Origin of the sequence: Bifidobacterium mizhiense (assembly GCF_020884755.1) — a bacterium.
GTDB lineage: Bacteria > Actinomycetota > Actinomycetes > Actinomycetales > Bifidobacteriaceae > Bombiscardovia > Bombiscardovia mizhiensis.
On the sequence record NZ_BPWE01000005.1, the window covers coordinates 57,672 to 115,342 of the forward strand.

37 protein-coding genes, 1 tRNA gene and 3 pseudogenes (2 of these 41 cut by a window edge) are annotated in these 57,671 nt (G+C 59.5%); 20 read left to right on the plus strand and 21 right to left on the minus strand.

The window, feature by feature from the left end:
- The 8 genes from LPC22_RS07275 to fbaA form a co-directional block, all read right to left on the minus strand.
- Window positions 1–1,774, minus strand: partial view of an immunoglobulin-like domain-containing protein gene (locus LPC22_RS07275; RefSeq protein WP_229133316.1) — the 5' portion only. It extends 1,400 nt beyond the left edge of the window; only the first 1,774 of its 3,174 coding nucleotides appear in the window; its start codon is at window positions 1,772–1,774; its stop codon lies off the left edge, out of view.
- A 146-nt stretch (window positions 1,775–1,920) separates the two neighbouring features.
- The gene (locus LPC22_RS07280) at window positions 1,921–4,899 is read right to left on the minus strand and encodes an Ig-like domain-containing protein (protein ID WP_229133317.1); all 2,979 of its coding nucleotides are present in this window, start codon (window positions 4,897–4,899) and stop codon (window positions 1,921–1,923) included.
- A gap of 408 nt (window positions 4,900–5,307) precedes the next feature.
- Window positions 5,308–6,357 (minus strand): ketol-acid reductoisomerase, encoded by a 1,050-nt coding sequence (gene ilvC, locus LPC22_RS07285; RefSeq protein ID WP_121914896.1) that lies wholly within the window; start codon window positions 6,355–6,357, stop codon window positions 5,308–5,310.
- Between the two features lie 265 nt (window positions 6,358–6,622).
- Window positions 6,623–7,879, minus strand: coding sequence for an MFS transporter (locus LPC22_RS07290; protein WP_229133359.1), 1,257 nt, complete (start codon window positions 7,877–7,879; stop codon window positions 6,623–6,625).
- 399 nt (window positions 7,880–8,278) lie between these two features.
- Window positions 8,279–9,247, minus strand: a complete 969-nt coding sequence (locus LPC22_RS07295) for an FAD:protein FMN transferase (RefSeq protein WP_229133318.1) — start codon at window positions 9,245–9,247, stop codon at window positions 8,279–8,281.
- Between the two features lie 9 nt (window positions 9,248–9,256).
- Entirely contained in the window at window positions 9,257–10,558 is a 1,302-nt protein-coding gene (locus LPC22_RS07300; RefSeq protein WP_024627082.1) for an adenylosuccinate synthase, read from the minus strand.
- A 142-nt stretch (window positions 10,559–10,700) separates the two neighbouring features.
- Window positions 10,701–11,555: a CPBP family intramembrane glutamic endopeptidase gene (locus LPC22_RS07305; RefSeq protein WP_229133319.1), complete on the minus strand. Its 855-nt coding sequence runs from the start codon at window positions 11,553–11,555 to the stop codon at window positions 10,701–10,703.
- A complete protein-coding gene (gene fbaA, locus LPC22_RS07310) occupies window positions 11,552–12,616 on the minus strand; it encodes a class II fructose-bisphosphate aldolase (protein WP_229133320.1) in 1,065 nt (354 codons plus the stop codon). Before fbaA ends, LPC22_RS07305 begins: the two co-directional genes overlap by 4 nt.
- 274 nt (window positions 12,617–12,890) lie before the next feature.
- On the opposite strand from fbaA, the gene LPC22_RS07315 reads away from it, so the two are divergent.
- The 5 genes from LPC22_RS07315 to rlmB all read left to right on the plus strand — a co-directional run bounded on the left by LPC22_RS07315 (window position 12,891) and on the right by rlmB (window position 18,701).
- Window positions 12,891–13,883 (plus strand): nucleoside hydrolase, encoded by a 993-nt coding sequence (locus tag LPC22_RS07315; RefSeq protein WP_229133321.1) that lies wholly within the window; start codon window positions 12,891–12,893, stop codon window positions 13,881–13,883.
- A 13-nt stretch (window positions 13,884–13,896) separates the two neighbouring features.
- Window positions 13,897–15,300: an MFS transporter gene (locus tag LPC22_RS07320; protein ID WP_229133322.1), complete on the plus strand. Its 1,404-nt coding sequence runs from the start codon at window positions 13,897–13,899 to the stop codon at window positions 15,298–15,300.
- 840 nt (window positions 15,301–16,140) lie between these two features.
- On the plus strand, window positions 16,141–16,722 hold the full coding sequence (dcd, locus tag LPC22_RS07325; RefSeq protein ID WP_024627087.1) for a dCTP deaminase: 582 nt from the start codon (window positions 16,141–16,143) through the stop codon (window positions 16,720–16,722).
- Between the two features lie 106 nt (window positions 16,723–16,828).
- Window positions 16,829–17,593 (plus strand): carboxymuconolactone decarboxylase family protein, encoded by a 765-nt coding sequence (locus tag LPC22_RS07330; protein WP_229133323.1) that lies wholly within the window; start codon window positions 16,829–16,831, stop codon window positions 17,591–17,593.
- Between the two features lie 115 nt (window positions 17,594–17,708).
- Window positions 17,709–18,701, plus strand: coding sequence for a 23S rRNA (guanosine(2251)-2'-O)-methyltransferase RlmB (gene rlmB, locus LPC22_RS07335; RefSeq protein ID WP_229133324.1), 993 nt, complete (start codon window positions 17,709–17,711; stop codon window positions 18,699–18,701).
- A 397-nt stretch (window positions 18,702–19,098) separates the two neighbouring features.
- Here rlmB and LPC22_RS07340 read toward each other — a convergent pair.
- From LPC22_RS07340 to LPC22_RS07350, 3 genes and pseudogenes are all read right to left on the minus strand, one after another.
- A pseudogene (locus LPC22_RS07340) lies at window positions 19,099–20,451 on the minus strand (DUF4032 domain-containing protein); the annotation flags it as partial.
- Between the two features lie 171 nt (window positions 20,452–20,622).
- Window positions 20,623–21,750: an ABC transporter ATP-binding protein gene (locus LPC22_RS07345; RefSeq protein ID WP_024627091.1), complete on the minus strand. Its 1,128-nt coding sequence runs from the start codon at window positions 21,748–21,750 to the stop codon at window positions 20,623–20,625.
- A 203-nt stretch (window positions 21,751–21,953) separates the two neighbouring features.
- Window positions 21,954–22,352, minus strand: coding sequence for a carboxymuconolactone decarboxylase family protein (locus LPC22_RS07350; RefSeq protein WP_024627092.1), 399 nt, complete (start codon window positions 22,350–22,352; stop codon window positions 21,954–21,956).
- A 177-nt stretch (window positions 22,353–22,529) separates the two neighbouring features.
- On the opposite strand from LPC22_RS07350, the gene LPC22_RS08520 reads away from it, so the two are divergent.
- The 8 genes from LPC22_RS08520 to LPC22_RS07390 all read left to right on the plus strand — a co-directional run bounded on the left by LPC22_RS08520 (window position 22,530) and on the right by LPC22_RS07390 (window position 33,947).
- Window positions 22,530–24,533 carry a serine/threonine-protein kinase gene (locus tag LPC22_RS08520; protein WP_229133325.1) on the plus strand — a complete coding sequence of 668 codons (2,004 nt, stop codon included), beginning with the start codon at window positions 22,530–22,532 and terminating at the stop codon, window positions 24,531–24,533.
- Window positions 24,534–24,594: 61 nt separating this feature from the next.
- On the plus strand, window positions 24,595–25,518 hold the full coding sequence (locus LPC22_RS07360; RefSeq protein ID WP_229133326.1) for a DsbA family protein: 924 nt from the start codon (window positions 24,595–24,597) through the stop codon (window positions 25,516–25,518).
- A gap of 119 nt (window positions 25,519–25,637) precedes the next feature.
- A tRNA-Thr gene (locus tag LPC22_RS07365) sits at window positions 25,638–25,711 on the plus strand.
- A 405-nt stretch (window positions 25,712–26,116) separates the two neighbouring features.
- Window positions 26,117–27,520, plus strand: coding sequence for a resuscitation-promoting factor (locus tag LPC22_RS07370; protein WP_229133327.1), 1,404 nt, complete (start codon window positions 26,117–26,119; stop codon window positions 27,518–27,520).
- Between the two features lie 32 nt (window positions 27,521–27,552).
- Window positions 27,553–28,434: a 16S rRNA (adenine(1518)-N(6)/adenine(1519)-N(6))-dimethyltransferase RsmA gene (rsmA, locus tag LPC22_RS07375; protein ID WP_229133328.1), complete on the plus strand. Its 882-nt coding sequence runs from the start codon at window positions 27,553–27,555 to the stop codon at window positions 28,432–28,434.
- On the plus strand, window positions 28,431–29,351 hold the full coding sequence (locus tag LPC22_RS07380; protein WP_229133329.1) for a 4-(cytidine 5'-diphospho)-2-C-methyl-D-erythritol kinase: 921 nt from the start codon (window positions 28,431–28,433) through the stop codon (window positions 29,349–29,351). The genes rsmA and LPC22_RS07380 overlap by 4 nt, the downstream gene beginning before the upstream one ends.
- A gap of 10 nt (window positions 29,352–29,361) precedes the next feature.
- Entirely contained in the window at window positions 29,362–29,973 is a 612-nt protein-coding gene (locus LPC22_RS07385) for a LytR C-terminal domain-containing protein (RefSeq protein WP_229133330.1), read from the plus strand.
- A gap of 230 nt (window positions 29,974–30,203) precedes the next feature.
- Window positions 30,204–33,947 carry an RCC1 domain-containing protein gene (locus LPC22_RS07390; RefSeq protein WP_229133331.1) on the plus strand — a complete coding sequence of 1,248 codons (3,744 nt, stop codon included), beginning with the start codon at window positions 30,204–30,206 and terminating at the stop codon, window positions 33,945–33,947.
- A gap of 109 nt (window positions 33,948–34,056) precedes the next feature.
- On the opposite strand, the gene LPC22_RS07395 is transcribed toward LPC22_RS07390, so the two are convergent.
- Window positions 34,057–35,481: a CCA tRNA nucleotidyltransferase gene (locus LPC22_RS07395; RefSeq protein WP_229133332.1), complete on the minus strand. Its 1,425-nt coding sequence runs from the start codon at window positions 35,479–35,481 to the stop codon at window positions 34,057–34,059.
- An 81-nt stretch (window positions 35,482–35,562) separates the two neighbouring features.
- On the opposite strand from LPC22_RS07395, the gene LPC22_RS07400 reads away from it, so the two are divergent.
- From LPC22_RS07400 to LPC22_RS07420, 5 genes are all read left to right on the plus strand, one after another.
- The gene (locus tag LPC22_RS07400) at window positions 35,563–36,231 is read left to right on the plus strand and encodes an NUDIX hydrolase (RefSeq protein WP_121914869.1); all 669 of its coding nucleotides are present in this window, start codon (window positions 35,563–35,565) and stop codon (window positions 36,229–36,231) included.
- A complete protein-coding gene (locus tag LPC22_RS07405; protein ID WP_229133333.1) occupies window positions 36,228–38,441 on the plus strand; it encodes a DUF6049 family protein in 2,214 nt (737 codons plus the stop codon). Before LPC22_RS07400 ends, LPC22_RS07405 begins: the two co-directional genes overlap by 4 nt.
- The gene (locus LPC22_RS07410) at window positions 38,438–42,658 is read left to right on the plus strand and encodes a murein biosynthesis integral membrane protein MurJ (RefSeq protein WP_229133334.1); all 4,221 of its coding nucleotides are present in this window, start codon (window positions 38,438–38,440) and stop codon (window positions 42,656–42,658) included. Before LPC22_RS07405 ends, LPC22_RS07410 begins: the two co-directional genes overlap by 4 nt.
- A 240-nt stretch (window positions 42,659–42,898) precedes the next feature.
- On the plus strand, window positions 42,899–44,182 hold the full coding sequence (locus LPC22_RS07415) for an aminotransferase-like domain-containing protein (RefSeq protein ID WP_229133335.1): 1,284 nt from the start codon (window positions 42,899–42,901) through the stop codon (window positions 44,180–44,182).
- Window positions 44,183–44,185: 3 nt separating this feature from the next.
- On the plus strand, window positions 44,186–45,400 hold the full coding sequence (locus LPC22_RS07420; protein WP_229133336.1) for a D-alanine--D-alanine ligase family protein: 1,215 nt from the start codon (window positions 44,186–44,188) through the stop codon (window positions 45,398–45,400).
- Window positions 45,401–46,524: 1,124 nt separating this feature from the next.
- Here the strand turns inward: LPC22_RS07420 and LPC22_RS07425 are convergent.
- Window positions 46,525–46,875 carry a hypothetical protein gene (locus tag LPC22_RS07425; protein ID WP_229133337.1) on the minus strand — a complete coding sequence of 117 codons (351 nt, stop codon included), beginning with the start codon at window positions 46,873–46,875 and terminating at the stop codon, window positions 46,525–46,527.
- A gap of 109 nt (window positions 46,876–46,984) precedes the next feature.
- Here LPC22_RS07425 and trxB point away from each other — a divergent pair, with 109 nt between their 5' ends.
- Window positions 46,985–47,929 carry a thioredoxin-disulfide reductase gene (gene trxB, locus LPC22_RS07430; RefSeq protein ID WP_229133338.1) on the plus strand — a complete coding sequence of 315 codons (945 nt, stop codon included), beginning with the start codon at window positions 46,985–46,987 and terminating at the stop codon, window positions 47,927–47,929.
- A gap of 769 nt (window positions 47,930–48,698) precedes the next feature.
- Here the strand turns inward: trxB and LPC22_RS07435 are convergent.
- The 8 genes and pseudogenes from LPC22_RS07435 to rpmH all read right to left on the minus strand — a co-directional run bounded on the left by LPC22_RS07435 (window position 48,699) and on the right by rpmH (window position 57,173).
- Window positions 48,699–50,294, minus strand: a complete 1,596-nt coding sequence (locus LPC22_RS07435) for a ParB/RepB/Spo0J family partition protein (protein ID WP_229133339.1) — start codon at window positions 50,292–50,294, stop codon at window positions 48,699–48,701.
- Window positions 50,295–50,298: 4 nt separating this feature from the next.
- Window positions 50,299–51,246, minus strand: a complete 948-nt coding sequence (locus tag LPC22_RS07440; RefSeq protein WP_029676100.1) for a ParA family protein — start codon at window positions 51,244–51,246, stop codon at window positions 50,299–50,301.
- Between the two features lie 1,787 nt (window positions 51,247–53,033).
- Window positions 53,034–53,915 carry a 16S rRNA (guanine(527)-N(7))-methyltransferase RsmG gene (locus tag LPC22_RS07445; protein WP_229133340.1) on the minus strand — a complete coding sequence of 294 codons (882 nt, stop codon included), beginning with the start codon at window positions 53,913–53,915 and terminating at the stop codon, window positions 53,034–53,036.
- A 546-nt stretch (window positions 53,916–54,461) separates the two neighbouring features.
- Window positions 54,462–54,998 (minus strand): annotated as a pseudogene (locus LPC22_RS07450) (Jag family protein); the annotation flags it as partial.
- Window positions 54,999–55,175: 177 nt separating this feature from the next.
- Window positions 55,176–56,198, minus strand: a complete 1,023-nt coding sequence (gene yidC, locus LPC22_RS07455) for a membrane protein insertase YidC (protein WP_229133342.1) — start codon at window positions 56,196–56,198, stop codon at window positions 55,176–55,178.
- Between the two features lie 2 nt (window positions 56,199–56,200).
- Window positions 56,201–56,512, minus strand: coding sequence for a membrane protein insertion efficiency factor YidD (gene yidD, locus LPC22_RS07460; protein ID WP_024627112.1), 312 nt, complete (start codon window positions 56,510–56,512; stop codon window positions 56,201–56,203).
- A gap of 107 nt (window positions 56,513–56,619) precedes the next feature.
- Window positions 56,620–57,012, minus strand: a pseudogene (rnpA, locus tag LPC22_RS07465) (ribonuclease P protein component); the annotation flags it as partial.
- Window positions 57,013–57,038: 26 nt separating this feature from the next.
- Window positions 57,039–57,173, minus strand: a complete 135-nt coding sequence (rpmH, locus tag LPC22_RS07470; RefSeq protein WP_015022700.1) for a 50S ribosomal protein L34 — start codon at window positions 57,171–57,173, stop codon at window positions 57,039–57,041.
- 332 nt (window positions 57,174–57,505) lie between these two features.
- On the opposite strand from rpmH, the gene dnaA reads away from it, so the two are divergent.
- Window positions 57,506–57,671 carry the 5' end (the start) of a chromosomal replication initiator protein DnaA gene (dnaA, locus tag LPC22_RS07475; protein ID WP_229133343.1) on the plus strand. 1,580 nt of this gene lie beyond the right edge of the window, so 166 of the gene's 1,746 nt are visible here — the first part of the coding sequence; its start codon is at window positions 57,506–57,508; the stop codon falls past the right edge of the window.

Here is a 57,671-nt window from a genome sequence, read left to right on the forward strand (position 1 = left end):
AATAGACCACGTACTTGCCGATCTCGGCATCGTAATAGGCCTCAGGCGCCCAAGTGTTCCCGGCATAGTCGGTGCTCACCTTGACATGCCGCTCCTGGGACCAGTGGGTCAGATCATCCGACTCCCAGATCTCGATGTATTTGGATCCGTTGGCCTGGGCACCCATGAAACCGCTCAGGCCTCCGGGCGCATTGGGACGTCCGGATATCTTCAGATCGGTGGCCAGCATGTAGAACTTGTCGCCATCCTTGGACCTCATGATAAAGGGATCGCGAAGTCCCTGCTCGCCCTTGCTTGAGGTGAAGAGTGGCGCACCGTTGTTCAGCGTGTTCCAGTCCAAGGCATTGTTGCCCTTGGATGCAGCCAGGCTGATCTTCTCGCCACCGACGCCCTCGCCGGTGAAGAATGCCCAGACATAGGCCTGATCCTTGGAGTTGTCGGCAGGCATGGGCTGCACCTTAAGGGTGAACTCCTTGACCAGCCTGCTACCACCATGCCTGACCTCCAAGCTCAGGACCACGGTTGCAGCCGGCTTGCCAGCGGCGGGTCGGTTGACCTTCACAGTCTTGGAAGAGCCGTTGACGCCATCGACAATGACCGCGCCGACCGTTCCCGGATCCTTGACGGACCAGGTGAAGGAGGAACCGTGCTCCCCGACCGTAGGTATGGAGACATTGGTTCGCACATCGTCGGCATTCTCGATGCCCACGGCATCCAGATCAGCCTGGGCCTGCTCCTGATCGCTCAGAAGATGGGGAACCAAAACCTGATAGGCCTTGGTGCGAGTGACCCCGTTCAGACTGAAAGTGGCCGTCAGAGTCACCTGCGCATCCGGCTGCCCGGAAGCAGGCCTGTTGACAGTGACTGTCCCATCACTGGCCACGACCAGAGCTGTTGAAGAGGATGCCCAGTCCAGGTGCACGCCCGAGAGATCCGTGGGAAGGGTGAAGTTCTCACTCGCCTGAGCAGGGACCGCTACCGTCGGCATGATCTTCTCCAAGGCCTGGCTGGTATAGAGCCCTTTGATCCCAGCGGAATCCATGGCCTGATCGTAGATGGCGTAATCATCGACCTCGATCTTGCTCTTGGGATCGGGATAAGAGGATTTGCCCAAGTAGGCGACCAGATCCCCGTAATTGCCGAGGCCACCTTGAGGTATGGAGTAGGTGGAAGAACCCAGCGGAGCGCCATTGAGATAGGAGCTCATCTTTCCTGTGGAGCCGCTGATGACTGTGGTGTACAGGGCCATGTCGCCAGTGGATTTGGAGCCGGATGAGGGAGCCCCGGTGGATCCCGGACCCACTTCGGTGCCCCATGGGGACTGGTTGGGCTGATTGGCGGTCGCCGTGGTCATTACCGCCTTGACCCGCCCCGCAGGGTTGGATGGGTTGAGCAGGAAATACCCTTTGGTGGTATCTGCGTTCCCTATGTAGGCCGCTGAAGTGTTCACGGAGCCGGAATTATTCTTCAGCCAGATCGAAACGGTAAGGTCCTGCTTATCCTTCAAGGCACCGGTGGGAATGACTACGTCCTGGGTGCCGGTCAGCACGAGGCGACCATCCTTGACGGAAGCATCGCCTTCCAGAGTGGCGTCACTGTGACCGTCAGAGCCCTCGTTGGCTATGGTCCGGCCGCTGGGGGCAGCGTCGAAGGAATAATGGATCAGCGGTTTCTCTGTCTCCTCACCCGATGCGACAAGGGGCAGCAACGACCCCGATGCCAGTGTTACACACCCTAGGAGCAGCCCCAGGGCCCTCTTTCCATGTCCGTTCATTAACGGGCCTCTTCCTGTGTAATGCCATCACATCATTGCGGTGGCTCTTGAATGCTCCCGGAACAGCTGACTCCGGGAGCCTCTTGTCTTGGACTGCCGATGCCGGCCGTTCCTCGAAAACCCATAGGAACAGCCGGTCAGAGCAGTCAGTGCCTGGATGCCGACCTATATCCGGCCGATCGCAACCAGCAGATTGCCAGGACTGCGCATGCGAGTGCAGCCAAGGCAATGACGCCAACGGATGCACCTGTTTGAGAAAGCCCCGGGTCCTGTGAAACCGACCCAGCACCTCCTGCCTTGACTTGTTCAATGGGAGATGTCTGGGAGGGGTGGGTATCCGACGTGCCAGGCAGGCCAATGTCTGCAGCCTTAGCGACAAGCCCGGTCACCTTGGTCGAGGATGGCTTGACCAGTTTGTCGGTGTACCCCTGATAATCGACTCTGATATCTCCGGAAACCTCATCCGGCACAGTCAGCGTCGCCTTCCCATCGGCTCCTAGTTTCACATCGGTCGTCCAGGACTGACTCAGCCGCGATGCCGGGCTTTGCGTGATGCTCACGGTGCCGGCCACATCGCCCCGGTCTTCGGCCTTGACGGTCACGCTCAGCTTGCGGCTGTCCGAGGCATAATCAGCCTGGGTTGTGGAGGCGACCGGTTCCAGATGTGAGGGGTTGGCTGTGGTGTACCGATGCATGGCTTCCAGAACATTCCTAGGCACGGCCACGAAAGCCCCATGCCTCTTTGGGGTGGGCATGCCATCATCCGTGACATACCCGGTGACGCCCTTGCCGGGCTTCTTCTGAGTAAACCATCCTGGCGTCTGCGAAAGCCTGTGGGACCAGTCTGTTTTACTCAGATCCGTCTTGCTGGTCATGAAGGGTTGATAACCTCCCGAATCAGCCATGATGACCATGGCGTCACCGGCTTCGTTCTGGTTGACGTCATCCTTGTTCAGAGCTATGGATTCCGGCCCCTCAAAGGGAAGCAACCGCTGGTCGAGCAACCGCCAGGTGCTGGTCTCATCAGCATCGGGATCCGAACTGGACGTGGTGCAGGTCAGGCACTTCGACCGTTCCAGGAAGGTGGACTTGCCATCCACCACGTAGGATCCTGCGGCACCGTTCTCCTCGTTTTTGGTCATTCGGTAGTAGTAGCTGCCGATTTTGAAAACCGTGGAGTCAATGCGCGAGTATCCGGTGTCCTGCCAGTCCTTGGCGGGGGTGAAGTTCTTGAAGTCCCTGGTGATGGCATAGCGCACGATGTTGTACGGGGAACCCTTCTTCCCGGTGACGGCCGTCGAGCGTGAACTGTCGGTATAGGCCCTTGAGGAGAAGAAGACCACATAGGCGTTCAGCGCATCATCCCAGAATGCCTCAGGAGCCCAAGTCATCCCCTGGTTGGGGGAGTTGACGATGATGCCTGCATCCGAACCGTCCTCGGCGTTGGTCCGCGTCCAATTGACCATGTCCTTGGATTTCCAGGCTTCGATCTTCAGCGAGCCATATTGCTGGTTCTGACCCCAGCCCTGGCGCGAGACCTTCAGATCGGTGGCGATCATATAGTATTCGTCGCCATCATGCGAGCGCAGCACGTATGGATCGCGCAGGCCGGTGGTGTCCGTCTTGGAAGTGATGACGGGGTCGCCATTGTTGATGGGGCTGAAGGAGAAGAAGTCATTGCGCTCGGTGGAGGTTGCCGATTCATACAGAGCTTCGCCGATCTTTCCTCCAGTCTTGTCCGCGTCAGAGAGAAAAGTGACCGCGGCGTACCCGACATTCGGCGCAGACCGTGGCTTCTCCTTGACTACGACATCGACGCTGCGCGATATAGTGCGCCCATTGCCCGCCTTGGCGGTGGCCGTCAGACTGACCTTCTTGGAATCGCCCTGCCCATAAGAGGGTCGGGTGACGATTCCAGCGCCCCGATAGGGGTCGGATGCACCGTTGGCTGGTGCCTGGTAATTACTGTCCGTCGGACTGATGCGACCGGGATCGGAAGAGGTCCAGGTGACATCAACATCATGTCTGGGTCCCTTGGCCAGCAAAGGCAGGTTCCCTGTCGCCTGGGACGGAATCCCGGCGATCAGCGCATCCACATCATCTTGGGCAGCCGTTTCCGGATCCAAGGGTTTGACGGTTACGTCGACTGAACTGACCAGTCCGCCAGCCCGGCTGGCGGCGGTAATGGTGCTGGTCCCAGCCTTCACAGCCTTGACCTTGCCCTTGGCATCGACCGTAGCTACAGAGGGATTGGACGAGGCCCAGCTGACCTCCTGGCTGATGGCATTCTCAGGCGTGATTGTTGCGGTCAGCTGCCGCTCATCGTTCTCCGTCAAGGCCAGGGATCCGTTCACCAGGCCGGTTCCGGTCACGGTCAGCCCAGTCGGCATGACCAGATCGGCCCCCTTGTAGATTTTCAGGTCATCAATAGCGCCATTCCAATAGGCATCGCCCTGATAGAAGGATTTGCCGATGAAGGTGGTGGAGCCCCCCAGATCGGAGAGCTTGATACCGGTCTTGGCCTTGATTCCCACTAACTTATTGTCCCTGAGCAGGGCCATGGAATCATCCTTGATGATGATTCGGAAGTCATGCCAGATTCCGTCATTGTTGTCGAGCTGCTCCTTGAAGGAGGGCTCATTGTGCCAGCCATTGTCCGCAACAGCCAATTTGGCGCTGGTCTTGCTCAAATAGAAGAAAAGGTAATGCGAAGCATCCTTGCCGATAGCCAGCGAGAAGTAATTGCCATCGTCAGCATGCCTCGACTTGGCAGCGAAGTCGATGGTCGCCTCGTTGCCTATTGAGCCGAAGATCTCCGAAGGCAGCTGAGCATATTGAACGTTTTTTGAAGCATCCGACTGGCCATTCTGCAGATTCAGCGCCTCGTTTCCGTTTCGGTCTCCGAAGGCCCCAATGGATGCTCCGCCGTGAAGCGTCATGGCATAGCCATTGACTGAATCCGATAAGTTTCCCTGGCTAAAGTCATAGGAGGCAACCGGGGTCAGTGATCTGGTTTCCTGCCCTTGTGCCTCAGGACGCTCAAGAGCGTATGCCGTACCTCCCGCGAAGGACAGCAACATCGGCAGGGTCACCATGACCGACACCAATGTTTTCATTTTTTTCATGCACTCCACCACCTTTGGCTCATCGGGATACCGCAATCCCGCCTGCAGTGTCATGCCGACTGCTGGCTTGGCTTCGATGACTGCCCTTGAGTCGGCACGACAAGTATTCATAGATGGGTCATGACTCATGATTGATCATCACGTCAGCACCTATGCCAAAATCCATTCTGACATCTGCGGTTAGCCGCTGTCCCTGAAAAGAATAACGATTCAATAACAATAGATTCTCAGTATTAGCGAGTACGAACGGCAGGCATTCCCCCTACCTTATGGATCGAGGAACCATGCAACAGGGGCTCGACACTGAACCCCGATGCCTCAAATAAAAAAGCCGCAGACCGGATTCATATCGAATGCTGGTCTGCGGCGATGCCAGGAAAATGGCAGCTGATGCTCAGAACCTAGAGGTCACTGCACCTGGGAACGGGCGATCTTGCCGGTGAAGGACTGAGCCTCGTCGGCATCCTTGACGTCCTTGTTCCAGGAGAACATGGCGCGCAGCTTGGGGCCGACCTCCTCGATCTTCTCGTGGGAGAACTTCTCCTGGAGCTCCTTGAACTTGGGGGCGCCGGCATCCTGGTCGTCAATGAACTCCTTGGCGAAGGAGCCATCCTGAATGCGCTGCAGCTGGTGACGCATCCTGTCCTTGGTGGACTCATCCACCACGGTGGAGGTGAAATCGCCGTACTGGGCGGTGTCGGAGCAGGACCAGCGGGCCTTGTTCAGGCCACCCTCGTTCATCAGGTCGACCAGCATCTTGAGCTCGTGGCAGACCTCGAAGTAGGCGATCTCGGGCTGGTAGCCAGCCTCGGTCAGCACCTCGAAGCCAGCCTCGACCAGGTGGTTGACACCACCCATGAGCACATCCTGCTCACCGAAGAGGTCGGTCTCGGTCTCTTCCTTGAAGGTGGTCTTGATGGCGCCGGCGCGCAGGGCGCCCAGAGCCTTGGCGTAGGCCAGGGTGATGTCCCAGGCATCGCCGCGCGGATCCTGCTCAACGGCCACGACCACGGGCACGCCACGGCCTGCGACATACTCACGACGGACGATATGGCCCGGGCCCTTGGGGGCAACCATGAAGACCGGGTGGTCGGCGCTGGGCTTGATGTAGCCGTAATGAATGTTGAACCCGTGGGCGAAGGCGACGGCCGCACCCTCCTTGATGTTGGGCTCGATGTCGTCCCGCCAGATGTTGCGCTGGTACTGGTCAGGGGCCAGAATCATGACGATGTCGGCCTCTTTGGTGGCCTCGGGCACGGTCTTGACCTCCAGGCCCTGCTCCTTGGCGAAGGGCACCGACTTGGAGTTGGCACGTAGGCCGACCACAACGTCCACACCGGAATCACGCAGGTTCAGTGCATGAGCATGTCCCTGGGAACCGTAGCCGATGATGGCCACCTTCTTGCCATCCAGAACCGAAAGGTCCCCATCCTTCTCATACCAGATCTGTGCTGCCATTATCTACACTCCTTTATGTGCGGTCCAACCGGACCGGCTCTTCCAGGCCGGGGAACGCAAAATACTGTGAATTCCTGTCGTTGTTCCAGGCGGACGATGCTCTTTCGACCGGGGCGACGGATTTTGTCCTTGACCCCGATCCGTACCCAATGGATACGGTATGCCTCCAACCATACTCGTGATATGGCCAGATGGACTGTCCGCCATTCGTTGTTCGGACACCGGCGCGATTCGAAGAACCGGCCGGCGGGATGCATCCCAAGGCTTACTTGGTGAAGTCCACATCCTTGGTTTCGTGGCAGGTCAGCACTGCCACCAGGCAGCAGACCGCCATAACGGCCAGGTAGAGCCCGACCGAGCGCACTCCCCAGTGGGAGGAGAGCCAGGTGGCGATGGTGGGTACGAAGGCCGCGCCCACGATGGCCGCCAAGTTGTAGCCGATACCGGAACCCGAGTAGCGCACGTTGGCGTCGAAGAGCTCCGGCAGGAAGGCGCCGATAGGCCCGAAGGCGATGCCCATCAGGGCGAACCCGACGCAGAGGAAGACCATGACCTGGAAGGTGTTGTGATGTGCCATGAGCAGGTAGGGGAAGGCCAGGCTGAAGACCACCAGCATGACGGAGCTGCCGATCAACACCCGGCGACGGCCGATGCGGTCCGCATAGACGCAGGCCAGCACGATGAAGAGGGCGAAGACCAGGATGGAGACCATCAGCATGAGCAGGTATTCCTGGTTGGTGAAGCCCAGTCCGCCGCCGCCCTGGGACTTGGGCTTGGTGCCGTAGGCCAGGGACCAGGTAGCCAGGGTGTAGAAGAGGGTGTAGGTGACTGCGACCAGGAAGGTGGCCTGGAGTACCTGACGCCAGCTCTTGCGGAAGACCTCCAACAACGGGGTCTTGACAACCTTCTGCTGATCCAAGGCCATCTGGAAGATGGGGGTCTCCTGCATGGAGACGCGGACAGCCAGCCCTACAACCACCAGGATGGCGGAGAGCAGGAAGGGCACACGCCAGCCCCAGCTCAGCATCTGCTCGGGGGTGCAGAACATCTCCAGCAGGAAGTAGGTCCCGTTGGCCAGGAAGAAGCCGATGGGGGCGCCCAGCTCAGGGAAGGAGCCGTAGAGGGCCCTCTTGCCTTCCGGGGCGTTCTCGGTGGCCACCAGTGCTGCGCCGGACCACTCGCCGCCCAGGCCGATACCTTGCACGAACCGGCACAGGCAGAGGACCACCACGGCCCAGAGCCCCCAGGTGGCGTAGGTGGGCAGGACGCCGATCAGGACTGTGGAGCAGCCCATGGTCAGCAGGGAGACCACCAGCGTGGTCTTGCGTCCCTGACGGTCCCCGAAGTGTCCGAAGATCAAGGATCCCAAGGGCCGCGCGATGAAAGCGATGGCGAAGGTCAGCAGGGATGCCAGCAGGGCCACGGTCGGATCGGTCTTGGGGAAGAAGAGCTTGGGGAAATAGTTGGCCGAAGCCGTCCCGTAAGCGTAGAAATCGTAGAACTCGATGGCCGTGCCGACCATGGAGGCCCCGATGACTGTGCGAACCGAGCTGCGGGTCACACGGGTGCTGCCGGACGCGGACGCTGCCGGGGCCGGGGAAGCAACACTGACGTCGTTTGCCGTCACTTCATCTCATCTCCTTATAGAAAAACCCCGCTGTTGGCAGGGTCTGATGCGATGAAGCCTATGCGTCCAGCCCCGCCTTCCGACGGGGTCGAACAATGAAGATTGTCGAGTCAGTCCGCCGGTGAGGACGGGCTAATAATTCGTGCGGACACGGTGCCGAATCGGCGGGTGTCTGTCAAGCTGGTCATCACGGCGAACCTCCCTTCATCATCCTCGAATCGGATGCGTTCTCTGCGCATCCGCATTGGTGCCGACCATAGGCCTGACAACGGCTGGTCCAGCCAGACAGGTCCACTATGTGGACGGATGGATGTTGGGGTCAGTGAAGAACCGGCCCGGAAATTCGTCGGAGATTACGGCTTGACGGTCGGCATACATCAGGGCACAGGAGAAGGAAAATCTGGCGGCCAACGCATCCGGCGGCACCAGGAAGAGGGCTGTGGCCAGTCCGTCAGCCAGGCCCGTGGGGTGTTCGTTGTCCTTTTCACCAGTCACCACCCAGGAGGCCAGCACACGGTCGACCGGACGGCCGTCGATGGCATCCAGGATGTGGTGAAGAGCTGTCAGCCCTGCTGCCGCGGCATCCTCGGAGCGGTCGGTCCAATGACGGCGGCTGGGTGCCGAGGCACACAAGGAGCCACGGGACAGCTCAACCTGGCCCACGCCTGCAGACAGATCACCGGGATCCTCCATAGCGATAGAGACCGGGTGAGAGGTCCGCATGCGCATGTCGCCACCGGCATCAATCAGGTACTCTTCGACCCGAGGTTCGAGCAGGTCGGCAATGAGGTCTACCAGATAGCCTTTGCCAACTGCGCCGAAATCAAGGCTGACCGGACCGGTAGTCACAAGGACAGCACCCTGACGACTGAGGTCATCGCCCCAGGTCGGTCGCCCATGGATCCGCCCCAGATGACCGGCGGCGTCGGCCTGCAGCCGGAAGGTGGGCTGTCGGCCGTAGCCCAGACGGGTCAAATCCTCGCCCACCATGGGGTCCAGGGCCCCGTCGGTGGCGGAATACAGCCTGTCATATAGGTCAAAGAGCCCCTGACAGTAGTCAGGAAAGACGAACCTTCCCCCATGAGAAGCCCGAGCCATTTGCGCAGGTATGGCATCCTGCCTGAACCGTGACAGGGCACGTTCGTAATCCTCAATCAGATCGACGATGGCACCGTGCAGTCGTTCTCCCAGGGGCCTGTCTGTGGAGATGATGATTCCCGTACCTACCGCCCCAGGGAAGGCGGCCAGGCAGGGCAACCCCATGGAACTTCCTCAGTCGATCAGGGAATGGATCTGCACGATCTGATCGCGGCCCGGGCCAGAGCCGACGGCCGAGATGCGGCAACCGGACAGATCCTCCAGGCGGTGGATGTAGTCCTTGGCCTTGGTCGGGAACTCCTCGAAGCTCTTGGCGCCGGAGATGTCCTCGCGCCAACCCGGCAGCTCCTCGTATACCGGCTGGGCCGATTGGAACTCGGCCTGATCCACGGGCATCTGATCCACCCTGACCCGGGAGCCGTCAGACCGGGTGATGTCGTAACCCACGCAGACCGGGATGGTCTCCAGACCGGAGAGGACATCCAGCTTGGTCAGCACGATGTCGGTCAGGCCGTTGATCTGCACAGCATACCGGCTGACCAGCGCGTCGAACCAGCCACAGCGACGGGAGCGGCCGGTGGTCACCCCATACTCGTGGCCCTGACGGCGCAGCCATTCGCCCTGCTCGTTGTCCAGCTCCGTGGGGAAGGGCCCCTCGCCCACGCGGGTCACATAGGCCTTGGCCACACCGACCACCCGGTCGATCTTGGTCGGGCCCACGCCGGTGCCGGTGCAGGCGCCCCCGGCCGTGCAGTTGGATGAAGTGACAAAGGGATAGGTGCCATGGTCCACGTCCAGCATGGTGGCCTGCCCCCCCTCGAAAAGCACGTTCTTGCCCTGCTCCAGGGCCTGGTTGAGCATCAGCGAGGTATTGGCCACGTAGGGCTTGAGTCGGTCGGCGTATCCCGCCAGCTCTTCAACGGTGGCCTCCACCTCAATGGCCCGGCGGTTGTAAAGCTTGACCAGCATCTGGTTCTTCTGGTGCAGGCTGGCCTCCACCTTGTCACGCAGATGGTCGACATTGAACAGGTCGTGCACGCGAATGCCCACACGGTTGATCTTGTCGGCGTAGGCCGGGCCGATCCCGCGGCCTGTCGTGCCGATCTTATGCTTGCCCAGGAAGCGCTCGGTCACCTTGTCCAGCGTCCGATGGTAGGGGGCGATGATGTGCGCGGACTCGCTGATCCTCAAGCGGCTGCAATCCACGCCACGGGACTGAAGTCCATCGATCTCCTCGAAGAGGGCGGCCGGGTCGACCACGACGCCGTTGCCGATGACCGGGGTGATGGCCGGGTGAATGATCCCCGAGGGCAGAAGATGGAGGGCGTACTCCTGATCGCCCACAACCACGGTATGGCCGGCATTGTTGCCCCCATTGAACCTGGCGACGTAGTCCATGTGCTCGCCGATCAGATCCGTAGCCTTGCCCTTGCCCTCGTCGCCCCACTGGGCCCCGACGATCACGATTCCAGGCATACGATGCTCCTTATCCGCTGGTCGCCATCCAAGGAAAACAAAGGCAGACCATCCATAGACGAGCCTAACCCCACGTATGGAGCTGGAGGTCTTTCAGACCTTTCACATCAGCATGGGCAGATCCGAAATTGGAAAAGTCTGGTCAGGTCCTGGAGCCGATCATGGTGTCCCGGCCCCGACAGAGCAGGAAGGCCGCACTGACGAGCAACCCTAGGATGACCGGGATCAGAGATGCTTCGATGCCGAATGATCCACCGGTCAGCAGGGTCGGTCCCTGAACCTTCATGACCATGAAGCCGCGTATATCCTGACCGGAGACCGGAATTCCCAAGAGGGCCTCAGTGAGGTTCCACCCGATATGAAAGCCTATGCAGATCCAGAGATTATGCCTGGATACCATGATGGAGCCCAACATAAGACCGGCTTCGATGGCTATGGCCAGACAGGAGAAGAGGGTAGCCCCAGGGTTGAGCGCATGCATGAACCCGAAAAGAAGTGAAGTCAAAGTCAGGGCAGGCACCCATCCCAGCCAGCGATCCAGGGCGTGGAGAGCCACTCCCCGCATTATGAGTTCTTCAAAAACCGACGCGCAAGCCAGAACTCCTAAGGTCAGGATCTGGGAGACGCCGAATGGGCGGAAGCCATCCACCCTGTAAAACCCAAGGATTATGAGGATGAAAGCCGAAAGGGCCAACAATCCGAAGCCGATGCCCAGTCCTCCCAACAAGGAGACGAGGAAACCATGGGCCGTCAACTCGGTAGGCTGACGTCCGGCCCACCTCACCATGACAACTTTGGCATAGAACCAGATGCCGAAGCCCATGAGGAGGATGGCGACCAACAGCACCAGCCATTGGGCCCATAAGGGACGGCCAGCCATCGGGGTCGTTGAGGAATCAAGCATCAGCAATACGCCGAACCCGAGCAATCCCCAAGCAGCAGTCTTGTGTATTCCCTGCCTGGGTGGGCGTGAATTGGATTGCGTATGCCGTTTCATCTCATGGCCCGCCCTGCGCTGCCCAGCTGCTGACAGGCCTGGACTACACGAGCCGCCATCCCATCCTCGGCCTGGCGCCCCCAGGAACGGGGATCGTACTCGCTCTTGTCGCCGACCTCCCCGTCCACCTTGAGAACCTTGTCGTAATTGGCGAACATGTGCCCGGCCACGGCCCTGGTGAAGGCGTACTGGGTGTCGGTATCCACATTCATCTTGACCACACCATGAGCGACGGCCGAGGCAATCTCCCCCGGCTGCGAGCCAGAGCCCCCGTGGAAGACCAAGAGGAAGGGCTTGTCGGCAGGGGCGCCCGGGGCGGGGATGCTGCCGACCTCCCCATCGGATATGGCTCTGGCGGTCCTGGCCTGGATCTGCCCCAGCAGGTCGGGCCGCAGCTTGACCACACCGGGCTTGTAGGATCCATGCACGTTGCCAAAGGTGAAGGCCACCATGTAGCGGCCGCGCTCGCCCAGACCCAGGGCATCAACCACCTTGGGGCCGTCCTCGGGCGAGGAATAGAGCCGCTGGTCGATAGCAGCCGAGTGACCGTCCTCCTCGCCGCCTACTGTGCCCACTTCAATCTCCAGGATGGTGCGGGCGGCCCGGGACAACTCCAGCAGCTCTGCCGCCGTGTCCAAATTCTCACCCAGGGGCAAGCCGGAACCGTCCCACATGTGCGACTGGAAGAGCGGATCCTGACCGTGGGCCACCTGGTCCTTCTCGTAGGCCAGCAGGGGCCGAACCCATTGGTCCAGGTATTGCGGGGCGCAGTGGTCCGTATGCAGGGCCACGGTGATGCTTGAGTAGCGGGAAATCACTTCGTGCGCGAATCTGGCAAAGGCGATGGAACCAGCCACCCGGTCAGCCAGGCGCTGTCCGGACAGGTAGGCGGCTCCTCCGACTGAGACCTGGATGATCCCGTCGGACTGGGCTTCGTCCAGCCCCTGCAGGGCCGCGTTCAGGGTCTGCGTGCTGGTCACATTGATGGCGGGATAGGCGTAGGACCCCCGTCTGGCCGCATCAAGCATCGCCGCATACTGTTCAGGAGTCGCTAAAGTCATACCCTCATTATCGTCGGCTGCAAGGAAAAGCAGCCGACCACCCGCAGCTACAGACATCACCGATAGCTCTGCAGGTCTCTGCCCTGATGGCGAACAGCCCACGACGCGCTTTGACAAGCCTCCAAGCCGCAGGTAGTTTAGCTCCGTACAGTTTGATGAAACGTTACATCAAACAGGTTGTTTGTTTCACGGCAGTAACGAATCAGCCTAGGGAAGGCACGACATAGGTAAGCAGAGGGTTGGGGCCGCCCATCCTTCTGGGAAGGAGACCAACGTGTCAGCAAGCAAGGAAACCGTCCGCAAGATCATCCTGGATCTGGACACTGGCATCGATGACACGCTGGCTCTGTCCTACGTCCTGGGCTCCCCGGACGCCGAACTGATCGGCATCACCGGCACCTACGGCAACGTGGTGCTCGACCGGGGCGTCAACAACGATCTGCGGCTGCTGGCCATGTACGGCAGGGAGGACATCCCCGTCTTCAAGGGGATCGATCACCCCAGCACGGCCGACTCCTTCAGCGTTCCGCCGGATTCCGAGATCTTCCACGGGGCCAACGGCACCGGCAACATCGAAATCCCAGCACAGACCGACCGGCAGGCCAGCCAGCAGAGCTCGGTGGACTTCATCATCGACGCGGTCCGCCGCTACCCCAAGGGCGAGCTAGTCGTGGTGCCCACCGGCGCTCTGACCACCATCGCCGCCGCCCTGGAAAAGGCCCCGGACATCGTTGACCGCATCAGCATTGTCATGATGGGCGGCACCCTGACCCAGCCAGGCAACGTTGGACCTTTCGCAGAGGCCAACATCAACCAGGATCCCGAGGCCGCCAACCGGGTCTTCGCCACCACCGCAGACATCACCATGGTCGGGCTGGACGTGACCACCCAGGCTCTGATGAGCCGTGAGGACACCGAGGCCCTGCGCGCCACAGGCACCAGCGCCGGACGCTTCCTGGCAGACATGACCGACTACTACATCGACATCAGTGAAAAGGAGAGCGGGGTCTACCTGGGCGGCTGCAACCTGCACGACCCCCTGGCCGCCGCGGTGGCCATCGACCCCAGCCTGGTCACCACCTTCGCCACCAACCTGATGGTCGAGACCGAGGGACCGCAGCGGGCCCGTACCATCGGCGACCCCAGCAGGCTTCTGGACACGGTCAAGAACACCAAGGTGGCCCTGTCCGTCGACACCGAGCGGTTCACCCGGCGCTTCATGGACAGGCTTCTGACCCTGGTGCGCAAGACCGAGAGCGAACGATAGAAGGACGGCAGTCATGAGCGAATCCATCACCACCGAGGCCACCGAAGCGGCCGCGGACGAAAACCGCCGCAGCACCAAGCGAGCTCTGCCGGCCCTGCTGACCATCTTCCTGCTGGGCACACTGATGATCCAGGCCTTCAACCTGGTCTTCCAGAACGTGGGCGACTCCCTGGGGATGTCCGCCAACGCATCGCTGATCAGCACCCTGCCCGGCATCGTCCTGGGCGTGGTCTGCATGCTCTACGGCACCCTCTGCGACTACATTTCCCCCCGGAAGATGACCCTATTCGGCGTGGGCGCCCTGATCGTCGGCAGCCTCCTGGGCTTCTTCGGAGCATCGAACTTCTGGGCCGTGGTCCTGGCCCGCATGATCCAGACCGCGGGCGGCCAGGTGGCCGGCTCGGTCTTCCTGGTCATGGCCATGAAGTACCTGAGCGACAAGGAGCGCGCCTTCTATCTGGGCATCTTCAACGCCGTCTATTATGCATCCTCGGCTGTGGGTATCTTCGCCGGCGGACTGATCACCTCCATCGACTGGCGCTACCTTTTCCTGGTGCCGCTGGTCTCCATCCTCCTGATCCCGCCGGTGCTCAAGTACACGCCTGACACCGGCATCAAGGGCGAGCGCATCGATGTCTTCGGCATCGCCTTGTTCGCGCTGATCGCCGGATTCGTGGCCGTCTACTTCTCCTTCCCGGCCACCTGGATGCTGGGGGTGCTGGCCGTCTTGATCCTGATCTTCGCCGGCTATGTCTGGAAGGGCACCAACCCCTTCCTGAGCCGCGGATTCGTGACCAACGGCGCCTACATGGCTGTCCTGCTGGCCCTCTTCGTCTTCTACTTCTTCAACTTCGCCTGCGTGCCCATTTACAACGTGATCGGCGACCGTATCTACGGGATCTCCCTGAGCCAGGTCTCCCTCTGCCTGACCATCGTCTACATCGTGGCCACTCTGGTGGGCTGCCTGTCCGGAGTCATCATGAACGCCATGGGACGCCTGCCCATGCTGATCCTGTCTGCCCTGCTCATGATTGCCGGAGCTGCCGGTTCGGCCCTGATGCTCACCTCGGGCTTCTGGGTCCTGACCGCGCTGGCCTCGGTCTTCATCGCCGGCATCACCATGTCCTACACGCCCCTCTACGACTCCTTCTCGGCCACCCTGCCAGTGGACCAGAACGGACGCGGCATCGGCATCGGGGACCTGATGATGAACACCTCGGCCTCCATCGGCATGGCTGTCTACAGCGGGCTCATGGCCAATCCCCAATTCGGGTCACATGCCCTGGCGGGTGTCAAGACCGGCATCCAGGCTCAGGTGGCCAACATGTTCTGGGTCATGGCGCTGGCCGCCCTGCTGGCCCTGATCATCGTGGCCGTCTTCCACAAGGCCATGTCAGCCAAGGCTCCCCAGGAGTGAGGCTGGTGTGACCCACACATACTTGGTCGGATAGCCGCACGGCCCGGTCCGCTCTTCCCAGCCTTAGGAATGAGTCAGGTCCAGGCCCGGCACCCGGCCGCGCGAACCGGGGAGGAAGTGGAGTTCGGACTGCTTTCGGCATTGTGATAGTCCCCCTCTTCCCTCAGCCGCCGATGGCAAGAAGATCGCCGCCCCTCCCCCCGGTGGAGAACCCCCGTCATAGCCATAACTGACGGGGGTTCTTCCATATCTTCTGCCCTTGCTTTCAATCCTTTGCCTACTAAGCACAACTTATAAGGACGCCAGAGAAAGGGAACTCAGGAATACAGCTGGACGGCACTTTCCATCCCACTGTCGGCATCCGTCCACCTTGATGCTCAAATCCAAGGGAAGCGGAAGTTCCAAGAGCAGATAACCGGCTCAACCAAGCCCTTGATAACTCATGGGTTTGCATGACTCATGGATTTGCAGATGCCTGATCGTCCTGTAATAGACCTCAACGGACTCAATCGAGCCACCGGCCATGTGGTTTCACGTGAAACGTCGGCGCACTGATACTTCCCCCAAAATGAAGAGAACCCGGCGGTGCATGAACACCACCGGGCGAGAGAGAAGAAAGGGAAATCAGTTGTCGGACGGAGGTCAACCGCCCGTTCGGTTTTTGAGCCGATATCTATAGTAAAGAACAGCTACCTTATGGTGACGATAGTGTTATCTGAAAATTCTCTGTGAATCCAGCCAGATCAGAGGGCGGGCATAGGGCCGATTAGACTGGATTTCGAATGGTTTCCCGCCCAAGAAGAGACCCTCGACCAACGAGCCTAAAGGAGATACCTCGGCATGCTGCTCAGCGACCATGACATCCTGGATGCCCACCAGGCAGGACATCTGAATCTGGACCCATGGACACCTGCCATGGTTCAGCCCTCCAGCGTGGATGTGCGCCTGGACCGCTACTTCCGGGTCTTCAACAATCATCAATACACCTATGTGGATCCAGCGGAGGACCAGGGCGCATTGACCGAACAGTTCGAGGTACCCAAAGACGAACCCTGGATCCTGCACCCGGGCGAGTTCGTTCTGGGATCCACCTGGGAGTACGTCAAGCTGGACTCGACGCTGGCCGCTCGGCTGGAGGGCAAGAGCTCCCTGGGACGTCTGGGCATCCTGACTCACTCCACTGCCGGATTCGTCGATCCCGGCTTTGAGGGGCACATCACCCTGGAGCTGTCGAACGTGAGCACCCTGCCGGTCAAACTCTGGCCAGGCATGAAGATCGGCCAGATGTGCTTCTTCCAGCTCTCCTCGCCCGCCCAGTACCCTTATGGATCCAAGCACAACGGGTCCCATTACCAGGGCCAGCGCGGTCCAACCCCCTCACGCTCCTACGTCAACTTCTACAAGGCCGACGTCTCGGACTGACTGCCATAGTCGCCTGCGCCATCACCTTGACTTCGAGCGCACTCGAAGGGTTATAGCTGAATCTGCCGGAATGACCCGGCCAAGATGATGGCAAGGAGACTAACCCATGGCAATCAAACAGACGGCGGGCCACGACCGACTCGGTCAGTTCGCACCACAATTCGCCCATCTCAACGATGATGTGCTCTTCGGCCAGGTCTGGTCCCGCGAGGACGAGCTTTCGGCTCGAGACCGCAGCATGATTACCTGCGCAGGTCTGATGAGCATGGGGCTCTTCCCCCAGTTGAAGAGCCATATGGCCATGGCCAAGGGTAATGGTGTCACCCGCACTGAAATGGTGGCGCTGATCACCCACCTGGCCTTCTATGCGGGATGGCCCAAGGCATGGTCGGCATTCGACCTGGCCAAGGAGATCTACGGCGAAGGCGACCCCGATGACGAGAGCCAGGACACCACCGCAACCACAGCCGGGACCGAGCTGGATTCAGGCCCCTATCCATTGGGGGATTCGGCTGACGGACCCAACTTCAGCGGTCATGTCTGGCTACACCGCCTGACCGATCCGGACGCAGAATGTTCAGCCAGCAATGTGACCTTCGCACCCGGATGCGTCAACCGTTGGCACACCCACCCGCATGGCCAACTGCTAATCGTCACCGCCGGGCAGGGTTGGGAACAGGAGGAGGGCCATCAGCCCCGCAGACTGGAACCTGGTGACGTGGTCTTCTGCCCGGCAGGAGTCAGGCACTGGCATGGCGCCTCGGGTAGGTCATCCATGGCTCACATCGCCGTCACCCCAGCTTCGAGCGGGCAGTCTCCGGTCGAGTGGATGGAGTTCCCGGATCCTGATCAGGTGGCCGCTCTGGGTTGACCCGCACGGCCGATCTGCGCGGCCAGATCGGCAAAGGTACAGTGAGTCTTCGCCCCAGCCGATATTGAGTCCGACAGACAGCTGACCGGTTCCCGCCTGCCTTTACACTGAAGACATGGCTAACAAGAAAGGCCCGACCAAGGGTTCGGGCGGCAAGCACCGCAACAAACTGCGCGGCCGAGGGCCTACCCCCAAGGCTGAGGATCGCGTCTACCACAAGGCCTACAAGGCCCGGCAGGCGGCCCAGCGCAGGCAGGCGGCCGATCCACGTCTGGCTGCCCGTCGCCGGGCCGACCGGTTCACCTCTGATTCCGACGATCTGGTCATCGGCCGCAACGCCGTCCTGGAAGCCCTGCGTGTAGGAGTCCCGGCCAGCCAGCTCTATCTGGCCGCCCGGATGGACCATGACGACAGGACCAGGGAGATCGTGCGGCTGGCCGGGCAGGAGGGACTCAACCTCCTGGAGGCCGACCGTTTGGAGATGAACCGCATCGCCCGGTCCAGCAACCACCAGGGTGTGGTCCTCAAGGTGCAGCCCTACCAGTACGCCTCCCTGCAGAGCCTGGTCGACAGGGCCGAAAAGCACGCAGCCGCCCTAGACGGGGCCGACCAGGCGACCAAGGTTGCCGCCCGCCCGCTGTTCATCGCCCTGGATGGAGTGACTGATCCGCAGAATCTCGGGGCTGTCATCCGTTCAGCCGCGGCCTTCGGAGCCTCGGGTGTGGTTCTGCCCGAGCGCCGCAGCGCCTCGGTCACAGCCGCAGCCTGGAAGGTGTCTGCCGGAGCCGCCGCCCACCTGCCAGTGGCTCGTGTGGTCAATCTGACCAAGGCCATCCAAGGGCTCAAGGAGCGCGGCTACTATGCGGTCGGTCTGGACGGCGCAGGTAGCGCCATAGTAGGCGAGACCGGCTTCGAGACCGATCCCCTGGTGGTGGTCCTGGGATCCGAGGGCAAGGGGCTGAGCCGCCTGGTTCGGGAGAACTGCGATGCCCTGGCCTCCATCCCAATCTCCAGCTCGGTGGAATCCCTGAACGCCTCGGTGGCGGCCGGCATCAGTCTCTACGCCGTAGCCATGGCACGCCGACGGTCCGCCAGCCAAGCCAAATAGCCCCAGGCAGGCACCGGCAACCTGAAGACGGACAGACCCAAACGGCAAGGGTCTACACACAGCAGCCGGCATGCAGCAGACCCTTGCCGCACAAACGAATCAGTCAGCTGGAAGCCCAGACCGCGTCATCCTGGTCGTCCTGGTCGGCAGCCGCATCCAGGCTGCCGGGGGCGTAGACCGATCGCAGTGAGTTTCGGCCGCCATTCGCGTCCTCAAAGGCCGGCTGCGACGGTACCTCTTCGCCAGCCTGGTCGCGGTCCGTCTGAGTGTCTGCTTTGGTCTGGCCTCCAGCATTGGCTTGGATGTTCATGTCACTGCCATCCGCGTCCTTGCCGGTCCCATCATGGACGGATTGTTCACCCTGACCAGTCTGGGCGTGCGCACCCTGCCAGTGCATCTCGTCGTCGACCACCCCGGCGTCGGCCTCCTCGTTGATGGTCTTCATGTCCTCGGAATCCAACCGGTACTCGGGCAGGGATTCGCTGATGTAGCTCTGTACGGCCTCGGCCATGGGCACGTCGTGGCCGGCCTTCTCGGCCATCAACCAGCGGTGGGTCAGCACCTCATGGAAGAACTGGGCCGGTTCGATCTGCGAGCGGTATTCCGGTGGAATCATGCGCACAGTGGGTTCGAAAACCTCGCGCATCCAGTCGGTAGCCACAATCTCCAAGTCCTCGCCCTGCCGCCAGGTGGATGCCCGGTAGGCATCCAGATCGTTGAGCAACCGCCGGGCCTGGTTCTCCTGCACATCCAGACCGGTCAGCCTCAGCAGTTTGCGGGAGGCGTAGCCAGCATCGACCACCCTGGGGCGCACCAGCACCCGGTTGCCATCCTCCTCGGTCTTCATCTCCAGCTCGTCCACATCGAAGCCCAGATCGTTGAGCCGGTTGACGCGGCGCTCGATCTTCCACATCTCGTCCGGATCGAAGCTGTCCACGTCCGTCAGGGCACTCCAGAGGGAGTGGTAGCGATCCACCAGCCGGTTGCCCACGCCGACCTCGTCCACCTCGCCGGCCAGCAGGTTGCCGGAATCCAGATCCATGAGCTCGCCGATGATGTTGGTCCTGGCCAGGTCGATGTCATACTCGCGCTGGCCGTCGGTCAGACTGGGGTGCAGATCGCCGGTCTCGGCATCGACCAGGAAGGCCGAGAAGGCATCGGCATCACGCAGGAAGAGCACATTGGACAGGGAAACATCGCCCCAGTAGAAACCGGCCAGATGGAGCCTTACCAGAAGAACCGCCAGAGCATCGATCAGCCGCTCGGCCGTGTCCGGACGCAGGTTGCGGGCAAAGAGGGCACGGTAGGGCAGTGAGAACTTCAGGTGCTGGGTGACCAGCATGGCCTCAAGGGGCTCGCCCTCGCGAGTGTGCCGACCGGTGACTACGGCAATGGGGTTGACCGTGGGCAGCTCCAGTTTTTGCAGCTTGCGCAGGAGCTCGTACTCACGCTCGGCCACCCGCTGGGTGATCTCCTTCATGGCGTAGACATCGTCGCCCACATGGACGAAGCGCACCACGTGCCGTGATATGCCTCTGGGCAGGTTAGCCAGCAGATCCCGGGGCCAGGTGGCCAGCGGCCGCTCCCAGGGCAGGGTGAACATCCTGGGGTTAGAGCTGGTGGCCGTGATATGCAGGGCGGCCGGCTCCTGCTCGGAGGAGGGATCGGCCGTGGTCTTTATCGAGGTGGCTTTCAGGGCACGAGGGTCCAGAGAGGAGGCCGTTGCCCGGTTGATGTTCACGCTAGTCATGCTTCATCCATCCCATCGCCGCCCATCCTATACGGGAAGAGCCCCGCACGGATGCGCCGCGCGGGGCTCCCGGTCACCCGGTCAACAAGGAAAGGAGATGATATCAATGATCGATACGGACCCTGCGGATCAGCGGGAAACCGTGGCCAAACCACAGGGTCACAGGAATACTCAGTTCAGCCGCAGCTCGCTGGCCGGGGAGAACAGGTGCATCTTTTCAGGATCGATGTGGATCTTGACCACGTCGCCCACCTTGGGCAGGTCACGCGGGTTGACGCGGATGGTGGTCAGCTTGTTCTGATCAGACATGACGATGGCCTGCTCAGCCGCGCTGTTGTCGGTCAGAATGTTGCCGTAGATGTAGCCGTCGGAGCCCAGATCCTCCACGTTGGCCACCTTTAGGGAGAAGGCATCCGGATCGTCGGCACCGGCCAGAGAAGCATTCTCGGGACGGAAGCCCACGACGATCTTGCCCTGGTCGTCAGGAGTCAACTTATCAACGGCCTCGCGCGGCAGGCTGATGGTGTCCTCGCCGATCTTGGCCTGCCCGTTGACCACGGGGTGGATGTTGATGTTCATGGAGGGCGAGCCGATGAAGCCGGCCACAAAGACGTTCTCAGGCCGATCGTAGAGCTCGGTAGGCGCACCCACCTGCTGCAGGACGCCCAGTTTGATAACGGCGATCCTGTCGCCCATGGTCAGAGCCTCGGTCTGATCGTGGGTCACGTACAGGGTGGTGACGTTCAGCTGACGCTGCAGGGCGGCAATCTGGGTACGGGTCTGGACACGCAGCTTGGCGTCCAGGTTGGACAGAGGCTCATCCATCAGGAAGACCTTGGGCTGACGCACAATGGCGCGACCCATGGCCACACGCTGACGCTGACCACCGGACAGAGCCTTGGGCTTGCGATCCAGGTACTCGGTCAGATCCAGCACCTCGGCGGCCTTCTCCACCCGCTGACGGATCTCATCCTTGGGGGTGCCGGCGATCTTCAGAGCGAAGCCCATGTTGTCGGCCACGGTCATATGGGGGTAAAGGGCGTAGTTCTGGAAGACCATGGCGATATCGCGGTCCTTGGGCTGCATGGTCGTCACGTCCTTGTCGCCAATCATGATGCGGCCCTTGTTGACCTCCTCCAGGCCGGCCAGCATGCGCAGGGTGGTGGACTTTCCGCAGCCGGAAGGCCCTACCAAAACAAGGAATTCACCGTCTTTGATGTCCAGACTGAGGTCACTGACCGAGGGCTCATCGTTGCCCGGGTAGATACGAGTGACGTGGTCGAATACCACTTCTGCCATTATTCATCCTTTCATCGGCAGGTACGTGCCGAACGATCCGTAGTGAAGGGGTTGATGTTCACTGTGGTTTCCGTCCCGGGGTCAACACCGACATCGGTATGGCCATGCGACGGTTTTCTGTTTTGTGGTTAAGAGAAACTCTCCCTTGAGCCAGTGTCCACTATACACCAAGGTCTGAATCCGACGTGTGAACCCTTGCCGACTCAATCCTTGGACTTGTCGGAATCCTCAGCATCGCGCTCGAAGACCGTCCTGGCCACGTTGATCGCGTTGATGACCCGCGGGAATCCCACGTAGGGAGCACATTGGAGTATGGCTTCGACCACGGCCGCCTTGCTCAGCCCCACATTCAAGGCTCCCTGTATGTGAACGGCCAACTGCGGAGCCGTATCACCCTGCGTCACCAGGCTGCCTATGGTGACCAGTTCACGCTGCTGAAGATCGAGTCCCTTCCGGGTGTATATGTCGCCAAAGGCGAATTCGACAATCCAGCGGCCCAGGTCCGGCGCTATATCCTGCAGAGAGTCAATGACGGCCTGACCACCCTTGCCATCGATGGCAGCCAAGGCCTCAGATCCCTTTTCAAAGCGCGAAGCTTCCATGAAGCCCCTTCTTTCTTGATATTTGGATGTTTCCCCAACGATAATATTGTATCAACGCCTGTTTATGCATTATGCCGATGGCTCCGATCAGGCTGCCAGATTCCCAGCGGCCGAGGCCGCGAAACAGCAGGAGGCAACAATCAGGTCCTTTTCAAGCAGTCGGAGCACAATGGAGATATGAGCGATCTTGAGGGATTGGATCTGAAGCCGGGACGGCTGGTCGGGGGCTACACCCTGATTGAGCCCCTGGGCGGCGGCGCCATGGGTTCTATCTGGCGTGCGCGGGATGGCGGGGGCCAGGACTACGCCATGAAGATCCTGCGGGAATCCCTGGAGGAGGATGAGCAGGTATCTCCAGACAGCTCCGACGAACGCGACCGCGCCCCGGCCCGCGAGCGCCTGCGACGCGAAGCCCTGGCCCTGCAACGGATCCGTCATCCGGGCGTCTGCCGGATCGTGGATATGGAACTTGATGATGCCCTGGCTTTCATCGTGACCGAACTGATCGAGGGGCGCAACCTGCGCGACGACGTGGCCGTCAACGGCCCCTATCGGGGCGACGACCTGGAACGACTGGCACGGAAACTGACCGATGCCGTCGCGGCCGTCCACCAGGCGGGCATCGTCCACAGGGACATTAAACCCACCAATGTCATGATCTCCGTCTCGGGCCCGGTTCTGGTGGACTTCGGCATCGCCATGGGCCAGGGGCAGAGCCATGTGACCCGGACCGGGCTGGTCATGGGAACCCCCGGCTTCATCGCCCCGGAGATCATCGACGGAGCCGAGGCCGACCAAGGAACCGACTGGTGGAGCACGGCCGCCGTTCTGGCCTATGCAGCCACCGGACGTGCGGTCTTCGGCGACAAACCCATGATGGCGGTCCTGGAACGGGAGGCCTCGGGCAATGCCGACCTGTCCGGACTTCCCACCGGCACCATGAGAGCCTTGCGCTCGGCCCTCTCCCCCGATAGGAGTACGCGTTGCACGCCCGAGGAGCTCCTGGAGGCCATCGGCCAGGACGCCATGGATCCGCAGGCCTGGCAAGAGGAGCAAGACGATCAGCAACCCAGCAAGGGCGGTCAGGGGACGATGCGCCCTTTTGGCGGCGACTCTTCGGAGGGTGAGGAGCAGGCCGACGCGCCCACCATGGTCGTTGAGCCGGCCACCATGCCCATGCCGCCGATCACCCAGGCCGATCCAGACAGTCCGCGGACGGCCTGGTCACGACCTCCGACAGATAAGGGGACCGATGAGCAGACGACCCTTATGCCCGACTCGGAACAGCCCACCAGCCTTTTGAATCCCCTTCCAGCAGCCCAGGATCAGCAGGAGCAAACGCAGACCTGGCAGGATCTCCAGCCAGTAGCCGATCGTCAAGATCTCCAAACCACCACCGTTCAGGATCCGCTACCGCCGGCACAGCCCCTACCCAGCGGATACGGCAATGACGCAAACGCCCACTGGTTGGGAGACCAGCCCCCTGCCCAGATGCGACGCCTGCGCTACCTCAAGGCCGGAACCCCCTGCCTGGTCATGCTGGGAATGTTCCCTGCCCTGCTGACAGCACTGGCTCCGGTCTCGGCCCTGGCAACCGCCGGAATCCTTCTCTGGGCCCTGAGCACTGCCGGATGGAGCATCAAAGCCCAGATCGAACGCGAGCTGCGCCGCGACGGCCCTCGGCGGAGCACCGACCGTCTACTGAACGCGGCCGCCCTCCCCTGGCACCTGCTCAAGGGCCTGGCGGCCGCCCTGCTGCGCCTGCCAGGCATGATCCTTGTCCAAGTTTTGGTCGCTCTGCCGCTGACCTGGGCGGGCGCCCTCACCACCGTCCGCGCAGGTCTGACCTTGGGCGAACACCTGTTGACCCTCCCCCTGCCAGCGGCCAGGCCCCTGTCCGTCGGCGGACTGGCCATGGCCCTGGCGACGCTGGCAGGCTGGCTGTTGACGACCCTGCCGACGCAGAACCGCTCTGCCCCCAAGGCCAACAGCGGCAACATGGTCCTGCGACTGGCGGCGGGTCGCATCCCCATGGGCCGCCAGGATCCCACGGCGCCGGGCAACCCCCGTCGCAGGTGGATCCTGCTCCTGATCTGGCTGCTGATTATTGCCGTCCTCCTGGCCGGACTGATCACACAGCCGTCCATGGACTGGGCCCCCATCCACCTCCTGCGCGCCTAAGGTCGCGCTCCACCCCTGGCGGCTACACTATGCTCAGTACGCCAAGGAAAGGATCCAGGTCATGTCCAAGGGCAAGCAGAACCGCAAGGCCGCGCTCAAGGCCCAGGAAGAGGCCCGGCGGCTCCAGGAGGCCAAGGAGCGCCGCCAGCAGACCATGATCGGCGTCATCGTCACTGTGGTGCTCATCGCGCTGATCGCTCTGGGCGGATTCCTGTACTGGCGCAGCCATCGCCCGGTCAAGACCCAGGATCTGGAACAGGCCCGCCAGGCCGTTGCAAAGGTCAAGGAAAAGCCCTCGGCCGCCAATGACCAGGGCGGCTTCCTGATCAGCTCCCAGGGGCTTAACAAGCCGGTGGCCAAGGCTCCGACCGTGGAAATCTACATGGACTTCATGTGCCCAGGCTGCGGCGCCCTGCATCGCGGGCTGGACTCCACCCTGACCGGTCTGGTGGATGCCGGGCAGATCAACCTGGTCATCTATCCCATGAGCTTCATGGATCGGCTCTCCACCGACAACTACTCGACCAGAACCGGCACGGCCACCATCTACGTGGCCCAACACGACCCCGACCACCTGCTGCCCTTCATCGCCAATCTCTACGCCAAGGACTTCCAGCCGGACGAGTCCGACTACCACCCCATCAGCAACGACAAGATCCGCCAACAGGCCATCAAGGCCGGGGTTGATCCCAAGGTTGCCGACCAGGCGGTCAAGGGCCATTACCGGGCTTGGATCAAGGCCATGGATGCCTATACGCCCCTGCGCAAGGAGCTCTGGAATCCCTCCGGATCCAACAAGGGGCAGATGACCACACCCACGGTCCGCATCAACGGTAACTACTGGGAGCTGGGCAACCTGTCCCAGGCGGGCTTGGACTACCGCTCGGGCCTGCTCAAGGCTCTGGGTCTGGACCAGTCCAAGGTGGGCGTCAAGGGCACCATGCCCGCCATCGGCGCCTCCGGCCAACCGCACTCGCTGGACTGAACCTGGCAGGGCGAGAGAAATTTCGCGTCCAGCGTCCCCTTGGTGGCACGGTGATGGTACGATATCATTCCGTACCGCGGCCCGAAGCTGTATCGGAGCTGTAATGGACCACCGGGACCGCCTCCTTAGCTCAGTTGGCCAGAGCAGCCGCCTTGTAAGCGGCAGGTCGTCAGTTCGACTCTGACAGGAGGCTCTACGCCAGGAATGAACCCCCCTATTCCACATATTCAGCTTTGTCTCGGGACAGGCTATAATAATGGACATTACCTGGATAATTACAAATACTTCCCTCGAGTAAGTCATTTCGGAGGCTCGTTCTCCGAAGTACGGACGGAGCTTTTTCCCCAACCATCTCCGTTCGTATTCGAGGACGGGATCATTCCCCTTCATTCCCGTCCTCTTGACGTTGATCCGCCGGCCCAGGGCCCGGGTCTTGAGAAGCCGACTGACCGATGACGGCCAGGTCGGCTTTTTTGTTGCCACCTATCTGTAACAAATGTGGATGTTTGCCCGACCTTGCGGATTGTCTGGCTTGGCTCCATGCCCGCGCCGCTAGAATTGCCAGGTACAGACAAGGCAGGAACGGGGAGGCGAGCACATGGCCAGACGCTGGACGCCGCGGCGTTTTGTCATGCTCAGAAGGATCCGCGTGGCCTCCTGCGCGCTCCTGGTCGTTCTGGCCATGGTCCTGACCTTCGGCATCACTGCACGCAAGAGCGTGGCTTTAAGCGTCAACGGGCAGACCAAAACGGTGACCACCTACGCCTACAGCGTGGACGGCCTGCTGCGCCAGCAGGGAATCAAGGTCAAGACCCACGACCTGGTCGATTCCACCTCCGGAGGTCAGCTGAACAACCATGCGGCAGTCACTGTGCGTTCTGCCTATCAGACCACCATCGTCATCCAGGGCCAGCGAGTGCCTTTCTGGACCACAGCCACCAGCATGGACCAGCTGCTGGGATTCTTCGAGGAGAACCGCAAGCAGGCCATGAAGGTCACCGTGGATATAGGCAACGTCTACAACCAGCTGACTGGCGGTCTGGTCATCAACCAGGCGGGGCCGGTCACGGTCGTGGCCGACGGGAAGACCTCGGTGGCCCCTGACGGCAAGCTTCCGGCTGCCTCCATCCTGGACTCCAAGGGCATCGTGCTGGGCAAGGAGGACCGCGTCAGCGTGGAGCACGACCAGGGCGCCACCGTTCTGCGTGTCCGACGGGTCACCCACGGGAACACCCAGAAGACCATCCCCCTGGCCTTTGCCACACGTACCGTGGTCGATCCGAACCTGGCGCCAGGCCAGACCCAGATCCGACAGGAGGGCGTAGCCGGCCAGCGTCTGCAGACCATCCAGGTCACCTATGTGGACGGACAGGCAGAATCGGAGCAGGTCGTCAAAGAGGAGACCGTGGCCATGCCGGTGGATCAGGTGGTGGCCGTCGGCCCCGACAAGCCAAAGGAGGGGCAGAGCAGCAGGCAGCAGTCCAAGGACAAGGGATCCGATCACGCCAAGGACACCTCTTCCCCAAGCGCCTCGCCGAGCAAGGATGCGCAGTCGGGAAAGACAACTACCACGCCCTCGCAGACATCACAACCATCAGGCTCGAATACAACGCCCAAACCAGACCCCCCGAGCCAGAACGAAAACACACCAGCCCCGTCGCCATCGCCAAGCCCATCTCCAAGCGGCCTTTGGCATGCCAGCGCAGGGCTGGCCCAGACCTATGCCTCGGGCGCAGCTGCGCAGCGCGGGTGGACAGGTTCGCAGTTCGCAGACCTGGTGAAACTCTGGAACAAAGAATCAGGATGGCAATGGGATGCCGAAAACCCCTCCGGTGCCTACGGCATCCCCCAAAGCCTGCCGGGCTCTAAAATGAGCAAGTTCGGTGCCAACTGGCATGACGATGCTGCCATCCAAATCGATTGGGGCCTCTGGTATATCGCCCAACAATACGGGAATCCCAGCACGGCCTGGCGCCACTCGGAACAGTACAACTGGTACTGACTCCCTACTACATTCACGAGCAGCGAACCGACATGAACACGAGAACCGAGAACGACCGCCTTCTGGGTGCCGCCGATATCCGACGCATTGCCGACCAGGCCGGCATCCATCCCACCAAGCGCCTGGGCCAGAACTTCGTCATCGATCCAGGCACTGTCCGCAGGATCGTCCGCCTGGCAGAGGTGAAACCCGGTCAGTCCGTCTTGGAGGTGGGTCCAGGTCTGGGATCCCTGACCCTGGGGCTACTGGAGGCAGGCTGTCTGGTGACCGCCGACGAGATCGACTCCGGGCTGGCCCGGCGCCTGCCTCAGACCGTCAGCCAACGCATGCCGGAAGCCCTGGACCGGCTGACTGTGATCAACCGGGATGCCCTGACCCTGACCCCTCAGCTGGCAGGCGACGCGGGCAGAACCGCCGACCTGACCCTGGTAGCCAACCTGCCTTACAACGTGGCAACTCCCATCATCCTGACCCTCCTGGCCCGGTTCGCCAATCTGAACCGGTTCCTGGTCATGGTCCAGAAGGAGGTGGCGGATCGTCTGACAGCTGGCCCGGGTTCCAAGGTCTACGGCACCCCCAGCCTGAAACTGGCCTGGTACGGCCGTGCCACCCAAGCGGGAAGGATCGGACGTCACGTCTTCTGGCCTGCTCCCAATGTCGACTCGGCACTGGTCTGCTTTGTCCGTAACGAGGAAGGACACATCGGCGAGGACGAGCGAACGCGGATTCGGGTTTTCGCTCTGATCGACGCTGCCTTCGGCCAGCGCCGCAAGACCCTGCATGCTGCCCTGAAGGGCCTGGTGTCGCCCGAGGCCTTCAAAGCGGCAGGTATCGATCCGAGCCGACGTGGAGAGACCATGACCATTGCGGAATTCGCCGCCCTGGAGCGGGCCGGCCGCGAGGTGGCCGCATGAGCCCGGCCGTCGGCAGGGAGGGGATCGCCCTGGACTGCCCGGCAAAGATCAACCTGCTGCTTCGGGTCGGACCCGCCCGGGCGGACTGGGGTGGCCGTCACCGCTTGGACACCATCTACAGCGCCGTAAGCATCCTGGACAGAGTGGAGCTGCGCCCAAGAGAACCTGGCAGCGGCTTCAGCCTGCACATGGAGGGCGAGCATCTGGGTGATCTGGCCGACAATGACGCTGATCCCCATGCAAACCTGGCCGTCAAGGCCCTCCTAGCCATGACCCAGGCCACCGGGCATCAGCCGGATGTGGACATCCGCATCATTAAGCGAATACCGGTGGGTGCCGGTCTGGCCGGAGGCTCCACGGATGCGGCCGGAACCATGCTGGGCCTGAACCGGCTCTGGGAGCTCGGGCTGAGCGCAGCTGAACTGGATGAGATCGCCGCCGGGCTGGGCGCAGACCTGCCCTTCTGCCTGCATGGTGGCCTCAGCCACGGCTCGGGTTTCGGCCAGGTTCTGGAGCCTTTGGATCCGGCTGGCGCAGAGGCTCGAAGTTTGCGCAATGCCGGACTGACCGGCCGCCTGCTGATCGGCGCCTATGAAGATCAGCTGAGCACGGCCCAGGTATACAAGGCCTTCGACGCGATCGGCCCCAGCCACGGCGATCTGAACGACCTGCAAAAAACCGCCTGCGCTCTTCACCCACGCTCGCTCCTGGCTCTGGATCTGGCCCGGCGGGCAGGAGCAGGGCCAGCTTTCGTCTCGGGATCTGGCCCATCGGTGGTGGCTATGGTTCCTCACTTGGACCAGGCGGCAACACTGATAAGACTCTGGCGGGAGCAGAATGCCGTGGACAGAATCATTGAGGCTGACTCGCCAGTCCTGCCCAGGATGGTTCCCCTGCGAGTCACCCATGGACAGTAGAGTAGACAACATGACGAATCCCGAACCACTCGACGAACGCGAGGCCCGCAGGCAGTTCGTACGACGGCGGCAGAAGATGGTCTTCACTATAGCCGTCAGCGCCCTAGTGGTCATCCTGGTCATCTGTGGTCTGATCATCTTCGGATCCATCGGGCATACCGCCAAACACGCCACCATCGCCAAACCCAACTATGGGGTCGCCGTGCCCTGTCCGCCCGACAAGTCCAAGCTGGTCAACCACCCCGACATCCGTGTGCGGGTGCTCAACGGAACCAACAAGTCCGGTCTGGCCACTGCCCTGGCGTCGGCCCTGCGCAATCGGGGATTCAACATGCAGGATGTGGCAGACTATCCGGGCAAGACCGAGGCAGCGCGTACCCAGATACGCTTTGGCGCCTCGGCCATTGATCGGGGCTACACGGTGGGGTCCCAATTCAACGATGCCGTTCTGGTCATGGACGACCGCAGCGACGATCTGATCGATGTGGTCATCGGGGCAACCTTTACCGATCTGAACGACGAGGACAGCACCTCTGTCGTAGGCCGTAACATCAAAGCCATCAAGGGCTGCCTGGCTGACCCCTCCTCCCTGAAGAACCTGCCCAAGGCTCCCAAGGCCTGACACCGCAGCAATTGCCGGCCTGGCATCCCACCCAGGAGCGCGGACCCGGCTGTTGTAGAACCTTCAACCGGAGGCGTTTGCGCGCATGGTATGGTAGTAGGTGTAACACCTTGGGGTCGTGGGTGTTTGGGGAATTGATACAGTTTCTTAGTATAGCTTTTTAGCACAGTTTTGAGTGCGATGTCCGGGGGATGCTGTACAGGCTCTGCGAAGAAGGGGGTCAACTCATCATGCGTCAGCGTTCGGGCATGGCAGCAGCAGCCCTGGCCTTTCTCCTAGCCCTGTCCTGCACACCCGCTTTGGCCGGGAGTACCGACAGTCCATCCGAAGAAGCCACGCCCACCACCCTGGACAAACAGCAGGGGGATGATAGCCCGCAGACCGTATCGCCGTCCTCCTCCCCACCAATGTCTTCCCCACCAACGTCCTCACCCCTGCCAACGTCCTCGCCCCTGAACCACACGACCCCGATGCCTTCCTCACCCACGCTCGACACTGCCGGCGATGCTGATGCCGTCCAGGCCCGGTCCTCCGCAACCTGGACGGTCAGCTTCGATACGGCAGGCGGCGGCAGCGTTGGCAGGCAGACCATCCCCGACGGGGGCCAGGCCAGTCGGCCCAGCCCCGACCCCACCAGGGACGGATATTTGTTCGACGGCTGGTTCCAAGGCGACGTCGCCTACGACTTCACCCAGCCCGTCACCGGTAGCATCACCCTCACCGCCCACTGGACCAAGGGAGACGGCCATTGGGCCATCAGCCCCAGCCAAGGGCCCATAGCCGGGGGCGCCAAGGTCACCCTCACCCCGCCCGCGCAACGCGGCATCAAACTCAGCCAGCTCAGCATGGGCGGCCTTCATTCCGCGGCCATCAGCTCGGACGGCAACCTCTACACCTGGGGAGACAATGGCGCAGGCGAGCTGGGCGACGGCACCAACACCAACCGGTCCACACCAGTCCATGTCAAAAAGCCCAAGGGCACGCCGGAAAAATTCATTTGGAAAGAAGTCAGCATAGGCTGGGACCATTCCGCGGCATCCGGTTCGGACGGCAACCTCTACATTTGGGGCCAAAACGGCCGCGGCCAGCTGGGCAACGGCACCACCACCAACCAGAACACACCGGCCCCGGTCAACAAGCCCCAAGGCACGCCAGCAGGATTCACCTGGAAACAATTCACCCTAGGCGACTTGAGTACCGCAGCATTCGGTTCGGACGGCAACCTCTACATCTGGGGAAACAACCAGTATGGGCAGCTGGGCAACGGCACCACCACGAACCAGACCAGGCCGATCAAGGTCGACAAGCCCCAAGGCACGCCAGCAGGATTCACCTGGAAACAGGCCAGCCTTAGCTGCAATCATTCCGGAGCTATAGGCTCGGACGGCAACCTCTACACCTGGGGATGGAACTTCAGCGGCCAGCTGGGCGACGGCACCACCACCGACCGGCACACGCCGACCCTGGTCAACAAGCCCCAAGGCGCACCCGCCGGGTTCACCTGGAAACAGGTCAGCATAGGCTGGCAGCATTCCGCGGCAATCGGCTCGGACGGCAACCTCTACACCTGGGGGCAAAACTACAGAACCCAGCTGGGCGACGGCACCAACACCGACCGGCACACGCCGACCCTGGTCAACAAGCCCCAAGGCGCACCCGCCGGGTTCACCTGGAAACAGGTCAACCTAGGCGACTGGCATACTGAGGCGTTGGGCTCGGACGGCAACTTCTACATCTGGGGAAGCAATGAAAACGGCCAGCTGGGGGACGGCACCAACACCACCCGGAGCAGGCCAATCCCGGTCAACAAGCCCCAAGGCGCACCCGCCGGGTTCACCTGGAAATACACGATCCCTGGATGCAACCATACCGCAGCGATCGGCTCGGACGGCAACCTCTACACCTGGGGAGTCAACGGCAACGGCCAGCTGGGCAACGGCACCACCACCAGCTGGACCAGGCCGGGCATGGTCAACTTCCCCGGCGCCGTCACTCCCACCAGCGTCCTGTTCGGCCAGGCCAAGGCCACAGGAATCACGGCCAACCAAGACGGCACCTGGCAGGCATCCACGCCCAAGAATGAGCCGGGGGGCGTGGACGTGACGGTCGGCTGGAGCCGGAACGGGCCGCAGCCGGACGATCACCTGCAATACACATACATCGCCCCCCAATACCAAGTCGGCTTCAATTCCAAAAACGATTCCTGCCCCGCCCCCACGGGCATGCCCCCCAGCCAGTCCGTCACCCAGGACGGGCAGGCGGAACGCCCCTACCCGGACCCGAGGGCCGAAGGCTGCCTGTTCGACGGCTGGTTCCAAGGCGATGTCGCTTACGACTTCAGCCAGCCAGTCACCCATGACACCACCCTGACCGCCCACTGGACCAGGGAAGACACGCAGCACTGGTCCATCAGCCCGGACCATGGGCCCGAGACCGGCGGCACCGAGGTGACCCTGACTCCGCCCGCACAGCGAGGCATCAGATTCAACCAGATCAGACTGGGCTACAACCATTCCGCAGCCATCGGCTCCGACGGCGGCCTCTACACCTGGGGAGGCAACGACGACGGACAGCTGGGCGACGGCACCAACACCAGCCGGAGCAGGCCGGCCCTGGTCGACAAGCCTCAGGGTGCGGCGGATGGGTTCACCTGGAAACAGGTCATCCTCGGCGGCTGGCATTCCGCAGCCATCGGCTCCGACGGCAACCTGTACGCCTGGGGGGACAACGGCAGTGGCCAGCTGGGCGATGGCACCACCACCAACCAGAACAGACCAGTCCTGGTCAACAAGCCCGATGGGGCACCCAAAGGATTCACCTGGAAACAGGTCAGCCTGGGTGGCTTTCATTCCGCAGCCATCGGCTCGGACGGCAACCTCTACACCTGGGGGTACAACGAGTACGGCCAGCTCGGCAACGGCGCCACCACCAACCAGAACAGGCCAGTCCTGATAGGCAAGCCCCAAGACGCTCCTGAAGGATTCACCTGGAAACAGGTCAGCCTCGGCGGCTGGCATTCCGCAGCCATCGGCTCCGACGGCAACCTCTACACCTGGGGAGACAACCAGTACGGCGAGCTGGGCGACGGCACCACCACCAACCGGCAGACGCCAATTCAGATCGCGAAGCCCAATGGATTCACCTGGACACAAGCCAGCCTAGGCGAACATCATTCCGCGGCCATCAGCTCCGACGGCAGCCTGTACACCTGGGGAAGAAACTCCGAGAGCCAGCTGGGCGACGGCACCACCACCAACCGGCAGACGCCGATTCAGATCGCGAAGCCCAATGGATTCACTTGGGCACAAGCCAGCCTAGGCGACGGGGATTCTGTAGCTTCCGGATCTGATGGGAACCTGTACGCCTGGGGATGGAACATCAGCGGCCAGCTGGGCGACGGCACCACCACCGACCGGCAGACGCCGACCCTGGTCAGCAAGCCCCAGGGGGCACCCAAGGGATTCGCCTGGAAACAATCCGGCGTGGGATGGTATCATTCCGCAGCCATCGGCTCCGACGGCCAGCTTTACACCTGGGGAAACAATGGCAACGGTCAGCTGGGGCGCGCCCCCTCCAACGCCTGGCCGGCCAGCCGGCCGGGACCGGTCGGCTTCCCCGGAGAGCCGCAGACCACCAGCGTATGCTTCGGCCAGAATCAGGAGCAGGGCACGTGCCTCGCCGCAGGCAAGGACCTCAAGCCCAGCCCCGACGGCACCTGGAAGGTGACCACTCCCCCTTACACGCCGGGGCTGGCGCCCGTGGCCATCGACTGGACCCAGGATGGCAAGCAGCAAGAAACCGACAAGGGCAACACCTACCGGTACCTGCCCATCGCCAGCCTGCCCCTGACCGGAGGCGACGGCATGCTCCTTCTGCTCGCCATAGGACTGCTCACCGCAGGAGCCGCCACAGCCGCCAAAAGCCGCCAAAAGCAGGCCCGCACGACAGGCAGCATGAACACTTCACACAAGTAAGCAACAGTCCGGGCCGTACAACAATCACAGCCAATACCAGCCTGGCACCTGATGACCAGGCAAACATCTTCCACATATAATGCGGGCATCCGAACCCGCAGAATGCAGGTCAGGCCTGGCCCTGGTCCTGGCTCTTCCACCAGTCCCGCAGCTCCTGCTCGGCTGTCTGCTGGTCGACCGGGCCCTGATCCAGACGGTAGTCCAGCATGTGCTGATAGGCGCGTCCCACCTGCGGTCCTGGCTTGAGGTTCAGAATCTGCATGATCTGTTGTCCATTCAAGTCGGGCCGGATGGCATCCAGATCCTCCTGCCGACGCAGTTGAGCCACCCTGTCCTCCAACTCGTCCATGGCGGAGGAGAAGACCTGAGCCTTGCGCTTGTTGCGGGTGGTCGCATCGGCCCGGGTCAGGCGATTGAGCCGCTCATAAAGCGGACCGGTCTCCCGGGCGTAGCGGCGTACGGCCGCATCGGTCCACCGCTCGTCCACATAGCCGTGGAAACGCAGGTGCATGGAGATCAGGTCGCAGACGTCAGCGATCAGATGGTGGTCGAAGCGCAGGGCCTTGAGGCGCTTGCGGGCCAACCGGGCCCCGACCGCGTCGTGATGATGGAAGCTTACCTTGCCACCGGGCTCAAAGCGTCTGGTGGCGGGCTTGCCGATGTCGTGCAGCAGGGCGGCCAGACGCAGGGTCAGGTCCGGAGCAGGCACAGGTCCGTCAGGTCCGGTCTCCAGGGCGATGGCCCGGTCCACCACCATCAGGGTGTGCTCGAAGACGTCCTTGTGCCGGTGATGCTCGTCGATCTCCAGCTGCAGGGCTGGGATCTCAGGTAGAACGATGTCGGCCAAGCCGGACTGTACCAAGGCCTCGATGCCCTGGACGGGGTGGTCGGCCAGCATGAGCTTGGTCAGCTCATCGCGAATCCGCTCGGCCGAAACGATGCTGATTCGTTCGGTCATGCGGGTGATGGCCTCGGCTGTCTCCGGTGCGATGGTGAATCCCAACTGGGCCACGAACCGCACGGCCCGCATCATCCGCAAGGGGTCATCGTCGAAGGATTGGCGGGGATCCACCGGGGTTCGCAGCACCTGCTTGGCCAGATCGTTGGCCCCCCGGTAGGGGTCTACGAAGACCAGATCGGGCACCCGCAGAGCCATGGCGTTGACGGTGAAGTCACGCCGTGAAAGGTCGCCCTCAAGGTTGTCCCCATAGTCCACCTCGGGCTTGCGGGAGTCGGGATCGTAGGTGTCTCGCCGGTAGGTGGTCACCTCCACCTTGACCTCGGTGCCGTCTGGACGCCGCCGAAGCGCACCCAGGGTGCCGAATTTGCGCCCCATATCCCAGAAGCCCGACCCCCAGTGACGCAGGATGGGCTCGAACTGCTCGGGCCGGGCCGAGGTGCAGAAGTCCAGGTCATGGGAGGGCCGGTGCAGGAGCAGATCGCGTACAGGACCCCCTACCAACGCCAGTTCATATCCCTGCTCGGCGAAGAGGCGTCCGAGCTCGATGGCCTCCGGCCAGACTTGGAAATCCACGCTCACCCTTTCCTACGGAGTTGATGCGCCTACTAGCATACCGTTACCCCACCTGCACATTACCTTACGTAGAGTTGGAGTATGATTACGCCCGCGGACATGGCGCGCATGCTTGCACATAGCGCCGACTCTGCGGGCACCCATGCCCGCGGACAGCAGGGGCAGGACCATCTTGTGGAAACCGTAAGCGAACGTCTGGATCCGCGGGTTCGCGAGCGCATACAGACCGAGGATGACATACCCACGCCTGCCCTCATGCCTCGGCATAAGCATGCCTCAGGACCTTCCACCTTTGCCTCCCTGGATGCCCAGGAACTGCCCGTAGTGCGAGAGTATTCGGCGGGTGGGCTGATCTTCGACCGACATGACCGGGTGGCCATCATCGCCCGGCACTCCCGCTCGGGCCACCTGGAATGGTGTCTGCCCAAGGGGCATATCGAGAAGGGGGAAACACCCGAGCAGACGGCCGTGCGCGAGGTTCACGAGGAGACGGGGATACTGGGCAGGGTGACCGACTCCATCGCCACCATCGACTACTGGTTCACCGGAACCAACCAACGGGTCCACAAGCTGGTCCACCATTTCGTCCTGCGGATGATCGGCGGATCCCTGAGCGTGGAGGGCGACCCTGATCACGAGGCCGAAGATGCCATCTGGGTGGACTTTTCCGACCTGACCTCGGTGCTCAGTTATCCTAATGAGCGTAAAATAGCCTGGCTCTACGCGAGGAAGTACAAAAAACAGCCATGATCCAGACCCCTCTGCGCCCGAGCGGGCGCACCAGCCAGCGCACCCATGCCTTCAATCGATGGGCCGGGTGGGCTCGAATCCTACCGGCGATCGTCCTCCTGCTAGCCCTGGTGGTGACTCCCTGGCTGCCAACACCGGCACTGGCTGCCCCCAATCATCAGAACTCGGCCGAAGTGGCCCTGCGCTGGTCGACGCCTGTGGTGACTGACAAATCCGGTTATGCCCTGCGCGCTACGGTGACCAACACCGCGAACCAGCCTATGGAAAATGCCCATCTGAGCGTGTCCACCAGTGCCCTGTACTCCTTCAGCTCCCGGGCCGACATGCAGGCTTGGTCCGAAGGCCACGCCCGCATCCCCACCCCGGACGTGCTGGGTACACAGACCGTACCGACAATCCCGGCCGGGCAGAGCACTGAGGTTTCAGTCAATGTGCCGGCTGATCAAGGCGCGATCAAGAAGATGACCAGCTGGGGGCCCAAACCCATCCGACTTTCCCTAAGCGACGGTCAGAATCGGGTTCTGGGCGACGTGTTCACCTTTTTAACCCGAACATGGGATGGACTGCCCACTGCTGGCACCCCTGCACTGTCTCTGACCATGGTCATGCCGCTGATCTCCTCGGACTGGAACATTGACGACAAGGCCATGACAGCGCTGATGACCCAGCCCGGTACCGAATCCGAGTCAGACCCGGGCAAGAATAAAGACCAGAGCGTGACACTGACCCGTCAAGGGAGCCGCCGCCAGGAAGATCAGAGTCAGCTGCTGGCTAAGCACGGGGCCCTGCAGGCCTTGGGCGATCCGGTCTACCTGTCCGCCTTCGCCAACCGTCCCAAGATCCAGGGGCTGATCCAGCCAGCAGACTTCGACATCACCGGATACGCCTCCCAGAACCAGGATCGCTATGCCAAGGCCGGGGTCACCCCCGAGTCCTGGAGCGCCCAGACCGCAGCCAAGCTCTATCCTGATGCCGCTTCCGGCACATACGCCTGGCAGGGCAGGCAGGAATGGACCATGGAATCCATCGCTGCAGCCCGCCGCGCCGGCTACCAGACGGTCATTGCCCCGCAGGGCTTCGAGGTAGGAGCCGGCACCTCCGCCCACACCGGCAAGTACACCATCGACACCCAGGCCGGACAGGTGACCGTCCTGTCGGCCCAGCGCGAACTCAGCAACCTGGCCAGGGGCAACCCCAGCTCCACGCGGGCCACCGGGGAGCAGACCCAGGCGGGGCAGACGGCACGCTTCATGGCCCAGAGCGCCTTCTATCAGATGGAACAGCCCTACGCCGAGCGCTCCCTTATGGTCTGCTTTGATGCTGATCAGGACACTCAGCATGCGGACAGGATCATGACCGAGTTGGAGCACGCTCCCTGGATCCACCTGGAACCCATGGACAATCTGATGCGAGCACCCGACTTCACCGGCGGCTCATCTGGCCTGCTCAAGGCCCTCGAAGCCGATGACGGTCAGGGCGGCGCCAAACATGGTGACAGCTCGGCAGCCACCTTGGACTCCCTGATCGCCAGCAGGGCGGACATCGACCGGTTCGCCTCCTCCATTCTGGCCGATGATCAGAAGACCGCCCAGCCCTCTGCCAGCGCCACGGCCGGCAAGGCCGACAGCCAGGCCTTGGCCCGACAGGATGCTGACACCACCGCCCGCCAGCCCAAGGATCCACACCAGTGGCTGAACCGGCTGACCGCCGCCCACGACGATCTAGCCCTGAAGTCCCTGGGCGGAACCCCAGCCGCCGCCGGCCTGGCCGATCAGGCCGGCGCCATATCCCACCGGCTCCTGGACGGCATCAGCATCACGCCCAGCGAGTCCCTGAACGTGGTCAGCGAGACGGCCTCCATGCCCGTCACCGTCAGCAACAGCCATCCCTACCCGGTCCACGCCCGCATCAGCGCACGAACCGACTCCATGGAGATCGTCACCTCGCGCCTGGCGGATGTGGTCATTCCCGCCCGATCCGAGGCCCAAGTGACCTTTAAGGTCAGAGTGGCGACTGCCGGCAGGGCCAACGTGGACATCGGCCTGCTGGACAGCCAGGGCCGTCCCTTCGGCCAGATGCGCCGGGCTCAGATCACCAGCAATCTGCGTCTGAGCGACATGAGCGGCCTGCTCATCATTGTCTTCGCTGTGCTCCTGGGGCTCCTGGGGCTCTGGCGGCAGTTCCACCGCACGAAGGACCCGGACGAATGAGCTCCGTAGGGCGCAACTCCGCCATCATGGCCACGGGCACCGCGGCCTCCCGGGTGACCGGGCAGATCCGCACCATCCTGCTGGCAGCCGCCATAGGCACCACCGGGATCGCAGCCGATGCCTACCAGACCGGCGCCATGATCCCCCAGGTCATGTTCACCCTGATCTCGGGCGGCATCTTCAACGCCGTCCTGGTCCCGCAGATCGTACGCACCCTCAAGGAGAGGGACGCGGCTGACCGGCTGAACAAGCTGATCACCGTCGCCATGGTTCTCCTGGCCCTGCTGACCCTGCTGCTGATGCTGGGCACCCCGGTGCTGACCACCATCTATCTGAACTCCAAGTGGAACCCCGCACAGCGCGCTCTGGCCAACTCCTTCACCCTCTGGTGCATGCCCCAGGTCTTCTTCTACGGGCTCTACACGGTACTGGGTCAGATCCTGGCCGCCAAGGGCCGATTCACCGCATACGCCTGGAGCTCGGTGGGCGCCAATCTGATCAGCTGCCTTGGCTTCCTGGTCTTCATCCTCCTGTTCGGCAACGCCCGCAGCCAGCCGGTGGGCTTCTGGGACAACGGCAAGGTGGCCCTGACCGCCGGAGCCTGGACCCTGGGAGTGGCCTTCCAGGCGCTGGTCCTCTTCATCCCCCTGATCATGAGCGGCTTCCGCTATCGACCGCGCTGGGGCCTGCGGGGCATCGGCCTGCGATCCATGGGATCGGTGGCGGCCTGGAGCATGGGTGTGGTGGTCATCGACCAGCTGGCCAACGTGATCAACGCCCGCATCAACAATGGCGCCCCCCTGGAGGGCAACCCCTTGGACATCGCCGGCAACGGCTCCTACCAGAACGCCTACACCCTCTTCATCCTGCCATACTCCCTGGTGGCCGTTTCTGTCAGCACGGCCATCTTCCCCAAGCTGTCCAAGGCGGTTTCGGACGGCCGCATTGAGGATGCCCGCGAGGATCTGAGCCAGGCCCTGCGCAATGTCGGGCTGATGATGTTCTTTTTCACTGCGGTCATGCTGGCCATTCCTGTGCCCATCACCCGTGCCCTGCTACCCTCCGTGGGCGTCCACGAGGCAGTCCTGATCTCGGGACCACTGATAGGTCTATCCCTGGGGCTGGTGCCCATGAGCGCCTTCCTGCTCATTCAGCGCACCTTCTACGCCTTCGAGGACGGAAGGCATCCCTTCATCTTCGCGGCCGTCTCCAACACCATCCAGGTGGTGTTGGTCCTGGCATCCATCCGCCTGGCCCCTCCCCGTTATTGGGCGGCCCTGGTGGGACTCAGCCTGTCCTTGAGCAACATCCTCAGCTTCCCCATGCTGGCGGGCATGCTGCGCAGGCCCTTCCAGGGATATTTGGATGGCCGACGCATCCTTGGCACCTACGCCAAGGCTTTCCTAGCGGCGGGTCTGGCACTGGCGGCATCCCTGACGGTCAAGACTCCGCTGACCCGCCTGGTCGGCGCCTGGGTCCAGGACCGGCAAGGCCACATGAGCTGGGTACAGGCACTCTTTATCTGCGTGGTCATCACCCTGCTGACAGCGGCCATCTACGCCGTGACCCTGGTTGCGCTACGCACCGAGGAATTCACCCAGCTCATGGTCGACCTGGCCCGCCGTCTGGGCAGGACGGCCCGGCACCCGGTCCGCAGCCTGGACGCCTTGGACGGACGGCCCTCCCGACTGGCCGACCGCTCGGTCAGGGTGGTGCACTCCTCCTCTCCTGATTCCACCCAGCCTGGCATGGACGCGGCTCTGGAGAACTTCGAAGAGACCCGCGAGCCCGGCACTGATGGAGAATCCGCGACAGCCGGGCCCCCTCCAGCCCCTCCGGCCCCGCAACCCGTTAGGATTGTGCCTAGGAACAGCACGGTCCACCACGGCGTCGCCAACCACAGGCGACGCCCCACTTCTGATGAGAGCTCGGCAAGCATGAACGCGCATATCGGAGACACCATCCTCGGCAGATACACCTTGGTCACCCTGCTCCGCCGTGCCAACGGCTTGAGCGTCTGGCGGGCCAAGGACAAGGTGCTGGACAGGGACTGCCAGCTCTTTATCGCCGGCGATTCGACCTGCACGGATCTGATCAACGTCAACGCCTCCGGCCTGGCGCTGAGCAAGGACCGCCGATTCACCCCGGTCTACCAGCTGCACACCAGGGACGGGGTCTCCCTGATCGTCACCGCTCCCGATGCCGGCATGTCCCTGAGGGACTACATGCACGGGCCCGCCGGCGAGACGTTGAGCGACCGGGCCATAGGCACCATCATGGGTGAGGTCACCGAGGCCATGCGCACACTGCATGCCGCCGGCATGGTCGACTATGCAGTCTCAACCAGTACCATCAGGCTGGCGCCGGCCTCTATCACCCTGGCCGATGCCCCCATCTCGCCCATGATCGCGCACCCGTCAGTCCCGAACGAGACGGGATTGGCTGACGAGGAGCATGCCATACGCGAACTGGCTGGCGTGCTCTACGCCATGCTGACCCGCCGACCCGACCAAGACGGACGACAGCCCAGCCTGCAAGCGCTTCCCAAACACACACCCGGGGAGTTCAGGATCATCTGTATGCGCGGACTGGGACTGACTGATGATCAGGGGGCCAAGCCGGTGCCCCTGGTCACCCTGGCCGAGCTGTCGGCACTGCTCAGCCCCTGGATCCCTCCCGAGGAACTGACCGACAGCGATCTGATCTGGCCTGAGATGGACGGCCGCGCCTCCATCGAGACCGTGGCTCTGAGACCGGTGGATCCCAAGGATGTACTGCCCCTGCCCGATGGGCTGACCTCCTCAGCCCTGCCTGCCGCACAGACTGTGACCCATAATGAGCCGCACTGGAAGACCAACCAACTGCTCTTCCCCGGCCGGAGCGAAATCGAGATGCTCAATCCCGAAGACACGGACACCGACCTCTTCTCGCTCTTCGACGAACGTCAACGGCTGCGCTCCTTGAGCAGCCGCTCCCGCAAGACCGCGGCCATGGATGTGAGCGCACTCAGGACGACGACTGCCAGGCCCGCTGCCTTGAATGACGAGGAGTCCAAAGCAGTGACTGGGCGGATGCCGACCGTGGGAGACGATCAGCATCGGCCGCCCGAGGCCATCAGCGGCAGCGGCGTGACCGCCGACAATCCCGTGGAGCGCGGCTTCACCCAGTGGGACTTTGACAAGTCCAGCGACGAGAAAAGCGATGAGACCGGCGGTCGTCAGGCCAGGGCGGCATCCAGCCGGACCGCCTCACAGACCGTCCCACAGAGTACACATGCCCGGCGCCAGGATGACGCCGAGGCACACGACAGAACCCATGCACGCGTGGCCGGCGGCTCGACCGATCAGGCATACGAAGAGCGGCAGAATGACCGCTCGAATCAGGATGCCGAACGAGCACCCCGATCCTCCAAGAAGCGCGATTTTGACGAAGAAGAGCAGCAGACCACGGTCATGGAGCCTCTGCCCCCCAGCTTCACGCCCGAAATTCACTCCATGCCAGCGCCGGTGACGTATTCGGAACTTCCGGACGATAGCCAGGACGAGGATCTGGATGACGAGACAGATATGGCCGACACGCGTCTATTCGGCCGTTTCACGACTCGCTCCGTAGTCATTGCCGTAGCGGCAGCAATCATCGTAGTGGCCTTGGTGTGGGCGATCTCGACCATCTCCGGCTCCCGACCCAAGGTCGGCAAGGAGGAGGGCGGCTGGCCGGTCATGTCCAACGTCCCCTTCCCCGGTGGGACCGATGGGGACGAGGAGGCGACAACTTCCAACAATGGCAAGGCCAAGGCCAACGGCAAGGCCAAGGCCGGTACCGACAAGGTCAGCCATGCTGACAAGGTGGCCAAGAAGGTTCCCAATCCGCCCAAGCCCAAGAACACCACAGCCTATCAGTCGGATCGGCAGCTCTTCCTGAACAAGCCCGCCGGCCTGCAGGGCTTCGGATGGTACATGCACCTGACCAAGCCGGAGGAAGTCTCCCGCCTGACCATCGTCATGCCTCAGAGCGGCGGCCATGCCCAGATCTACGCGAACTCCACAGCGGCCCAGCCCAACCAGGGGCAGCCGCTGGCCGACTTCAGCTTCGATCCCTCGGGCACCACCCAGGTCACCCTGCGTGAGCCGGTCACGACCCAGGATCTGGTCGTCTGGGTGCCCATGGACGGCATGCCGGGCAACTCCCTACGCTTCACGTCCGTCCAGGCCTTCTAAGCAGGTCCTCCACACGTCCCTGGCTGGAACACTTGGCTGTCCATTCTTGCTGCTGTCTTGCTGTTGCCGATCCTGAAAGCAGCTAGGATTGAAAGTTCCTGGAAAATGGGAAGGAATCCCAGGCGGGGTTCCGACCATGGGTGTACCGAAATGGTAATGTGTTGGATTTTTCCTCCAACAAAGCCCTTGCAGGTAATACAGTTTCCTTAGACAACGGCGGCAGGAAGGCGGAAGTCAGTCATGGCGGATGATCCCAATATCGCACCCAAGGTCATCAAGAACGATCCCTGGTATAGCTCCTATGCAGCACGAGCCGAGCAGATGCGCGCCTCCGAAATTCGCGCTCTCTTCGCTGTCGCCAATCGACCCGAGGTGGTCTCCCTGGCCGGCGGCATGCCCTACCTGGGCCGGATGCCTTTCGATAAACTGGCCGACCAGCTTGGCGACATGCTGCGGAGCAAGGGCCAGGTGGCCTGGCAGTATGGGTCAGCACAGGGCGATCCCCATCTGCGCGAGGACGTGCTGCCCATCATGGAGCTGGAAGGCATTAAGGACGTTCAGCCGGATGACGTGGTCATCGTCAACGGTTCCCAGTCGGGACTGGACCTGATCACTAGAATCATGTGCGATCCGGGCGATGTGGTGCTGGCTGAGGCACCCAACTATGTAGGCGCCCTGGGCGTCTTCCAGTCCTTCCAGGTCGATGTGGTCAACGTGGTCATGGACGGAGACGGACTGATTCCCGAGGCTCTGGAAGAGACCATTCTTGAGCAGCGCCGTCAAGGCAAAGCGGTCAAGTTCCTCTACACCGTGCCCAACTTCCACAATCCCGCCGGCGCCACCATGAGTGTCGAGCGGCGGCCGCGAGTTATCGAGATCGCCAGAAAGTACCATGTGCTTATTGTCGAGGACAATCCTTATGGACTACTGGCCTTCGACGGGCAGACCTATCCGGCCCTGCGCTCTTACGACTCCGAGGGCATTGTCTATCTCAGCAGCTTCTCCAAAATCATCGCCCCAGGCATGCGCGTGGCCTGGATGGTTGCGCCTCCTGGCATCCGACAGAAGCTGGTTCTGGCCAACGAGTCAGCCATCCTTTGTCCTTCCAACATGAGCCAGATGACCATCACCACCTATCTGGACAACTTCGACTGGAAATCGCAGATCAACGATTACCGGGGAATGTACAAGGAACGCTGCGATGCCATGGACGAGGCTTTGAAGGAATATTTGCCCTACTGCTCATGGCTGAAACCCAAGGGTGGCTTCTACATCTGGCTGAAGATACCCCAGGGTCTCAACGCCAAGGACATGCTGCCCAGAGCGATCACCGCCAAGGTAGCTTACGTGTCAGGCACAGCCTTCTACGATAACGGGGAGGGCGCGGATCATATGCGCCTGTCCTTCTGCTACCCCACCCCCGATCGGATCCGGGAAGGAATACGCAGACTGTCCACAGTCATCGAGAACGAACTCGCCACCGTCCGGCTGTTCGAGCCTGACGGCGACAAGGAAAGGGGCTGAATCATGGCGGCCAAGCACAGCAAGACACCTCGGCAGCAGACCGGCGGCAAAACCGTGGCAACCGGCAAGGCCAAGACAACCGCGAGCACGAAGACGACCACGGTCGCAAGTCCGACCAGCGCTGCGGCCACCACTTCAGCCACAGGTGCCAGCGAGGTGGCCAAAAAAGCCAGGCGGACCTCACATCGCTCCATCCGTGAGGCCACGCCAGTCACCATGGACGATGTCACCTCCCTGGCCAGCAAGGCCACCAAACGTGCTGATAAGTCGCTCCTGGTGATCTGTGGTGGCCTCAGCCATGAGCGCGATGTCTCCATCAGCTCGGGTCATCGAGTTCAGGGATTCCTGGAGGAGGCCGGGTGGACAGTCCAGGTCCACGACATGGATGGCTCGCTTCTTCCCTACCTGACCGACGAGTCGACCCGCCCTGATCTGGTCTGGCCTTTGCTGCATGGCGCCAACGGTGAGGACGGTTCCATCCGTGACGTCTTGGAAATGGCCGGATTGCCTTACATCGGATCCCGGGCCAAGGCCTCCCGGACCGCCTGGAGCAAGCCCATCGCCAAGAACGTCGTCCGCATGGCCGGCTTGCACACTCCGCATTCCGTGACGCTGCCAGAGTCCATGTTCCGCGAGCTGGGTGTCGAACCCGTTATCGATATGCTTCTAGGTTCGCTAGGACTTCCACTCTTCATCAAACCCACCATGGGCGGCTCAGCCATGGGTTGCACCATGGTGACGGAGCAGAGCCAGCTCACCCAGGCGCTGATCAATTGCTTTGCCTACGGTGATGTAGCCCTGATTGAACAGGCTGTCACGGGCACCGAGGTCTCTGTGTCCATCCTCGAGTTTGACGGACACCCACTGGTTCTGCCTCCGCTTGAAATCTGGACTCCCTCAGGCACCTACGACTTCGAGGCTCGTTCCACACCTGGCCCGACAGAGTTCTATGTTCCAGCCCGACTGGATGCCAAGACCACACAGGCTGTCAGCGATGCTGCACTGACCGCTCACCGGGCTCTGGGGCTCCGCGATATTTCACGAACTGATTTCATCGTTGATGCCCAAGGTCAGCCGCAATTCCTGGAGTCCAATGTGGCGCCCGGTATGACGGACACATCGCTTCTGCCACAGTCAGCCCAGGCCGCTGGCTACAATCTGCCAGAGCTATACACGGCATTGGTTCAATCAGTTTTGAATCAAAAGCGAACCGATTGAGACCTTAAAGCCCCTCTGGTTCTGCCTATCGTTCGGCTAGCACGTACAAGGTCCGCCTGATGCATGATGTGCAATTTGTACAATATGCGTCAGGCGGATCTGCAATATACGCCGATTGCAATACAGGCACAGCAGATAGCATACAGGGCGGGCACCAGATTCCCATTAGCATTCTTTCCCAGCCATACAATGGCAGTGGTTCATTGTTCGCCACTCATCATCGATTATTTCTCGCCTTCTATTCGATATGCCCAGCTCCCCACTTCTGATGTACTCTCCACTTCTCTTTTGCTACTCAGCCAAAGCCGATATTGATCGAAGGGCATGTTCAGTCAGATCACGGTTTTATATTGTCAACCAAACCGATTTGCAAAATCGACGCAGACCAATGGATTGCCGATGCTGCAATGACTGGTCGTCCTCCGAGACTCAACTAACAGGAAACCGCGGTATTCGTTCACACCCTTGAATGCAATCGCGGTCGGTATCCAATGTTTCACGTGAAACATTCTGGGGTGATCAACTTACTGCACGAACTCCAGCGAGAGCCTCAAACGGTATAACGGCCTATGACCGACAGCGAATCCTGCACCTTAAAAGTGCGAGTCGAATAAAGAAATGGTCGACTGAAAAAGAAGACGACCCTCGCAGGATTGCAATCACTACGGATGCTGCCTGATTTTGCTGAAGATGTTATACCAAGTTTTTCTATCAAAGTACGCGTAATTGCATGTAGGTTTTGCTGCTTTTATAGCGTCGAGAATCGATCCATTTCAACTATGCCAGCAAGAACTTCGAGCGAGGGTTGAGTCTTCACCTGCAAATTATCATTCGTTCACCGGCATAGTTATCCCGGTTCATTTGCCCCTATTTGTCAATCCTCATCGCTGAGAACACATCTTCCGATCAGATTTCATTTATTAAGCCATCTTGCTGACGCGGTTTGCTTCCCCCACGCACTCTAGGGCTCATAGATAAATGCCCATAGATACCCTGCAAATCAGTGGATTAATATATCCAAGGGGATCCATCCTTGTTCAAAGGCCATACTTCATAAGATCAAACAAGCGATTAAAACCGCACCCTACTACAATTGGGCAGTCCTCGGCCTTGCTCAATATGCCTTACTCATCTCTGCTGCTTTCCTCGCTCTTGTTCGATCCGCGCGAGGAACTTTCACCAAGTTCTTCCTGAGTTGAGGATGCATACCGGTCGGTAGATCTAACTGACATGTCATCATCAGCGACAAGGTTTTTATCTGTTATCGGAGAATCTGCGCCCAACTCGTCTTCATTGTCATCAGAGCTTGGAGGATTCCAAAAACGCCAGCTATGCCAGCTGTCATCCTCACTCTTATTATCTGTTTGATGACTAGGATGCTCCCGCAGCAACCGATCAACTCGGAGCATAAACCAGATCAGCACCAGAATCGTCCCAAGATTGGTTACGATGGCCACTATCACGGTTTTCTCCATAGTTTAAGAATAACCTGCTTCTGTCAGAAACAGACCTACTGTGAGATAAGTAGCGCCCTTTTCGCCCACCGCGTGTGCCCCAGTCATCCTGCATGGATACAGTAGCGTTATGAAGCAAACTGTTCATGATGCCATTGTTATAGGGTCCGGACCAGCAGGTTACACGGCCGCCATTTATCTTGGAAGAGCCGGATATGCTCCACTGGTGATTGCTGGAGCCCTAACGCCCGGCGGTCAGCTTATGAACACGACAGAGGTAGAGAATTTCCCTGGATTCCCAAAAGCGGTATTGGGTCCGGATCTGATGGATCAGATGCGCGAGCAGGCCGAACATTTTGGTGCTCAGATCGAGTACGACGATGTCGTCTCAGTTGACTTGAGTGGAGATATCAAACGGATCACTACCGATGGCGGTGAAGAATACCAAACTCGAGCTGTCGTTATCACCACTGGTTCGCAATATCGAAAATTGGAGATTCCTGGAGAGCGCGAGTTTTCTGGGCGAGGTGTTTCCTACTGCGCCACATGTGACGGATTTTTCTTCAAGAATAAGCCGATTGTGGTCGTTGGCGGCGGCGACTCTGCCATGAGTGACGCAGACTTTCTGACCCGTTTCGGTTCTTCTGTCACCTTGATTCACCGTCGCCAAGGCTTCCGCGCTTCAAAAATCATGGTGGACCGAGCCAAGGCCAATGACAAGATCAACTTCCTTCTCGATTCGGTCGTCACGCAGATCAACGGTGACGGTAGCGGTGTAACCTCTTTGGATGTGCGCAACACAGCAACTGGCCAGCAGTCAAATATTCCAGCAAATGGAGTTTTTGTTGCCATCGGATTCACCCCCCAGACTGCTTTCTTCAAAGGACAAGTCGACTTGGATCAGGACGGCTATATCCTGGTCAAGGGCGGTTCAACCAAGACCTCCACACCCGGAGTCTTTGCCGCTGGTGACGTAACCGACAAAGTCTATCGTCAGGCCATCTCTGCTGCTGGCATGGGTTGCCGAGCAGCCTTGGATGCCCAAGAGTATCTTACGAGTTTGGATAACCGCTAAGACCTGATACGCCCTGCAAACAAGAATTTACGTGCCTGGCAGTTTAAGATTGCCAGGCACTTCGTTTATCGACTATTTCAGCAGCTTATTCAGTTGCACTTAATTGTCTATTGGTTACGACGAAATAGCCCGCTCAACAGAAACATCACTGACCCTACAGCTTTTTCTATCGTCTCCTGCTGATATAACTACTCTCTGCTAAGGAGACATTACAGAACCCAGCCCCCCCCCCCCCCCAACGCCGCGTCGAAAATCCTACAGACCTTGCTAGCTTAGGTATGCTACTTCCCTGCCAGGAAAGGAACCTTGCTTCATCTAGAACCACATCTAAGCGGAGACTTACCTCTTAGCCGGCACACAGCACAGACATAAGCAACCACTCCAGTACGCCCAACTAGCTAGCCAGCTAGTCAACGACTCACCGCATGCCCCACACTTGGGTGCGCTCATCCACCCATGACAGCTAACCAGTTGAGATACCGATCGGACCGGATGTAGTTAACCGACAACACGACTTGGCTGATCAGTTAGCAGTTATTCAGAACCGAACAGTCTGCCAACATAAGTATATTGCGCACAGCCTTTCAGCACAGATATATCTGGACAGTGACTGGCACTTACTAATGATGGTTTAATCATTCTGATCTTAAGACAAATGCAGCGATTGCTCATCAGCTCATACGGGACCTGTTTGAGCTATGAAGCAATCGCTCGCCTTATCGGCAGGGTTTGGTTAAGCAACCCTTGCAGTCGCATTCTGAGAATAGGATCAAACCCAGCCTTTATCGCCCGAACGATTGCCATTATTTGGGGATTGATCCTTCTCCAAGAGAATGCCAACAATACGGTCCATATCTTCTGGCGAAGAAAATACGATTTCTATTTTCCCGTGCTTTTTAGTCCCCTTGATAGCCACCTTCGTATCAAAGTGACTTTCCAGGTCCTGGCGTACAGGACTATCGGCCCAGGCGTTTACTCTAGGCTTTTTTGCTTTCTTCTTCGCCTGTCCGGTCTGCAAGGCCACAAGTTCCTCGGTAGATCTTACCGACAATCCTTCAGCGATGATCTTGTCTGCCAAAGCAGTCATGGACTTTTCATCCGGTAAAGTAAGCAAGGCGCGGGCATGTCCAGCTGACAACACACCTGAGCTGACTTTTTTCTGAACACTGGGGGGTAACTTCAACAGGCGAAGTGTGTTGGTGATCTGAGGTCTGGACTTAGAAATTGACTTAGACAAACCGTCCTGAGTCAAGCCGAACTCATCGATCATTTGCTGATAAGCTGCTGCTTCTTCCAAAGGATTAAGAGCTACTCTATGGAGATTCTCGAGCAAGGCATCACGCAACATGGTGTCGTCGCTCGTCGTTTTAACAATTGCAGGTATGGTATCTAGGCCAGCCAACCTAGTAGCACGCCAACGACGCTCACCCATTATGATTTCATAATGAGTTGTTTGCCGCAGATTCACGTCTCTCTGGTTTAAAAGCTGTCCCGATCGCTCTTCACCGGTCTTAGCGTCAACAGCTTTTGATTTACTGCCTGCGCTGACAACTGAGGTTGTTTTATCTCCAGTTGTTCTTGGATAGTCTGCAAGAGTCGATCTTCGCACCACTATCGGCTGCAATACACCAACTTCCTTGATGGAGCGGGACAGCTCCAACAGTTCATCTTCATCGAAGATCTGTCTCGGTTGCTGTGCGTTGGGCCTAATATCGTCCACACGCACTTCAGCCAAGTACCCGCCTTGGACGGGTTCCAGCTTCTCTTGGGTATTGCCTTCTGCCTTATTTAGCTCAGTATCATTGCCAACAGGAACTGCACGGTTAACGCTTTGCCGAGCCTCTTTTGTCCTATCGTCGACAGCATCACTCGATTTCATCATCGACGATGTTTCACGTGAAACATTCGTCGTCGTAGGGCCAAAGAATAAATCACTAGGGTGTTCCAAGCTGCTGATGGAGGGAACAGACCGACGCTTGGTGGTCCTCTTCGACGTTAATGTTTCACGTGAAACATCGTCGGCGATTGACTTGGAAATACTGACTCGCTTTTGTCCTGCGTTGGTACGTTTACGACCACTCTTAGAGGACTTTGCTGAATCCGCTAGTTCTGAGCCAGCACGATCCGAATGCTGAGTACTTCTTTCTGTTTTTGCCTTGCCTTTTGTTGTCTCGTCCTTCTCTAGGCGCTTTTGTCCATTTGATTCCGCACCCAAACCTTGAAAAATCGGCTGCTTATTGCTTGAATTTGGTACTTTGTTATCTTGTCGCCGACTATTATTGTCAGCATTGTTTTCATCATCTTCACCTGGCAATGCGGGGAATAGAGCCCCCAAGCCCTTGCCTAACCGTGAACGGCTTGTCATGTCCTCACTCCCCCTGTCTTCTATTGGCAATATGTTCCAGTACCTGGTTGGATCTCTGGGCGATTTCTAACGCTGCCTCCTCATAAGCAATAGCACCGGCTCCTTTAGGGTCGTAGGTGACAACGCTTTGCCGGAAGCTGGGAGCTTCAGAGATTTTGACTGAACGCGGAATGGTCGTATTAAGCACTATCTCTGGATAATGTTCCTTGACCTGATCAAACACTTCTTTGCTTAACAGTGTTCGCCTATCGTACATCGTCAGCAACATTGTCGAGATTACAAGGTAAGGATTATAGCTTTGCTGAACAAGCCCTATGGTATGCAGCAGCTGTTGCAGTCCTTCAAGCGCATAGTATTCAGCTTGTACTGGGATCAATACCTCATTGACTGAACACATGGCGTTCAGAACTAGCAATCCGAGACTAGGTGGGCAATCAACGAGAACATAGTCATAATGCTGATGGCAGACTTTAAGATAGTCAGCAACTGCTTTTTTCATTAGCTGATTGCGGTTGGGCATATCCGCAACTTCCAGCTCAGCTCCACTTAAGTCAATGGAAGATGGGACAACCTCTAGATTGGGGAATTCAGGGGAAACTACCTTAACGTCGTCAATCCCAAGACGGCCTTCAAGTACATCATACGTTGATGGAGTCCCGGACTCATGAGCTACTCCCAATGCAGTAGAAGCGTTGCCTTGTGGATCCATATCGATGACCAACACACGCTGATTGAATTCAGCAAAGGCGCATGCCAAATTAACTGTAGTTGTGGTCTTCCCTACCCCGCCCTTTTGATTTGCAACGGCGATGAAGCGAGTTTTTGAAGGATGAGGGAATTCAGCCTGGCGTAAAGCCTGATAGCGTGCAGAAAGATCTGCCATTTCCGCACCTGACACCGAACCTGTCCCGTCAGCGAATATTCGATTCAGAATATCCGTTGCCGACTCCATACCTGATGCGTTCGGCGTACCTTGCTCACCGATATCCGAGGTATTTCTCGAAACGGGTTTCACCTTCTTCGATGCGGTCACGAACCATCCTCCTTTTGATAACAAATCAATTTTCCCGTCCTAGTTGGACATGTCAGAACCAATCGCTAGTTACACACAGTCACTGTTCATAACTGTGGATAAGTGTGGATAGGTCCAATACCGGATCTGTCACCGACCCTCCCCTTAAATTATTAGCTTTGCCTTGTAATTATTGGCAATTCTGCCTCTTCCTGCACCACATCATGACCCACAAAACACAATGTGGATAATTCATTTGTCAGGTCTCAATTGTGCATAACTTTAAAAACCGCGAATCTGTCAATTAACTGCGCCTCATCAACACGAAGCACTATTCATGGTTATTATCAATGATTAGTCCACCTACCGAGAAGTCTTAATAACACTGCTACAAATGTCTAATTAAACTCATAGACAAATCCTTATACAACTGTACTGCAAGATAGTGTTTCACGTGAAACATCTCAATTGTTCAGGAAGTTTCATCTCCTTGTTGCTTGTTAGCTTACACAGTTCAGTGTCACAGTTCTGCCCACTCTGTATTCTAAGGAGGTTTATGTGCAAGCAAGGACTACCACGTATTGAGCAGACAGCACTGGTCGCAAAATTATGAATTTAAGCTGTTACATTGTTAAGCAGCTGGCATCAATATCTGATAGGTGTTCCACTATACTTCATGAGAATATGGTTGAAAGAAAATAGCTAGAATAAAGTTCAAAGATCATTCCTAATCAAAATATAGAGGATATCGTGATTCCCTTTCATTTATACTCAATTACCGGTGATCAAGATTATTGAATTCCATGTCAATGGTTTCACGTGAAACTATCTTTAGTGCACGCACTAGAAACTGGGGATGGCCTCTTGTGCTCAATTCAGCTATCCCTCCATACCCGACATCAAAAAGGCATAGTCAGCGTTGAAACCGATTTAGAAATTGCTTCTGGTTGTATTAACCGATTAATCAAGCACTCACTTATACATTTGCAAAGATCGACAGCGCTCTATGAGTATTAATGAAGATACAACGCAGATCAACACACAGGTTAGACAAACCAAACTGCACTTATGCAATGGGAACCTGTAAATAGAAACAGCATGGCGGGCGTAAATAAGACGAATTAGCACATGAAACAGGTAAATTGCTAGGTCACTGAGTATCAAAGGACTGCATCACCAGAGTTGGCTAATCAAGCATCCTAAAGTTGGCGGTATATCCCGTTCTAAGCTAGAACCCTATACAATCGGCACAACAATGTTTGAAAGACAAAACCAGTATGAAATAAGCCTTATAGCAAAGCAGTCGGAAGAGACGGGGCGATGTGTTTGATCTCAAATGAAACAAGGTTTACTATTTCAAATATTATACTCATATGTGACTTATGATGGCTTTACTCTACGGACAGATTAGATACTGGAGGATCAAAGTTGTTAAAAGCCTCGGACTGCAAACCATTCTTAAGAAAGTCATATAGGCTTTCAAACATACTTTGTACTCCCCTTAACTGAGCATGTCATCCCTTCCGATTAGGTGGCAGACAGTTTAGTTGCAGTCCGGTAAATGCAGGTTCGATCTAGTAGACAGAATCAGTCATTTCTGGTCATTTTCGACAAGGCTCTGTTTAGAAATTAATAATTTATTCTCTGATTTAGCGGAGTCTTATATCGCTGTTGTGCAAAGACACTGACAACGAAGTCATTAAATTGTGTCCTATCAATATCGTGCTTTAGCTTTTGTCCACAAGAACCACGTGAGTGTCCTCAAGACCAGGTGCAACATGGGCTTGACGAACCCGTGGATTCACTCCATGATATTTTTTTATCTCTTTAGCAGCTTTATCAAGCTCATTTTGCGCCGAACGACCTTTAAGAGCAATAAGCTGACCTCCTGACCTCAAGAGAGGTAGAGTCCACCCAGCGAGCTTGGTCATAGGTGCTACAGCCCGACAGGTCACGACATCAAAGTTCTGAGGAACTGAAGGCGCGAAATCCATATTTGCCGGACTTGCTCCGCCCATCACAGCCGAGGATTCGGTCCCATTCGCAACTTGCTGACTGTCACCATTCCTGGTGGTGACCAAAGTCGAAGAACAGTGGCCAGAAACGGAACTAGACACTTCCTCGCTTCGGCGACGACCATGACGGTGGCGATGTGAACCTTTTTTGTTGTGCCGATTTGATGCATGAGAGGATTGCGGAGCCAGATCCTCTGCACGTTTGCGAAGCACTGACACATTAACCAGTTGCAACTCATCAATGACTTCCTGCAACCAGAGCACACGCCGCTCCATTGGCTCGACAAGTACCACAGTGCACTGCGGAAGACACGCAGCCAGTACAATACCAGGGAAGCCCCCACCGGAACCTATATCTGCCACTGTCGCTGTCTGACCATCAGTAGTCAATCGTTCACGCACAAAAGGCACAATGGCAGCTGAATTGAGTATATGCCGCTCCCAAATAATGTCTTCATCGCGGGGGCCAATGATGCCTCTCTCCACGCCCTCACGTAGGAGCTTGTCGTGAAAACGCTGCATGGGTACTAAAGCATCGCCGAGAACCTGCCTCAAAAGGGGACTATTGTTCAGCTCATCATCCACAACAGCCATTTCAACTCCTCACATCTGCATTCGGCACACAATTAATCACAGCCACAGACCTTGACAGCGTCATACTGTCTTGTATCTCGTATCAAGCGGCATCTCACCCTGTCAGAATCGAAAACCTCTGGACTCCGAAGGCAGCCCATTTACCAACGTATGGTTTTCAACCACAAAAGAGCGTCAAAGGCACACATCAATATCCTAACGGAAACAGCATAGAAGGCAGCCTCTTATAGAGGATCACGAACCAAGAGCATTCCGAATTAATCAGCATGGCAAACTAAGCACCATCATGAGCCAGACAAGACAACATACCTACCGAATAGCGCAACACAGACCGACAACAAAACGGACTTACACAGTATGGCCGCACCAAACAATGGAGCAATCCAAAAAGGCCGACATCACAAATACTTCATCGGAGCATAGCTCTACTTGGCTCTACTGTCACTCCCTGTCCGCGTCAGCAGGATCGTCATCAGCCCTGTAGTCAGCCGAATCCTCGACCTGATCAGCGTCATCCGCGTCCCGCGGGACGTCATACCCGACTGGCTCGTCCTCAACGTCGTCAGGCAGGTCCTCGTCTTCGTTCTTGGCCTTCAGGTAGACGGTGACGTACCGGTGAGGCTCCTCACCGTGGGAGCGTGACTTAAGTCCCTCCTCGCGAACCATGTCATGGACGATCTTGCGCTCGAAGGAGTTCATGGGCTTCATATTGACGGGATCGCCGGTCTCACGGACCTCGTCAATCACGTCCAAGGCCTGCTCGCGAAGATGCTCACGCTTGCGCCGCAGGAAGCCGTCCACATCCACGATCAGGTGGGAGCGCTCCCCTATCTTCTGCTGCACGGCCAGCCGCGTCAGCTGTTGAAGAGCGTCGACTACCTCACCATCCTTGCCGATCAGATGCTTGATATCCGTATCGTCATCAGCCACAATCTGCACGGTCGGACGGTGGTTGCGCACCCCCATCTCGATATCGCCCTCGTAATCGACGATGTCCAGCAACCCCTCCAGATAGTCGGCGGCGACATCCGCCTCCTCGTTGAGTTGCTCGATGGTCTTTCCCTGGTCCAGAGACTGAGACATCTATGCTCTCCTTACACGCGTTTACATCCGATTCATAACCTCAGGCCCACTGGATTCCTGGTCACCAATCGAGTGTCCAGTATTGAGGATACACGGACGTGATGATTGCAGACTACTCCAGTATCCGCCCGACCGAAAGCCAGGTCACCACGTCGGCCGCCACTGCCAGTAGCTGCATCAACGGCCGCGACGTTTGCGATGGGGCTGAGAACGCTGGTGGGAGACATTCTTATTGTTGCGGGCTTCCTCCTCCAGCCGCTTGGCCTCCATCAACTGCTCCTCCTCCAAGGAGGGCAGCCCCTGGCGCTTGCGACGGGCATTCTCATGGCGGTGATCCCGCTCCTCCTTGCTCTCCGCGGCAGGCGATCCAGGCGTTGGCATATGGCGGACCTGGAAGAGGGTTCGGCCCAGATTCCAAAGGTTGTTGGTCAGCCAGTAAATCAGCACAGCGAAGGGGAAGTAGATACCCGAGAAGATGTACATGACCGGGAAGATGAAGGCCATCATCTGCTGCATCTTGTACTGCTGTCCCTGCATGGCCGACCTGGGCATGTTCCGCCGAACATTATGGAACTGCGAGTAGAACATGGCCAGGCACATGAGCACGATGAAGACCACAATGACTATGCGACCCGCACCCTGGGCAGACATGAAGTTGTCCGAAATCCGCAGCCCGAAGAAGGTGGTCTCTTCGAATTCTCGCGCCACCTGTCTGTTGAAGGCTCCCAGAGGTGCCCGCCTGCCCCGGGCGATGAAGGGCACAGCCGACAGCACGTAGAACATGGTCATGAAGACCGGGCCCTGGACCAGTGCGGGCAGACAGGACCCCATGGGGTTGGCATGATTGTCCTGGTAGACCTTCATGGTCTCCCGGCTCATGGCCTCTCGGCTGGCGGGATCCTTCTTGTTGCGGTACTTGTTCTGGATCTTCATCAACTTGGGCTGCAGGGCCTGCATCTTTTGCATGGAACGCAACTGCTTGATGAAGAGCGGCAGCACGCACAGGTTGACGACCAGCACCAGCATCACTACCGAGAGCGCCCAGGCCACGCCGGGACCCTTGTGGAACCCGATCAGGGTCAGGAACTTGTGGCAGTAGGTCATGATGTAGGTCATGAGCCACTCGATGGGGTACAGGATCTTATAGAAGAAGCCGTATATGCCCGTATCGAAAGTGAAAGTGTCGTTGTTCTGGAACATTGTCAGGCCGTCTCCTTGTCTGGGGCCATGGGGGTCAGCCGGGCCTCCTCATGGGCCTTGGACCACGAGAATCGATAGAAGATGGAAAATCTCCGGGGCACGTCATCGATTCCGCCGTTGTTGAAGGGCGTGCAACGCAATAGCCGCAGAACGGCCAGAATAGTTCCACGCAAGGCCCCGAACCGTTGCAGGGCAGTCAAGGCATACTGGGAACAGGTCGGATAGTAACGGCACCTCGGCGGCGACAAGGGTGAGATGTGGCGTTGATACCAGCGGACTGCACCCTGCAGAGCCCGGGAGGCCAGGCCGCTCATGCCCTACTTCCTTCGCTGACTTCCAGCACTTGAACCGGTTGACGCTTGGACCCGGCCAGCTGCGGATCTGCCTGTCCCTGTACATCGAGACCGTTGGCAGTCTTTCCGCTCTTGCGCATAAGGTCACGGAAGAGCCTGTCCACTTGCTCATCCAATTGCTTGTAGGTGGCTGTAGCAGCGCTGGGTTTGGCGCGCATGACCAGATCACAGGAGGATGGCAGCAGGTCCTCCTTGGATCCGGCAAGTTGCCTGAATCTGCGCTTGACCTTGTTCCTGGTCACCGCCTTGCCCACATTTTTGGATACAGCGAGCCCCATGCGGCGTCTACCAGTAGGCAGGATGTCATGCCGCCCTTCGCTCGCAGCCGATGTCGCCGGCAGCGGGGTCACCGTCCGGTCAGATCCGGGTATCAAATAATGTATGACCAGATCCCGGCTGCTGACCCGATGGCGTCGCCTGAGCACCGCCGTGAACTCCCGGTGGCTCCTCAGCCGTTCCACCTTCTGAAAAGGAATTAGGATCCGATTCAGGCGGAGAGGGTGCGACGACCCTTGGCCCGGCGGCGGTTGATCAGAGCGCGACCGGAGCGGGTGCGCATGCGAGCGCGGAATCCGTGCTTCATGTGACGACGGCGATTGTTGGGCTGGAATGTCCTCTTCATAATTCGTTGCTCCCGTGTGTAGACATACTCGAGTACGGCTCGTTATGAGTCAAGCTATATCACGGTACACATGAGCCGGGACGGAGTCAAACAGGCTTCCGTCATCCAACTCCTGAGCACTACTACTTACCCCGTGCAAACCCTGTCATGGTGGGAGAAAGAGCCCCCTCACTTATCCACAAATTACATCACTGTTATTCACATTCGCCGCAGATACAACACGCTATCCTGTGGATAACCGCGCAAAGTCGGTGTAACAATGGGCTACTGTCGACTTTGAGAGAAGCATGAGGAACGGGACAATCCGTCGTCGAGAAGAGAGGAGCACACTGATGGCGCAGGATCCGCTGGATGCCGCTGCCCAGGCCAAGAGAATCTGGGATTCGGTCCTGCAGGTGCTCCGCTACAGCAGCTCACTGACCTCCAGGGACAAGGGCTGGCTGGAGGACATCACCCCCGAGGCGGTCTTCGGCACCACCATCGTTCTACGGGTCTCCT

Bases quoted from the DNA above. Each gene is read 5' to 3' on its own strand.
- LPC22_RS07300 (WP_024627082.1), bottom strand. From the start codon at position 10,558: ATGCCTGGAATCGTGATCGTCGGGGCCCAGTGGGGCGACGAGGGCAAG.
- LPC22_RS08520 (WP_229133325.1), top strand. From the start codon at position 22,530: ATGAGCGATCTTGAGGGATTGGATCTGAAGCCGGGACGGCTGGTCGGG.
- LPC22_RS07345 (WP_024627091.1), bottom strand. From the start codon at position 21,750: ATGGCAGAAGTGGTATTCGACCACGTCACTCGTATCTACCCGGGCAAC.
- dcd (WP_024627087.1), top strand. From the start codon at position 16,141: ATGCTGCTCAGCGACCATGACATCCTGGATGCCCACCAGGCAGGACAT.
- LPC22_RS07415 (WP_229133335.1), top strand. From the start codon at position 42,899: ATGGCGGATGATCCCAATATCGCACCCAAGGTCATCAAGAACGATCCC.
- LPC22_RS07405 (WP_229133333.1), top strand. From the start codon at position 36,228: ATGATCCAGACCCCTCTGCGCCCGAGCGGGCGCACCAGCCAGCGCACC.
- LPC22_RS07305 (WP_229133319.1), bottom strand. From the start codon at position 11,555: ATGAAACGGCATACGCAATCCAATTCACGCCCACCCAGGCAGGGAATA.
- LPC22_RS07445 (WP_229133340.1), bottom strand. From the start codon at position 53,915: ATGGCTGTTGTGGATGATGAGCTGAACAATAGTCCCCTTTTGAGGCAG.
- LPC22_RS07295 (WP_229133318.1), bottom strand. From the start codon at position 9,247: ATGGGGTTGCCCTGCCTGGCCGCCTTCCCTGGGGCGGTAGGTACGGGA.
- fbaA (WP_229133320.1), bottom strand. From the start codon at position 12,616: ATGACTTTAGCGACTCCTGAACAGTATGCGGCGATGCTTGATGCGGCC.
- LPC22_RS07435 (WP_229133339.1), bottom strand. From the start codon at position 50,294: ATGACAAGCCGTTCACGGTTAGGCAAGGGCTTGGGGGCTCTATTCCCC.
- LPC22_RS07380 (WP_229133329.1), top strand. From the start codon at position 28,431: ATGAGCCCGGCCGTCGGCAGGGAGGGGATCGCCCTGGACTGCCCGGCA.
- LPC22_RS07385 (WP_229133330.1), top strand. From the start codon at position 29,362: ATGACGAATCCCGAACCACTCGACGAACGCGAGGCCCGCAGGCAGTTC.
- rlmB (WP_229133324.1), top strand. From the start codon at position 17,709: ATGGCTAACAAGAAAGGCCCGACCAAGGGTTCGGGCGGCAAGCACCGC.
- LPC22_RS07390 (WP_229133331.1), top strand. From the start codon at position 30,204: ATGCGTCAGCGTTCGGGCATGGCAGCAGCAGCCCTGGCCTTTCTCCTA.
- LPC22_RS07370 (WP_229133327.1), top strand. From the start codon at position 26,117: ATGGCCAGACGCTGGACGCCGCGGCGTTTTGTCATGCTCAGAAGGATC.
- LPC22_RS07330 (WP_229133323.1), top strand. From the start codon at position 16,829: ATGGCAATCAAACAGACGGCGGGCCACGACCGACTCGGTCAGTTCGCA.
- LPC22_RS07410 (WP_229133334.1), top strand. From the start codon at position 38,438: ATGAGCTCCGTAGGGCGCAACTCCGCCATCATGGCCACGGGCACCGCG.
- yidD (WP_024627112.1), bottom strand. From the start codon at position 56,512: ATGAGCGGCCTGGCCTCCCGGGCTCTGCAGGGTGCAGTCCGCTGGTAT.
- LPC22_RS07350 (WP_024627092.1), bottom strand. From the start codon at position 22,352: ATGGAAGCTTCGCGCTTTGAAAAGGGATCTGAGGCCTTGGCTGCCATC.
- LPC22_RS07290 (WP_229133359.1), bottom strand. From the start codon at position 7,879: ATGGTCGGCACGGCCATCGAGTTCTACGATTTCTACGCTTACGGGACG.
- LPC22_RS07400 (WP_121914869.1), top strand. From the start codon at position 35,563: ATGATTACGCCCGCGGACATGGCGCGCATGCTTGCACATAGCGCCGAC.
- ilvC (WP_121914896.1), bottom strand. From the start codon at position 6,357: ATGGCAGCACAGATCTGGTATGAGAAGGATGGGGACCTTTCGGTTCTG.
- yidC (WP_229133342.1), bottom strand. From the start codon at position 56,198: ATGTTCCAGAACAACGACACTTTCACTTTCGATACGGGCATATACGGC.
- LPC22_RS07425 (WP_229133337.1), bottom strand. From the start codon at position 46,875: ATGGAGAAAACCGTGATAGTGGCCATCGTAACCAATCTTGGGACGATT.
- LPC22_RS07440 (WP_029676100.1), bottom strand. From the start codon at position 51,246: ATGGAGTCGGCAACGGATATTCTGAATCGAATATTCGCTGACGGGACA.
- LPC22_RS07280 (WP_229133317.1), bottom strand. From the start codon at position 4,899: ATGAAAAAAATGAAAACATTGGTGTCGGTCATGGTGACCCTGCCGATG.
- rsmA (WP_229133328.1), top strand. From the start codon at position 27,553: ATGAACACGAGAACCGAGAACGACCGCCTTCTGGGTGCCGCCGATATC.
- LPC22_RS07320 (WP_229133322.1), top strand. From the start codon at position 13,897: ATGAGCGAATCCATCACCACCGAGGCCACCGAAGCGGCCGCGGACGAA.
- LPC22_RS07420 (WP_229133336.1), top strand. From the start codon at position 44,186: ATGGCGGCCAAGCACAGCAAGACACCTCGGCAGCAGACCGGCGGCAAA.
- rpmH (WP_015022700.1), bottom strand. From the start codon at position 57,173: ATGAAGAGGACATTCCAGCCCAACAATCGCCGTCGTCACATGAAGCAC.
- trxB (WP_229133338.1), top strand. From the start codon at position 46,985: ATGAAGCAAACTGTTCATGATGCCATTGTTATAGGGTCCGGACCAGCA.
- LPC22_RS07360 (WP_229133326.1), top strand. From the start codon at position 24,595: ATGTCCAAGGGCAAGCAGAACCGCAAGGCCGCGCTCAAGGCCCAGGAA.